Origin of the sequence: Amycolatopsis sp. NPDC058278, from assembly GCF_042881395.1 — a bacterium.
In the GTDB taxonomy this organism is placed as follows: Bacteria; Actinomycetota; Actinomycetes; order Mycobacteriales; family Pseudonocardiaceae; genus Amycolatopsis.
On sequence record NZ_JBHVXZ010000025.1, the window covers coordinates 1 to 57,671 of the forward strand.

The 57,671-nt window shown below is 71.3% G+C and carries 49 protein-coding genes (1 of these 49 running past the window's edge); 25 read left to right on the forward strand and 24 right to left on the reverse strand.

Annotated features, from left to right (window positions below; translation table 11 throughout):
* Positions 1-216: 216 nt before the first annotated feature.
* The 3 genes from ACFVYA_RS15425 (at position 217) to ACFVYA_RS15435 (ending at position 2,618) form a co-directional block, all read left to right on the forward strand.
* A complete protein-coding gene (locus ACFVYA_RS15425) occupies positions 217-936 on the forward strand; it encodes a lysophospholipid acyltransferase family protein (protein WP_387045436.1) in 720 nt (239 codons plus the stop codon).
* Positions 936-1,952 (forward strand): NAD(P)H-dependent glycerol-3-phosphate dehydrogenase, encoded by a 1,017-nt coding sequence (locus ACFVYA_RS15430; RefSeq protein WP_387045437.1) that lies wholly within the window; start codon positions 936-938, stop codon positions 1,950-1,952. The genes ACFVYA_RS15425 and ACFVYA_RS15430 overlap by 1 nt, the downstream gene beginning before the upstream one ends.
* A gap of 186 nt (positions 1,953-2,138) precedes the next feature.
* On the forward strand, positions 2,139-2,618 hold the full coding sequence (locus ACFVYA_RS15435) for a cysteine dioxygenase family protein (RefSeq protein ID WP_285994105.1): 480 nt from the start codon (positions 2,139-2,141) through the stop codon (positions 2,616-2,618).
* 5 nt (positions 2,619-2,623) lie between these two features.
* Here ACFVYA_RS15435 and ACFVYA_RS15440 read toward each other — a convergent pair whose 3' ends face one another.
* From ACFVYA_RS15440 to ACFVYA_RS15460, 5 genes are all read right to left on the reverse strand, one after another.
* Entirely contained in the window at positions 2,624-3,607 is a 984-nt protein-coding gene (locus ACFVYA_RS15440) for an asparaginase (protein WP_387045440.1), read from the reverse strand.
* Positions 3,608-3,655: 48 nt separating this feature from the next.
* Positions 3,656-4,036, reverse strand: a complete 381-nt coding sequence (locus ACFVYA_RS15445; protein ID WP_387045442.1) for a VOC family protein — start codon at positions 4,034-4,036, stop codon at positions 3,656-3,658.
* 61 nt (positions 4,037-4,097) lie between these two features.
* Positions 4,098-4,838: an FAD:protein FMN transferase gene (locus tag ACFVYA_RS15450; RefSeq protein WP_387045444.1), complete on the reverse strand. Its 741-nt coding sequence runs from the start codon at positions 4,836-4,838 to the stop codon at positions 4,098-4,100.
* Complete coding sequence (locus ACFVYA_RS15455; protein WP_285989044.1) at positions 4,835-5,347, reverse strand: FMN-binding protein; 513 nt, start codon at positions 5,345-5,347, stop codon at positions 4,835-4,837. Before ACFVYA_RS15455 ends, ACFVYA_RS15450 begins: the two co-directional genes overlap by 4 nt.
* A 12-nt stretch (positions 5,348-5,359) precedes the next feature.
* Positions 5,360-6,706, reverse strand: a complete 1,347-nt coding sequence (locus ACFVYA_RS15460; RefSeq protein ID WP_285989045.1) for a ferredoxin reductase family protein — start codon at positions 6,704-6,706, stop codon at positions 5,360-5,362.
* Positions 6,707-6,853: 147 nt separating this feature from the next.
* On the opposite strand from ACFVYA_RS15460, the gene ACFVYA_RS15465 reads away from it, so the two are divergent.
* Positions 6,854-7,567 carry a response regulator transcription factor gene (locus tag ACFVYA_RS15465; protein ID WP_387045446.1) on the forward strand — a complete coding sequence of 238 codons (714 nt, stop codon included), beginning with the start codon at positions 6,854-6,856 and terminating at the stop codon, positions 7,565-7,567.
* Positions 7,564-8,985, forward strand: coding sequence for an ATP-binding protein (locus ACFVYA_RS15470; RefSeq protein ID WP_387045448.1), 1,422 nt, complete (start codon positions 7,564-7,566; stop codon positions 8,983-8,985). The genes ACFVYA_RS15465 and ACFVYA_RS15470 overlap by 4 nt, the downstream gene beginning before the upstream one ends.
* On the opposite strand, the gene ACFVYA_RS15475 is transcribed toward ACFVYA_RS15470, so the two are convergent.
* Complete coding sequence (locus ACFVYA_RS15475) at positions 8,957-9,613, reverse strand: pyridoxamine 5'-phosphate oxidase family protein (protein WP_387045450.1); 657 nt, start codon at positions 9,611-9,613, stop codon at positions 8,957-8,959. The two genes, ACFVYA_RS15470 and ACFVYA_RS15475, sit on opposite strands and share 29 nt — an antisense overlap.
* 80 nt (positions 9,614-9,693) lie before the next feature.
* Between ACFVYA_RS15475 and ACFVYA_RS15480 the strand changes: the two genes are divergently transcribed.
* Positions 9,694-11,064 carry a PLP-dependent aminotransferase family protein gene (locus ACFVYA_RS15480; RefSeq protein ID WP_285989049.1) on the forward strand — a complete coding sequence of 457 codons (1,371 nt, stop codon included), beginning with the start codon at positions 9,694-9,696 and terminating at the stop codon, positions 11,062-11,064.
* A gap of 650 nt (positions 11,065-11,714) precedes the next feature.
* Positions 11,715-12,809, forward strand: a complete 1,095-nt coding sequence (locus ACFVYA_RS15485) for a D-alanine--D-alanine ligase family protein (protein ID WP_387045451.1) — start codon at positions 11,715-11,717, stop codon at positions 12,807-12,809.
* Between the two features lie 49 nt (positions 12,810-12,858).
* On the opposite strand, the gene ACFVYA_RS15490 is transcribed toward ACFVYA_RS15485, so the two are convergent.
* Together ACFVYA_RS15490 and ACFVYA_RS15495 are read right to left on the reverse strand one after the other, a co-directional pair.
* On the reverse strand, positions 12,859-13,395 hold the full coding sequence (locus ACFVYA_RS15490) for a DUF3515 domain-containing protein (RefSeq protein ID WP_387045453.1): 537 nt from the start codon (positions 13,393-13,395) through the stop codon (positions 12,859-12,861).
* Between the two features lie 63 nt (positions 13,396-13,458).
* Entirely contained in the window at positions 13,459-13,692 is a 234-nt protein-coding gene (locus ACFVYA_RS15495; RefSeq protein WP_003091994.1) for an Lrp/AsnC family transcriptional regulator, read from the reverse strand.
* 137 nt (positions 13,693-13,829) lie between these two features.
* On the opposite strand from ACFVYA_RS15495, the gene ACFVYA_RS15500 reads away from it, so the two are divergent.
* Together ACFVYA_RS15500 and ACFVYA_RS15505 are read left to right on the forward strand one after the other, a co-directional pair.
* A complete protein-coding gene (locus ACFVYA_RS15500) occupies positions 13,830-14,786 on the forward strand; it encodes a thiamine-phosphate kinase (RefSeq protein WP_285989052.1) in 957 nt (318 codons plus the stop codon).
* A gap of 16 nt (positions 14,787-14,802) precedes the next feature.
* Positions 14,803-15,282: a GNAT family N-acetyltransferase gene (locus tag ACFVYA_RS15505; RefSeq protein WP_387045457.1), complete on the forward strand. Its 480-nt coding sequence runs from the start codon at positions 14,803-14,805 to the stop codon at positions 15,280-15,282.
* Here the strand turns inward: ACFVYA_RS15505 and ACFVYA_RS15510 are convergent.
* A complete protein-coding gene (locus tag ACFVYA_RS15510) occupies positions 15,269-16,492 on the reverse strand; it encodes a glycoside hydrolase family 27 protein (RefSeq protein WP_387045460.1) in 1,224 nt (407 codons plus the stop codon). The two genes, ACFVYA_RS15505 and ACFVYA_RS15510, sit on opposite strands and share 14 nt — an antisense overlap.
* 33 nt (positions 16,493-16,525) lie before the next feature.
* On the opposite strand from ACFVYA_RS15510, the gene ACFVYA_RS15515 reads away from it, so the two are divergent.
* The 3 genes from ACFVYA_RS15515 (at position 16,526) to ACFVYA_RS15525 (ending at position 18,602) form a co-directional block, all read left to right on the forward strand.
* The gene (locus ACFVYA_RS15515; protein WP_285989055.1) at positions 16,526-17,056 is read left to right on the forward strand and encodes a gamma carbonic anhydrase family protein; all 531 of its coding nucleotides are present in this window, start codon (positions 16,526-16,528) and stop codon (positions 17,054-17,056) included.
* 30 nt (positions 17,057-17,086) lie between these two features.
* Entirely contained in the window at positions 17,087-17,764 is a 678-nt protein-coding gene (locus ACFVYA_RS15520; protein WP_387045462.1) for a uracil-DNA glycosylase, read from the forward strand.
* 61 nt (positions 17,765-17,825) lie between these two features.
* On the forward strand, positions 17,826-18,602 hold the full coding sequence (locus ACFVYA_RS15525; RefSeq protein WP_387045464.1) for an alpha/beta fold hydrolase: 777 nt from the start codon (positions 17,826-17,828) through the stop codon (positions 18,600-18,602).
* Between the two features lie 47 nt (positions 18,603-18,649).
* On the opposite strand, the gene rpmB is transcribed toward ACFVYA_RS15525, so the two are convergent.
* Complete coding sequence (rpmB, locus tag ACFVYA_RS15530) at positions 18,650-18,841, reverse strand: 50S ribosomal protein L28 (protein WP_003091970.1); 192 nt, start codon at positions 18,839-18,841, stop codon at positions 18,650-18,652.
* A gap of 144 nt (positions 18,842-18,985) precedes the next feature.
* Here rpmB and ACFVYA_RS15535 point away from each other — a divergent pair, with 144 nt between their 5' ends.
* From ACFVYA_RS15535 to ACFVYA_RS15545, 3 genes are read left to right on the forward strand one after another with little or no spacing between them, the layout of a single operon-like run.
* On the forward strand, positions 18,986-20,563 hold the full coding sequence (locus ACFVYA_RS15535; RefSeq protein ID WP_387045466.1) for a DAK2 domain-containing protein: 1,578 nt from the start codon (positions 18,986-18,988) through the stop codon (positions 20,561-20,563).
* Between the two features lie 3 nt (positions 20,564-20,566).
* On the forward strand, positions 20,567-22,720 hold the full coding sequence (gene recG / locus ACFVYA_RS15540) for an ATP-dependent DNA helicase RecG (protein WP_387045468.1): 2,154 nt from the start codon (positions 20,567-20,569) through the stop codon (positions 22,718-22,720).
* A gap of 20 nt (positions 22,721-22,740) precedes the next feature.
* Positions 22,741-23,193: a GNAT family N-acetyltransferase gene (locus ACFVYA_RS15545; protein ID WP_387045470.1), complete on the forward strand. Its 453-nt coding sequence runs from the start codon at positions 22,741-22,743 to the stop codon at positions 23,191-23,193.
* On the opposite strand, the gene ACFVYA_RS15550 is transcribed toward ACFVYA_RS15545, so the two are convergent.
* On the reverse strand, positions 23,153-23,788 hold the full coding sequence (locus ACFVYA_RS15550; protein WP_387045473.1) for a TetR/AcrR family transcriptional regulator: 636 nt from the start codon (positions 23,786-23,788) through the stop codon (positions 23,153-23,155). The two genes, ACFVYA_RS15545 and ACFVYA_RS15550, sit on opposite strands and share 41 nt — an antisense overlap.
* A gap of 31 nt (positions 23,789-23,819) precedes the next feature.
* On the opposite strand from ACFVYA_RS15550, the gene ACFVYA_RS15555 reads away from it, so the two are divergent.
* The 6 genes from ACFVYA_RS15555 (at position 23,820) to ACFVYA_RS15580 (ending at position 32,980) form a co-directional block, all read left to right on the forward strand.
* Positions 23,820-24,953: an erythromycin esterase family protein gene (locus ACFVYA_RS15555; RefSeq protein WP_387045474.1), complete on the forward strand. Its 1,134-nt coding sequence runs from the start codon at positions 23,820-23,822 to the stop codon at positions 24,951-24,953.
* Positions 24,954-25,007: 54 nt separating this feature from the next.
* Positions 25,008-27,311 (forward strand): caspase family protein, encoded by a 2,304-nt coding sequence (locus tag ACFVYA_RS15560; protein ID WP_387045476.1) that lies wholly within the window; start codon positions 25,008-25,010, stop codon positions 27,309-27,311.
* A 43-nt stretch (positions 27,312-27,354) separates the two neighbouring features.
* Positions 27,355-28,239 carry a S8 family peptidase gene (locus ACFVYA_RS15565; RefSeq protein ID WP_387045578.1) on the forward strand — a complete coding sequence of 295 codons (885 nt, stop codon included), beginning with the start codon at positions 27,355-27,357 and terminating at the stop codon, positions 28,237-28,239.
* A 229-nt stretch (positions 28,240-28,468) separates the two neighbouring features.
* Positions 28,469-28,687, forward strand: coding sequence for a hypothetical protein (locus tag ACFVYA_RS15570; protein ID WP_387045478.1), 219 nt, complete (start codon positions 28,469-28,471; stop codon positions 28,685-28,687).
* Between the two features lie 113 nt (positions 28,688-28,800).
* Entirely contained in the window at positions 28,801-32,178 is a 3,378-nt protein-coding gene (locus ACFVYA_RS15575; RefSeq protein ID WP_387045480.1) for a pyruvate carboxylase, read from the forward strand.
* 16 nt (positions 32,179-32,194) lie between these two features.
* Complete coding sequence (locus ACFVYA_RS15580) at positions 32,195-32,980, forward strand: arginase family protein (RefSeq protein ID WP_387045482.1); 786 nt, start codon at positions 32,195-32,197, stop codon at positions 32,978-32,980.
* A 146-nt stretch (positions 32,981-33,126) separates the two neighbouring features.
* Here the strand turns inward: ACFVYA_RS15580 and ACFVYA_RS15585 are convergent, their stop codons facing one another.
* Together ACFVYA_RS15585 and ACFVYA_RS15590 are read right to left on the reverse strand one after the other, a co-directional pair.
* Complete coding sequence (locus ACFVYA_RS15585) at positions 33,127-33,489, reverse strand: GntR family transcriptional regulator (protein WP_387045484.1); 363 nt, start codon at positions 33,487-33,489, stop codon at positions 33,127-33,129.
* Complete coding sequence (locus ACFVYA_RS15590; RefSeq protein ID WP_387045485.1) at positions 33,486-34,184, reverse strand: hypothetical protein; 699 nt, start codon at positions 34,182-34,184, stop codon at positions 33,486-33,488. Before ACFVYA_RS15590 ends, ACFVYA_RS15585 begins: the two co-directional genes overlap by 4 nt.
* A gap of 307 nt (positions 34,185-34,491) precedes the next feature.
* Here ACFVYA_RS15590 and ACFVYA_RS15595 point away from each other — a divergent pair, with 307 nt between their 5' ends.
* The gene (locus tag ACFVYA_RS15595; RefSeq protein WP_387045487.1) at positions 34,492-35,775 is read left to right on the forward strand and encodes a PucR family transcriptional regulator; all 1,284 of its coding nucleotides are present in this window, start codon (positions 34,492-34,494) and stop codon (positions 35,773-35,775) included.
* Between the two features lie 23 nt (positions 35,776-35,798).
* On the opposite strand, the gene ACFVYA_RS15600 is transcribed toward ACFVYA_RS15595, so the two are convergent.
* A complete protein-coding gene (locus ACFVYA_RS15600) occupies positions 35,799-36,302 on the reverse strand; it encodes a hypothetical protein (protein ID WP_387045488.1) in 504 nt (167 codons plus the stop codon).
* 164 nt (positions 36,303-36,466) lie between these two features.
* Here ACFVYA_RS15600 and ACFVYA_RS15605 point away from each other — a divergent pair, with 164 nt between their 5' ends.
* A complete protein-coding gene (locus ACFVYA_RS15605; protein ID WP_387045490.1) occupies positions 36,467-48,118 on the forward strand; it encodes a LamG-like jellyroll fold domain-containing protein in 11,652 nt (3,883 codons plus the stop codon).
* A gap of 35 nt (positions 48,119-48,153) precedes the next feature.
* The gene (locus ACFVYA_RS15610) at positions 48,154-48,552 is read left to right on the forward strand and encodes a hypothetical protein (protein ID WP_387045492.1); all 399 of its coding nucleotides are present in this window, start codon (positions 48,154-48,156) and stop codon (positions 48,550-48,552) included.
* A 29-nt stretch (positions 48,553-48,581) separates the two neighbouring features.
* Here the strand turns inward: ACFVYA_RS15610 and ACFVYA_RS15615 are convergent, their stop codons facing one another.
* The 4 genes from ACFVYA_RS15615 to ACFVYA_RS15630 all read right to left on the reverse strand — a co-directional run bounded on the left by ACFVYA_RS15615 (position 48,582) and on the right by ACFVYA_RS15630 (position 51,993).
* On the reverse strand, positions 48,582-49,193 hold the full coding sequence (locus ACFVYA_RS15615) for a DUF6801 domain-containing protein (protein WP_387045494.1): 612 nt from the start codon (positions 49,191-49,193) through the stop codon (positions 48,582-48,584).
* Between the two features lie 40 nt (positions 49,194-49,233).
* Positions 49,234-49,815 (reverse strand): DUF6801 domain-containing protein, encoded by a 582-nt coding sequence (locus ACFVYA_RS15620; protein WP_387045496.1) that lies wholly within the window; start codon positions 49,813-49,815, stop codon positions 49,234-49,236.
* A 19-nt stretch (positions 49,816-49,834) separates the two neighbouring features.
* The gene (locus ACFVYA_RS15625) at positions 49,835-51,274 is read right to left on the reverse strand and encodes a DUF6801 domain-containing protein (protein WP_387045498.1); all 1,440 of its coding nucleotides are present in this window, start codon (positions 51,272-51,274) and stop codon (positions 49,835-49,837) included.
* Between the two features lie 80 nt (positions 51,275-51,354).
* Positions 51,355-51,993, reverse strand: a complete 639-nt coding sequence (locus ACFVYA_RS15630; protein ID WP_285989072.1) for a DUF6801 domain-containing protein — start codon at positions 51,991-51,993, stop codon at positions 51,355-51,357.
* A gap of 422 nt (positions 51,994-52,415) precedes the next feature.
* On the opposite strand from ACFVYA_RS15630, the gene ACFVYA_RS15635 reads away from it, so the two are divergent.
* On the forward strand, positions 52,416-53,312 hold the full coding sequence (locus tag ACFVYA_RS15635) for an RCC1 domain-containing protein (protein ID WP_387045500.1): 897 nt from the start codon (positions 52,416-52,418) through the stop codon (positions 53,310-53,312).
* Positions 53,313-53,351: 39 nt separating this feature from the next.
* Here the strand turns inward: ACFVYA_RS15635 and ACFVYA_RS15640 are convergent, their stop codons facing one another.
* The 6 genes from ACFVYA_RS15640 to ACFVYA_RS15665 all read right to left on the reverse strand — a co-directional run.
* Positions 53,352-53,996 (reverse strand): hypothetical protein, encoded by a 645-nt coding sequence (locus ACFVYA_RS15640; protein WP_387045501.1) that lies wholly within the window; start codon positions 53,994-53,996, stop codon positions 53,352-53,354.
* 79 nt (positions 53,997-54,075) lie between these two features.
* Complete coding sequence (locus tag ACFVYA_RS15645; RefSeq protein ID WP_387045502.1) at positions 54,076-54,849, reverse strand: hypothetical protein; 774 nt, start codon at positions 54,847-54,849, stop codon at positions 54,076-54,078.
* A complete protein-coding gene (locus tag ACFVYA_RS15650) occupies positions 54,846-55,349 on the reverse strand; it encodes a hypothetical protein (protein WP_285989076.1) in 504 nt (167 codons plus the stop codon). Before ACFVYA_RS15650 ends, ACFVYA_RS15645 begins: the two co-directional genes overlap by 4 nt.
* The gene (locus ACFVYA_RS15655; RefSeq protein ID WP_387045503.1) at positions 55,337-56,545 is read right to left on the reverse strand and encodes an MlaD family protein; all 1,209 of its coding nucleotides are present in this window, start codon (positions 56,543-56,545) and stop codon (positions 55,337-55,339) included. Before ACFVYA_RS15655 ends, ACFVYA_RS15650 begins: the two co-directional genes overlap by 13 nt.
* Entirely contained in the window at positions 56,545-57,633 is a 1,089-nt protein-coding gene (locus ACFVYA_RS15660; protein WP_387045505.1) for an MCE family protein, read from the reverse strand. The genes ACFVYA_RS15655 and ACFVYA_RS15660 overlap by 1 nt, the downstream gene beginning before the upstream one ends.
* Positions 57,630-57,671, reverse strand: partial view of an MCE family protein gene (locus ACFVYA_RS15665; RefSeq protein WP_285989077.1) — the final stretch only. 993 nt of this gene lie beyond the right edge of the window; the window shows 42 of its 1,035 coding nt (coding positions 994-1,035); its start codon lies off the right edge, out of view; the stop codon is at positions 57,630-57,632. The genes ACFVYA_RS15660 and ACFVYA_RS15665 overlap by 4 nt, the downstream gene beginning before the upstream one ends.

A 57,671-nucleotide genomic window follows, 5' to 3' on the forward strand; every position in this document is an offset into this window, starting at 1 on the left:
GTGTGGGGCGGGCTGTGTGGGGCGGGCTGTGTGGGGCGGGCTGTGTGGGGCGGGCTGTGTGGGGCGGGCTGTGTGGGGCGGGCTGTGTGGGGCGGCCCAGCACGCCCCCGAAAAGCAGCCCCCGGCCTGGTCACGACCCCCGCCACCGCCGCTGAAGCCACCCTCCCTGGACCGGCCGGAGCCCGGCGCGGCAGGATCAAGCCCCGGACGTGACGTGTGGAGGAGGAGATCGTGGCCCGGCGTGAGAAGGGCGGCTTCTGGGTGGGGCTCGCCGCCGTACTGTTCTACCCGCTCACCGCCATCGGGCGGCGGGTCTACGTCGGGGCCGAAAAGATCCCGCGGCAGGGGCCCGCCCTGCTCGTCATGAACCACATCTCGCACTTCGACCCCGCCGTCGACGCCGTCTTCGTGCACCGGCAGAAGCGCGTCCCGCGATTCCTCTTCAAGGAGAGCCTGACGCGCGCGCCGATCCTCGGCCCGATCGTCTCCGGGTCGGGGCAGATCCCCGTCTCGCGGGGGTCGGCCGCCGCCGGGGACAGTCTCAAGGCCGCCCACGAAGCCCTCGAACAGGGCAAGGTCGTCGTCATCTACCCCGAAGGCACCATCACCAAGGATCCCGCCGGCTGGCCGAAGGAGTCCTTCACCGGCGCCGCGCGGCTCGCGCTGCAGAACGACGTTCCCATCATCCCCATCGCCCGGTGGGGCACCAGCCAGATCTTCGACGGCTACACGAAGAAGTTCACGCCGTTCCCGCGCAAGACGATCACCCACTACGTCGGCGACCCGATCGACCTGTCCGCCTACCGCGGCGGCAACACCCGCAGCGCGACGAAGCTGCGCGAAGTCACCAAGGTCATGATGGACGAGGTGACCCGGCTCCTCGCCGAGATCCGGCACGAGGAACCGCCGTCGGCGAAGCCGGGTGATCCCGCCTGATGCGCGCCGACGTGCAGCGGGTCACCGTGCTCGGGGCCGGCTCCTGGGGTACCGCCTTCGCCAAGGTGCTCGGCGATGCCGGCCGGGACGTCACGATGTGGGCGCGCCGCGAACAGGTCGCCGAGGACATCCGGGAACGGCACACCAACAGCGCCTACCTGCCCGGCGTGGCCCTGCCCGGGAACATCACCGCCACCAGCGACCCGGCGAAGGCCCTGCACGACGCCGAAGCCGTCGTCCTCGCCGTGCCCAGCCAGAGCCTGCGGGCGAACCTGACGGCGTGGCGCGACCTGCTGCCGCGCGACGCGATCCTCGTCAGCCTCGCCAAGGGCGTCGAGCTCGGCACGCTGAAGCGGATGAGCGAGGTGATCGGCGAAATCGTCAACGTCACCGCCGCCGAGGTCGTCGTCGTCACCGGGCCGAACCTCGCCAAGGAGATCGCCGCCGGGCAGCCGTCCGCCTCCGTGCTGGCCTGCGCCGACCACGAACGCGCCGTCGCGATCCAGCGCGCCTGCGCCAACTCCTACTTCCGCCCGTACACGAACACCGACGTCGTCGGCTGCGAGCTCGGCGGGGCCTGCAAGAACGTGATCGCGCTCAGCACCGGGATGGCCGCGGGGCTGGGCCTCGGCACCAACACGATGGCGACGCTCATCACCCGCGGGCTGGCCGAGATGGCCCGGCTCGGCGCGAAACTGGGCGCCGACCCGCTCACCTTCGCCGGGCTCGCCGGCGTCGGCGACCTGGTCGCCACCTGCTCGTCGCCGCTTTCGCGCAACCGCACCTTCGGCGAGCGCCTCGGCCGCGGCGAGACGCTCGAACAGGCGCAGGCGGCGGCCGGCGGGCAGGTCGCCGAGGGCGTCATGTCGTGCTCGTCGATCCGCGCGCTGGCCCAGAGCGTCGGCGTCGACATGCCGATCACCGACGCCATGCACCGCGTCTGCCACGAGGGCGTCGACCCCCGCCAGGCCGGCGCGGAGCTGCTGGGGCGGTCCCAGAAGCACGAGTGGTCGTGATCTCCCGGCAGGTGAGACGTCTTGACCGGGCGGGAAGCGGCTGGGACTCTGGTCGCATGTTCGCGCACACCATGTCCGGGTCGTGGGGCCGCATCGGCCTCCGCTCGAGCGTGCGCGCGTGTCGCTGTTGTCGGTGAACCCAGCCCCGGCCCAGCTCGACACCCTTTTCTTCCCGTGAGGACCCGCATGTTCGCCGTTCCGGACAACACCCTGCTGCGACCCGAAAACCCCGCGCTGCGCCACCCGGTGCGCGTCGCCCTCGAGGTCGCCGCCGACCGCGACCGCTGGCGACACCTGCTGCGCTACGACCCCGACGAGCGCTTCGCGACGCTCGTGTCGAAGGACGAGCAGCAGGAGGTGTGGCTGATGAGCTGGCTGCCCGGCCAGCGCACCGACCTGCACGACCACGCGTTCGCCAGCGGCGCGTTCACCGTGGTCGGCGGCCACCTGACCGAGGCCGTGGCGCGCCGGGCGCCGGACGGCCGCGCGGTCACCGAGCTGCACGCCCTGTCCGCGGGGCAGTCGCGGGTGTTCGGGCCCGGGTACGTGCACGAAGTCCGCAACGACGGCCCGGACCCGGCGATCTCCGTCCACGTCTACCGCGACGCGGGCCGCGCGATGCGCCCGTACCACCTCGACCCGGTGGACGGCCCGATCCCGGACTGAGCCCCTCAGTCCAGGTCGCCGCGCAGGCGGAACCCGCGCTCGATCCCCTCGCGGTCCGCCCCGGACGCCAGCAGCGCGTGCAGCAGGATCCGGGATTTCCGCGCGTCCAGCCAGCCCGCCATCGTCGCGCCCATCGCGATCAGGCTGGACTCCGAGCCGTGGAAGCCGTACGTCGCCCGCAGCGTCGGGCCCGCGCCGGTCCGCGAAGCGACGACCACCGGCAGCGACGGCACCAGCCGCGCGATCACCTCGGCCGTGCCGGACGAGACGTGCCCCACGCCCGTCGCGGCGATCACCACCCCGCGCACGCCCGGCTGGGAAGCCACGTGCGCCAGCACCGCTCCCGAGTCGTCGAGACCGGCTTCCACCACCGGGACCAGGCCGCCGAAGTCGGCACCCTCGAGGGAAGGCGGCCGGGGCGGCGACGGGTGGAAGTAGTGCACGGCGTCCTCGACGACCATGCCCAGCGGCCCCGCCGGCGCCGACGAGAAGGCCTCGAGGTGGCTCGAATGCGCCTTCCGCACCCAGCGCGCCGCGTGGACGTCGTCGTTGAGCGTGACGAGCACGCCCCGGCCGCGGCTGCGCGGATCGGCCGCGACGGTGAGCGCGTTGCGCAGGTTCGCCGGGCCGTCCGGGCTGAACAGGCCGGCGTTGCGCATCGCCCCGGTGACCACCACCGGGACGTCCGACGGCCAGTGCAGGTCCAGGAAGTACGCGGTTTCCTCGAGCGTGTCGGTGCCCTGGACGACGACGAACCCGTCGGCGTCCTGGCGCAGGCCCCATTCGCGGCACCGCAGCAGGGTCGCGAAGTCGAGCGACGCGCTGCCGATCCCGGCGAGGGTTTCCGCCAGGACGTCCATCGGCAGGTCGCCGAGCCCGCCGAGCAGCTCGGCGGCACCGAACCGCGGAAAGGCGCCGCCACCGCCGTCGACCGGGGCCATCGAGATGGTGCCGCCCAGCGTGGCGACGGCGATCAGGGGACGGACCATGCCGCCACCCTATTCAGCCGCTCACGGCCCGCCGGCGCGGTGCGTCCGTCACGGCGTCGCCGCGCGCTCGGCGGCGCTCCTCAGCACGCAGAACTCGTTGCCCTCCGGGTCGGCGAGCACCGCCCAGCCCGTGCCGTCCGGGTTGCGCAGGTCGTTCACCAGGGTTGCGCCGAGGCCGAGGAGCCGCGAGACCTCCTCGTCGCGCGGGATGTCCGGCTGCAGGCAGAGGTGCAGGCGGTTCTTCACCGTCTTCGGCTCCGGGACGCGCAGGAAGAGCAACGCCGTGTCGTCGTTCAGCTGGAAGCCGACCTCGTCGTTACCCGGCTGGTCTTCTTCCGGGATCGGTTTCCCGGTGACTTCGCTCCAGAACTCGCACAGCGTGTACGGGTCGGCGCAGTCGACGGACACGTTCAGCACGGACGACGGCATGGCACTCCTCGAAGACGGATGCTGCCGAGTCTGGCGCAGCCATCCGGCGAGGGCGAACCGATTACGACGCCAGCGCCAGCCCCGACGTCCGGTGCACCTGACGGTCCGCGTCGACGATGAGGATCTCGCAGTCCGGGCGGTCGGCCGCCCAGGTGATGCCCTCGGTGCCCATCGCGAACGCCGCCGTGGCCAGCGCGTCCGCCGTCACCAGGTCGCCGGCCACCACGGTGACGCTCATCAAGCCCGTCGCCGGGGCGCCGGAGCGGCCGTCGAGGATGTGGGAGCCGCGCTCGTAGGCCGCCGACGTCGCGATCGCGCCGTTGCGCGACTCCAGGACCGCGCACACCGCCAGGGGCTGCTCGGGGTGGCGCACCCCGACCCGCCACGGACGGCCCGGTTGCGGCTCGCCCGCGGTGACGACGTCGCCGCCGGCGTTCAGGCAGAACGTCGTCGCGCCCTCGGCCTTCAGCATGTCGGCCGCGCGCTGCACCGCCCAGCCCTTGACGACCGCGCACGGGTCGAGGCCGCGGCCGGGCAGCCGCGCGCGGAACGCGCCGCCGGAGAGCTGCTCGTAGTACGCGCAGAGCTCCAGCACCTCCAGGAGGTCGTCGCTGAGCTCGGCGGCCGTCAGCTCGCCGCGGTCGTACCGGCTGACCTCGCTGTCGTCCTTGAACGGGCTGAACCGGGCGTCGACCTCGCGGAACCACGCGAAGACGTCGTCGACGACTTCGGCGAAGTCGTCTTCGTCACGCAGGTCGAGCGAGATCGGCAGGCCCATCACCTGTTCGACGCGGGTGGTCATCGGTTTCCTCTCGCGTCGATCGCGGCCTGGAGCGACGTCTTGTACGACTCGCTCGTCTCGGTGGCACCGGTCACCGTGTCGATGTCGGCGTTCTGCGCCTTGATCGCTTCCGCCTGCAGCCGCGGGAGAGCGGTCAGCGACCGGCCGCTGTCCGGGGCCTGCAGCAGGGTGATGACCGCGATCCGCGAGCCGGTGAACGTCACCTGCACCTGCACGGTGCCGTACCGGCTCGACTCGGCGCTGCCCTGCGTGGTCACCGTCTCGTTCTTGGTGTCCCGAGTGGACGGAGTCTCCGAAGTGGACGGAGCGGACGGAGCGGACGGAGCAGGCGACGTGGACGAGGACGGCGGTGTGGCCGATGTGGACGGTGCCGCCGAAGTGGCCGGTGTGGACACCGTCGGCGGTGCCTGGGCGACGGCGGCGGTGTTCTGCACCGGCCCCGGCTCGAACCGCCACACCGAGATGAACCCGGCTATCGACAGCGCGACGACGAAAATGGTCTTCTTCACAGCACCTTCCCCCTAGGCCGCGAGGCTGAAGCGTTCGGCGTGGACCTGGGCGTTCGGCACGCGCAGCTCGCGCAGGCTGCGCAGCACGGCGGAAGTCATCCCGGGCGGGCCGCAGACGAACACGTCCCGCTCGTGCACGTCCGGCACCATCATGTGCAGGTTCGCCGGCCCGAGCATCACGCCGCGCGGCCCGACCGCCTGGTCCGGTCCGGTGAGGAGACTCACGACGGCGCCGCGTGCCTTGGCCAGCTCGTTCAGCTCCGGCAGCAGCACCGCGTCGGCCTGGTTGCGCACCCGGTACAGCACGACGACGTGGCCTTCGATGTCCTCCAGCAGCGCGCGGATCGGCGTGATCCCGACGCCGCCCGCCACGAGCAGCGCGTTGGGCCGCTGCTGGTGGATCGTCGTGAAGGCGCCGTACGGCCCTTCGGCGAACACGCGGGTCCCGACGCGCAGGTTGCGCAGCCCGGCGCTGGAATCGCCGAGCGCCTTCGCGGTCAGCCGCAGGGAACGGCCGTCCGGCGCGGCGGACAGCGAGAAGGGATTGGCCTGCCACCAACGGTCTTTGGTCAGGAACCGCCACAGGAAGAACTGCCCCGCCTTGGCCGGCATCTTGTCCAGGTGCTTGCCGGACATGTACACCGAAACGACGTCCGGGGACTCGGAAACCACCGCCGTGACGCGCAATTGGTGGCGCAGGTTCCGCCACAGCGGCAGCACGACGCGCCCGGCGAGCACGGCCGCGCCGGCGCCGAGCCAGAGCGTCCACCAGTACGCCTTCGCCGGTTCCGAGCCGGCGAACGACTGGCCCAGCGCGATCTGGTGCGTGAAGGCCAGCAGCACCGCGGCGTAGGTGTAGAGGTGGATGAAGTGCCACGTCTCGTAGGCGAGCCGCTTGCGCGCGAACTTCGCCGAGGCGGCGCCGACGATGAGGATCACCGCGAAGGCGACCAGCGCCCGCAGGATCCCTTCGAGCGTGTCGGCCATCTCGACCAGCTCGTCGACGACACCCTTGCTGGAGACCTCCGCGTAGCCCATGGTGATGAACACCAGGTGCGCCAGCAGGGTCCAGAGGATCGTGAAGCCGGTCCAGCGGTGCCAGGTGGTCAGCCGGTCCATCCCGAGCCGGCGGTCCAGCCAGGGCAGCCGGGCCACCAGCAGCAGCTGGAACGCCATCGCCAGCGCGCCGTACAGACCGGCGAGCCTGCCGATCGTGATCAGCACGTTCTGCGAAACCCCGGCCTGGACGAACAGGACGGTGACGGCGGCCACGTTGGCGCCGAGGAAGAGGAAGAGGCCGGATTTCGCGGCGATCCGGGGGCGGATCGCCGGGCGCGCGGCCTCGGCGGTCTGCGTCATGGTCCTCACACGGATCCCCCTTCGGTTCGGTTCACGAAGGCCAGCCTCGCCGCCCGTCCTGTGGCGAGTCTGGGTGCCGGCTGTCGGCTTCCTGTCGGCCGCCGCCTCGCCTCGCCCGCCGCGCCCTCCGCGGGAGAGGATGCAGGGGTGCAGACTCCCGACCCCGTGCGCCTGCTCGTCGTCGACGACGAGCCGCACATCGCCGACCTCGTCGCCACCGTCGCCCGGTACGAGGGCTGGCAGGCGGTCACGGCCGGCACCGGACAGGCCGCGCTGAGCCGGGCCGCGGAGTTCGGGCCGGACATCGTCGTGCTCGACCTGATGCTGCCCGACCTCGACGGCTTCACCGTGCTCGACCGCCTGCGGGCGGGCGGCAACGCGGTGCCCGTGGTCTTCCTCACGGCCAAGGACGCGACGGCCGACCGGATCGCCGGGCTCACCCGCGGGGGTGACGACTACCTCGTGAAACCGTTTTCGGTCGAGGAGCTGATGGCGCGGCTGCGGGCGGTGCTGCGGCGCAGCGCCGGCCTCGCGCACCAGCCCGAGGCACGCGGCGCCGTGCTGCGGGTCGGCGACCTGACGCTGGACGAGGACACCCGCGAGGTCCGCCGCGGCGAGCGGCTCGCCGAGCTGACGCCGACGGAGTACGAGCTGCTGCGCTACCTCATGCGCCGCTCGCCCGCGGTGCTCACCAAGGCGCAGATCCTCGACCACGTGTGGGAGTACGACTTCGGCGGCCGGTCCAATGTGGTCGAACTGGTCATTTCGCACCTGCGGCGCAAGGTCGACGCGGGCGATGGCGAGCCGCTGATCCACACCGTGCGCGGCGTCGGGTACGTCGTGCGGCAGGCCCACCGGTGACGGGCGTCCTCCGCCGGTGGTACGGGGCCTGGCAGCGCACCCGGCTGGGCACCCGGATCACCCTCGGCCTCGGCGCGCTCGCGCTGGTGGTGTTCGCGGCCGTCGGCGTCACGACGGTCGGCATCATGCACGGCTACCTCGACCGGCGGCTCGACGAGCAGCTGTCCAAGAGCCAGAACACCCAGCTGCCGCTGCTGCGCGAGACGCACGGCTCGCCGCAGTCGGTGTACTCGTGGTACTCGGCGCTGTACAAGGTCCGGAACGGGGTCGCCGTCCCCGAGCCGGGCGGCCGGCTGCCGGGCGACGCCGAGCAGCTGGCGAAGATCGCCGCCGAGGCGGCCGGCGGCGACGTCACGCGCACCGTCTACCTGCGCGACGACGGCCCGTACCGGGTGCGCGCGTGCCCGGTCGACACCGACTCGGTGCTGCTGTCCGCCGCGCCGCAGAAGGACCTCGACGGCACGGTCCGGCAGCTGATCGGGGTGGAGGTCGGCGCGTTCGCGCTCGCGCTGGCCGTGCTGGTGATCGTGGGACGGCTGGTGCTGCGCCGCGGCCTGCGCCCGCTGGCCGACATGGCCGGCACCGCGCACGACATCGCCTCCCACGACCTCACCGCGAACCCGGACCTGCCGGTGCGCGCGGCAGGCACCGGCGGCGGCGCCGAAGTCGAAGAGCTGCGGACGGCGTTCAACGTGATGCTGGCCCACATCGACACCTCGCTGGCGGCGAAGACCGAGGCGAACGAGCGCCTGCGCCGGTTCGTCGCGGACGCCTCGCACGAGCTGCGGACGCCGCTGACGTCGATCCGCGGCTACGCCGACCTCTTCCGCTACGCCGCGGCGAACGAGCCGGCGGAGCGCGAGGCGCACCTGGCGAAGATCCGCGAAGAGACGGCCCGGATGACCGTGCTCGTCGACGACCTCCTGCTGCTGGCCCGGCTCGACGCGCGCGCCGCCGAGACGCCGTTGCGGCCCGAGCGCGTCGACCTGGCCGAGCTGGCCGGGGACGCGGCGGACGCCTTCGCCGCCGGCCGGCCGGACCACCCGCTGACTTCGGCGCTTTCGGCGGCGTTCGTGGACGCCGACCCCGTGCGGCTGCGGCAGGTGCTGGACAACCTGCTGGCCAACGCCGCCGTGCACACCCCGCCCGGGACGTCGGTGCACGTGTCGGTGACGGCGTCGGGCGGCGAGGCCGTCGTCCAGGTCACCGATACCGGCCCCGGCATCGCCGTGGGGGATCAGGAGCGGATCTTCGACCGGTTCTTCCGCGTCGACGACTCCCGCACCCGCGGCAACGGCGGCACCGGGCTCGGGCTGTCGGTGGTCCAGTCCCTGGTCACCGCGCACGGCGGCACGGTGTCGGTGGCTTCGGCGCCGGGCCGGACGACCTTCAGCGTGCGGTTGCCGCTCGCGCGGTGACGTGCTCCGGCGCCGTCCAGCCGGGGGAGAGGTCTTCGGACGGCTCGGGCGCGCCGAAGACCGTCCGCACCGGCAGCACGCCGGCCCAGGCGGCGTCCGCTTCGACATCCTCGGGCTCGTCGTCCGGGCCCTCGGCGCGCACCTTCACCGACGCCTCGGCGAGGTCCAGCGCGAGCACGGACACCGCGGCGAACTCCTTGGCGTTGACCGCGCGCGCGTGCTCCCACGAGCCCGGCGCGAGGTGGTCGGTGAGCACCTTGAGGCCGTGCGTCTTCGCTTCGGCGTCGAGGACCGGCTTCGCCTGGCCGAGGATGACGGCGCTGCGGTAGTTCATCGAGTGGTTGTTCACCGAGCGCGAGTAGACGATCCCGTCGAGGAGCGTCACCGTGACGCAGACATCGAGGTCGTGCGCCGCGGTGCGGAGGCTGGCGGCGCCGGTCGAACCGTGGAGGTAGAGCGTGTCGCCGTCGCGGCCGTAGCCGGTCGGGAGGACCAGCGGCACGCCCTCGCGGACGATCCCGAGGTGGCAGATCAGGCCTTCGTCCAGGACGGCGTGCAGCGCGGAGCGGTCGGTCACGGCGCGGTGCTTCTTGCGGCCGAGCGTGGTGCGGGGCGTGGTCGACAACATGCGACCAGCGTCTCCCGGCTCAGTGGCATCGGAAAACGGCCACTTCTCGTACACTTGGGAAGTCCACTCGAGGAGGTCCCGTGTCCCACACCGACACCGCGCTCCCAGTCAGTCTGGATCGTGCGGCGGTGACACCGCTGGCCGTCCAATTGGCCGACGCGCTGCGCGAAGCCGCGGCGAGCGGACACCTGCGCGGCGGCGACCGGCTGCCCTCGACGCGGGCGCTGGCCGGCCGGCTCGGCGTCAGCCGCACGGTGACGTCGGCGGCGTACGAGCAGCTGCACGCCGAGGGCTGGATCGCGGGACGGCACGGATCCGGCACCTACGTGACGACGCCGCCTTCGGTTTCGGCCTCGGAGGTCCCGGCGCCTCCGGTCCCGGCGGTCGAGGTCTCGCCGTCCCCGCTGCTGGACCTCGGGCCGGGAACGCCGTGGGCGGCGGGACTGGACCGAGCGGCCTGGCGCCGCGCTTGGCGAGCGGCGGCGGACCCGGAGCCACTGGTCCGCGCCCACCGCGCCGGGCTGCCGGAGTACCGCGCGGCGGTGTCGGAGCACCTGTTGCGCCACCGCGGTCTCGCGGCGGGATCGGTCCTGGCGACCGGCGGCACGACGGCGGCGGTGGTGGAACTGGCCGCGGCGGTGCTGGAGCGCGGCGACGTCGTCGCCGTCGAAGAGCCGGGCTACCAGCGAGCGGTGCAGGCGTTCCGGCGCGCGGGCATGCGGGTGGTCGGCGTGCCGGTGGACGACGAGGGGTTGCGCCCGGATTCTCTCCCGGACGATGCGCGGGCGGTGTACTGCTCGCCGGCGCACCAGTACCCGATGGGCAGCAGGCTGAGCGCGGCACGGCGGGTCTCGCTGGTCGAGCGGGCGCGTTCCGCGGGCATGCTGGTCATCGAGGACGACTACGACGGCGAGCTGCGGTTCGACGTGGCGCCGCTGCCGATGCTGGCTTCGCTGGCACCCGATGTCGTGGCGCATTTGGGGACGACGTCGAAGATCCTCACGCCGACACTGGGCGCGGGCTGGATGGTGGCGCCGGAGGCGATCACGTCGGCGGTGCTGGCATACCGCGATTCGACGGGAACGCGGCCTTCGCCGGCGGGCCAGCGGGTGCTGTACGAGTTCGCCCGGAACGGAGACCTGGGCCGCCACCTGCGCAAACTCCGCCGCGAGATGGCGGAGCGGCGGACGTTGCTGGCGGGGGCGTTGTCTGCGGCCGGGGTTCCGGTCCGGGGCGACGACGCGGGGGCGCACCTGGTGGTGCCGTTTTCTTCGGCGGCGGTGGAGGCATCGGTGATCGCGGCGGCCGAGCGGCGCGGAATCCGGCTGGACGGGCTGGCGCGGCATTTTGCCGGTCCGCCTTCCGCGCACGGGGTGGCGATCGGGTACGCGGGGTGTTCGCGGGAGGCCTTGGTGGCGGCTTTGCCGGTGTTGGCGGGGCTGTTGCGCTGAGGTTGTCCACAAGCGGGCCTTGGTGGGGACAAACCTTGTCGGGGCCGGGGTTTTGGGGCTTCTGGTGTTGGTGGGGGGCGATATGGTCAATTCGGTTGGTGGTTCCCCCTGGGAGGGCGGGTTCTGCTCGGGGGCGGGAGGGGACCTGGCCTCGCAAATCCGGGGCTGGGCGAGCGTGGCTGGGTGAACTCGGGTCGGTGAGCGCGGCCTGGCGGACCTCGGCTCGGCGAACTCGGCGGGCGCGTGTGGCTGGGTCAACCTGCCTCGGCGAACCCGGCTGGGCGAGCGTGGCCTGGCAAACCCGTCCTGGCAAACCCTGCCTGGCTAACCGGCTCGGCGAGGGTGGCCGGGCGAACCCGGCTCGGTGAGCGTGGCTCGGCGGACTCGGCTGGGCGAGCGTGGCTCGGCGGACCTGGCTGGGCGAGTGTGACCGGGCGAACCCAGCCCGGCGAACCCAGCCCGGCGAACTCGGCTGGGCAAACCGGGCCCAGCAAACCCAGCCCGCCAAACCCGCCCCAGCCCGAACCCACCACCCCCTCGACACACCGGACGTGCCAAAGCCATCACCGGTTGCGTTCACCGCCCGCTGCCGTCCGCCCGGCGCACCGGGCTCGGCTGTTCCGCGAGGTCACCGGGTACGGTGGCTCACCATGAGCGAGAAGATCCGGGTGGCCGTCGTGTTCGGTGGGCGCAGTAGCGAGCACACCATCTCGTGCCTGTCCGCCGGCAGCGTCCTCGGCCATCTCGATCCCGAGCGGTTCGAGGCCGTGCCGGTCGGGATCACCCGGGACGGCCGCTGGGTGCTCGGCTCCGGGGACTCCGCTCAGCTCGCCATTCGCGGCCGTGAACTCCCGTCCGTCGAGGGCGGCCAGGGACTCGTTCTCGCCGGGGATCCGTCCAGCCAGGGCCTCGTCGCCGTCGAAGCCGGGCGGGAGAGCGAATTGCTGTCCCGTGTCGACGTCGTCTTCCCCGTCCTGCACGGGGCCTTCGGCGAGGACGGCACCATCCAGGGCCTCCTGGAACTCGCCGGGATCCCCTACGTCGGGCCCGGGGTGCTCGCCAGCGCCGCCGCCATGGACAAGGAAACCGCCAAGAAGCTGCTCGCCGCCGAAGGGCTTCCGGTCGGGACCTACTCCGCCCTCAAGCGGGGGCAGTCCAGTTTGGACCAAAAGGAAAAAACCAAGCTGGGCCTCCCCGTCTTCGTCAAGCCCTCGCGGGCCGGCTCCTCCGTGGGCATCTCGCGCGTCGCCGGCTGGGGCGAGCTGGACGCCGCCATCGAGCTCGCCCGGGCCACCGATCCCAAGGTGCTCGTCGAGGCCGCCGTCGTCGGGCGGGAGGTCGAGTGCGGTGTCCTCGAATTCCCCGACGGCCACGTCGAAGCCTCGCTCCCCGCCGAGATCCGTGTTCTGTCCGAGGACGAAAACGCCTGGTACGACTTCGAAACCAAGTACCTCGGCGACGACGCCGAGCTCGACATCCCCGCCAAGCTCGACGACGCCGTCACCGAGAAGCTCCGCGCGATGGCCGTCGAAGCGTTCCGGGCGCTCGACTGCCAGGGCCTGGCCCGCGTCGACTTCTTCGTCACCGAAAACCACGAGCTGATCATCAACGAGGTCAACACCATGCCGGGCTTCACGACGAAGTCCGCCTACCCGAAGATGTGGGAGGTCACCGGCATGGACTACCCGACGCTGCTGACCACCCTCATCGAGACGGCGATCGCCCGCGGAACCGGCCTGCGCTGACCAAAAGCTGACCGAAAGCCGGCCAAAGCCGGCCAAAAGCCGGCCGAGGCTAACCGAATCGCAGCGGCTGCGGCGCCAGCTTCGCGGCCACCGTGTCCGAAACGGCCTGCAGCGGCCCGGTCCCGGCGCTGTCCGGCACCGTCAGCGCCGCGTAGACCTCTCGATCCACCACGTACCACGTCGACGCGCCCTCGCCCGGCACCTGCAGCCACTGCACCTTGTTCACCAGCCGCAGCTGCGCCGTCGGCGTCAGCTCCGGGGGACGACCGAGGCCGCACCGCAGGACCACCGGATCGGCGTCGCCCCAGGCGACCGTCGCGGGCGGTGCCGGGGCCGCCAAAGCCCGCACCTTCAACGTAGTCCCGTTGGAAGTCAGCTCGGAGGGCACCGCACCCAGCAGCGTCGTGCAGCCCGGCGACCCCGCGGCGGGCGCCGGCACGGGGACCAACGGCAGCGGCCCCGCGGAGTCCGAGGGGGAAGGCCGGGTCAGGGCGAAGACGGCGACGGCGACCGCCAAGGCCACGGCGAGCGCCGCCGCGGTGACGAGCACCACTCGGGGCGGCGCACCGGTGTCGGAGTCAGGCACGCCGACCACTACACCACAGTGACATCGCAGGGGGACGACCCCCCAGACCCCCGGACCTCGAGGTCAGAGATGCACGACCGGGCAGGTCAGCGTCCGCGTGATGCCCTCCACGTTCTGCACCTTCGCGACCACGAGCTGGCCCAGCTGGTCGACGTTGTCGGCGGCCGCGCGGACGATGACGTCGTACGGTCCGGTGACATCCTCCGAGCTGGTCACACCCGGGATGCTGGAGATCTCGGCAGCCACCGCGGCCGCCTTGCCGACCTCGGTCTGGATGAGGATGTATGCGTGGACCACGGCGCGCCCTTTCGTCGGGATCGAAAGCTCAAGGTAGGAACGTCATCAGCAACGTATCGCCAGCTCAGGGAAAAACATAGGGCATCCGACTATCGGTGATCGATCTTTGTCCCGGTAGAGAAAGACAGAGGTGACCGGTGTCACCGAACGACGGAACGGTCGCCGAGACCGGGGAGTTCGCGCTCATCCGCGCCGTCACCGAAGGACGGCGCCAGCCTCCGGGCACGCTGCTCGGGCCCGGCGACGACGCCGCCGTCGTCGCCGCCCCGGACGGCCGCGTGGTCGCCAGCACGGACGTCCTCGTCCAGGGCGTCCACTTCCGGCTCGACTGGTCCTCGCCCGAGCACGTCGGGCGCAAGGCCGTCGCGGTCAACCTGGCCGACGTCGCCGCCATGGGCGCCACCCCGACCACCGTCCTGGTCGGGCTCGCCTGCCCACCCGACACCCCGCGCGAAGTCGTCACCGGGCTGGCCGACGGCATGTGGGCCGAGGCCGAACGCGCCGGCATCGGCGTCTCCGGCGGCGACATGGTCCGCGCCGACCAGCTCGTGATCAGCGTCACGGCCCTCGGCGACCTCGGCGACCGCGAGCCGGTGACGCGCTCGGGTGCCCGGCCCGGGGACGTCCTCGCGGTGAACGGGCGGCTCGGCTGGGCCGCGGCCGGCCTGGCCGTGCTCGGCCGCGGCTTCCGGTCCCCGGTCGGCGTCGTCAACGCCCAGCGCTGCCCGGAACCGCCCTACGAAGCCGGCCCGCGCGCCGCGCTGGCCGGGGCCACGGCGATGATCGACGTCTCCGACGGCCTGCTCGCCGACCTGGGCCACATCGGCGAGGCCTCCGACGTCGGCATCGACGTCCGCACCGCCGACCTCGACATCCCGGCCCGGCTCACCGAGGTCGGCGCCGCCCTCGGCGCGGATCCGCTGGACTGGGTCCTCACCGGCGGCGAGGACCACGCCCTGGTGGCCACCTTCCCGCCGTTCACCGAGCTCCCGGACGGCTGGCGCACGATCGGCGTGGTCACCATGGCCGGCTCCGGGATCACCGTCGACGGGAAACCGTTTTCCCGAGAAGGCGGATGGACGCACTGGCGCTGATCTAGGCTCCGGAAGCGTGAGAATCGTTCCGGTCCCCTACGACCACCCCGACGCGGCCAAGCTCATGACCGCGGTGCAGCAGGTGTACATCGAGCGCTACGGCAGTGAGGACGCCACTCCGCTGAGCCCGGCGGACTTCGATCCGCCACGGGGCGTGTTCCTCGTCGGCTACCAGGGCGAGGAAGCGGTCGCCTGCGGGGCGTGGCGCGCCCACGACGGCCTCGAGCCCGACTTCCAGGACGGCGACGCCGAGTTCAAGCGGATGTACGTCGCCGATTCCGCCCGCGGCCGCGGGTTCGCGCGGATGATCCTGTCCGAGCTGGAGCGCACGGCGGCGCTGTGCGGCCGCAAGCGCGCGGTCCTGGAAACCGGGACCAAGCAGCCCGAGGCCATCGCGCTATACACCTCGTCCGGCTACGCCGAGATCCCGCACTTCGGCATCTACAAGAACGAGCCGGAAAGCCGCTGCTTCGGCAAGGACCTCACCTCGGGGTGAGCTTCAGCAGGGCCGCCGCGTGGGGCCGCAGGGTCGAGGAAACGGCGCCGGTGGCAGTGCCCGTTTCCCGGTGGGCCCAGAGGTCGCGGACGTGCCACGCGCCGGGAACCGAAGCGGAGACGGTCGCGGTGGTGCTGCCGGTGTTGAGCAGCACCACCGCGAAACCGCCGCCGCTCAACGGTTTTCCCCACACCTGGTAGCCGGGACCCGCGTCGAGCTGCCGCCCCTGGCTGCCCGCGAAGTCCTGGTCGACGGCGATGGCCTCGGCGTTGCCCAGCGTCGCGAGGTCGCTGTCGCTCAGCTTCGCCGGGTCGGTGCCGGCGAACAGCGGCGCGTTCAGCACGGCCCAGACGCTGAAGTGCGCGCGGGCCTCGTCGGCGGTCAGCGTGCCGTTGCCGACCTGGAGCATGTCCGGGTCGTTCCAGCCGCCGGGCGAGCCGCTGTGGGCGGCGACGCCGGCCTGCTGGTCGATCGTCGCGAGCACCGATTCCCAGGTCGGGACCAGGTCGTAGGTGGTGCGCCACAGGTTCGCCACCGGCCGGGCCCAGGTCCAGGGGCTGGAGACGCCGTACTCGGAGATCGCGTAGACGATCGGGCGGGGCAGCACGGCCAGTTCGTCGCGCATCTTCTCGAACGCGGCCTTGCGGTCGAGGCCGTCGACGGTGTCGGCGTTGCACCAGTCGTACTTGAGGTAGTCCACGCCCCAGCGGTCGAACGTCTCGGCGTCCTGGCGCTCGTGCCCGAGCGAGCCGATGCCGGAGGCGGGGTAGGCGTCGTTCGCCATGGCGCAGGTGCGGCTCCCGGGCACGGCGTAGATGCCGAACAGCAGGCCTCGGGAGTGCACGTAGTCGGCGAGGTCGGCGATGCCGTGCGGGAACCGCCGCGGATCCGCCCGCAACGCGCCGTCGGCGGCCCGGGTGGGCGCCTGCCAGCAGTCGTCGACGACGACGTACCGGTAACCCGCGTCACGCAGGCCGGTGCCGGCGAGCGCGTCGGCCGCCTGCTTCACGACGTCTTCGGTGAGGTCGTAGCAGCGGACCTGGTTCCAGCTGTTCCAGCCCATCGGCGGGGTGGCGGCCAGGCCGTTCGCCAGCGCGGGCGAGGCGACGGGCAGGCTCAGCAGCCAGGTCAGCACGACGAGCAGGAGCACGAGCCCGGTGCTCCCGGTACTGGCGTTCCGGTTCGCGGCGATGGCGTGATCCAATCGCACGGGAAGTGAAACCGCGGTCACCCCGGAGGCGGCATGCCGATCTACGCACTCGGTTCGCTCGAGCCGACGATCCACCCCGACGCCTACGTCCACCCCGACGCGACGGTGATCGGTGACGTCCGGATCGGCGCGCACGCGTCGGTGTGGCCGCAGACGGTCCTGCGCGGCGACCACGGGTACATCGAGATCGGCGAGCGTTCGAACGTCCAGGACGGCTGCGTCCTGCACTGCACCGAACGCCACCCGACGATCCTCGGGCCGTCGTCGGCGATCGGGCACGCGGTGCACGTCGAGGGGGCGACGATCGGCACGGGCTGCCTGATCGCGTCCGGCTCGGTGGTGCTGAACGGCTCGGTGATCGAGGACGGCGGCATGGTCGGCGCGGGCGCGGTGCTGTCGTACGGCTCACACGTGAAGACCGGCGAGATCGCGCTCGGCGTCCCCGCGAAGGTGCGGGAGAACAAGTCGTTCGGGCCGGAGAGCATCGCGATGGTGGTGGAGTCCTACGTCGAACGCGGGAAGCGGTTCCGGGCCGAACTGCGGCGGCTCGACCCGCTCGGGTGACGCCGGCCACGCCCGGTAAGCTCGCGGGCCGTGACCGCACGACCGCTGCAGGACATCGTCGAGGCAGGCTGGGCGAAAGCCCTCGAACCGGTGGCGCCGCAGGTCGCCGCGATGGGGGAGTTCCTCCGCGCGGAGATCGCCGCGGGCCGGACCTACCTGCCGGCGGGGGAGCACGTCCTGCGGGCGTTCAAGCAGCCGTTCCACGACGTCCGCGTGCTGATCGTCGGGCAGGACCCGTACCCGACGCCCGGGCACGCGGTGGGCTTGAGCTTCTCGGTGGCGCCGGACGTCCGGCCGATCCCGAAGAGCCTGGTCAACATCTACAAGGAGTACGCCGAGGACCTCGGCCACCCGCTGCCGTCCAACGGCGACCTGACGCCGTGGGCCGAGCAGGGCGTGCTGCTGCTCAACAGGGCGCTGACGGTGCAGCCCGGGAAGTCCAATTCGCACCAGGGCAAGGGCTGGGAAGAGGTCACCGAGCAGGCGATTAAGGCCCTCGCGGCGCGCTCGGAGCCGATGGTGGCGATCCTGTGGGGCCGCAACGCCCGCAACCTGCGCCCGATGCTCGGCGAGGTGCCGTGCATCGAGTCGGCGCACCCGAGCCCGCTGTCGGCGCACAACGGCTTCTTCGGGTCGCGCCCGTTCAGCCGGGCCAACCAACTCCTGGAGCAGCAGGGTGCGGCGCCGGTGGACTGGAAACTGCCGTAGGTTCGGTGTCCGGATCCGCGGGCCGGCTCCGACCAGGGGGAACGGATCCTTGGAGGACACCATGAACGTCACATCGGCCGACGGCACGTCGATCTGCTTCGAGCAGCGCGGGGACGGCCCGTCGGTGATCCTGGTCGGCGGCGCGTTCAACGACCGCACGACCGTGGCGGCGCTGGCCGACGTGCTGGCGTCCGACTTCACGACGATCGCCTACGACCGCCGCGGGCGCGGTGACTCCGGCGACTCGGCCGAGTACGCGATGGAGCGCGAGATCGAGGACATCGCCGCGCTGATCGCCCAGGTGGGCGGAACGGCGTCGGTGTTCGGGCACTCGTCGGGCGCGGTCCTGGCCCTGGAGGCGGCCGCGGCGGGTCTCCCGATCGATCGCGTGGTGGCCTACGAACCGCCGTACGCGACGGACGAGCACCCGCGGGCCGACGTCGTGGCCGAGGTGCGCGCCCAGCTCGCGGCGGGGGACCGGGACGGCGCGGTGGCGACGTTCCTGAAGGTCGCCGGCACGCCGGACGAGATGATCGAGGGGATGAAGCAGGCCCCGGTGTGGGGCTGGTTCACGGCGCTGGCGCACACGCTGCCGTACGACCTGACGATCTGCGGCCCGGACACCCGCCCGCGCACGGAGAACCTGGCCCGCATCAAGGTGCCGACGCTGGTGATCGGCGGCGGCGCGAGCGACGAGGCACTCCAGTCGGGTGCCCGCGCGGCGGCCGCGGCGGTGCCGGGCGCTCGTCACGAGACCTTGGCCGGGCAGGACCACGGGGTGCTGCAGTTCCCGGAGACCTTGAAGCCGTTGCTGACGGACTTCTTCAAGCGGACATGAAAATGGCGGGTGCTCCGAAGAGCACCCGCCACCCCAAACTTCTCGCCTCAGCCGCGAACGACCTTGCCCGCCTTGATGCACGAGGTGCACACGTTCAGGCGCTTGCGCTGGGACACACCCACCTTGGCGTGCACGGTCTGGATGTTCGGGTTCCACCGGCGGTTGGTACGGCGGTGGGAGTGCGAGACCGACTTGCCGAAGCCGGGTCCCTTGCCACAGACGTCGCACACGGCAGCCACGTCGAACTCCTTTGGATCTGGGTCATAGCTGAGACATAAAACTGAGCCCAGATGCACTGGGCAACTCGACCATAGTAACTACTGGCTTCGCGAGGTTCCGCACCGGGTCGATACGCTGCCTCGGACCGGTCAGGAGGTTACGGGGTGCGGGTGCTGGACGCGGCGGCGGTGTCGGCCTGGGCTGCGGGTTGTGTGCGTAGCCTGGCGAGCCTGCGCCCGGCCATCGACGAGATCAACGTCTACCCCGTCGCCGATTCCGACACCGGTTCCAACATGCTCTTCACGATGACCGGCGCGGCCCGGGCACTCTCCGAAGCAACCCCGGGTGACGCCGCCGAAGCGCTGAAGGTCCTCGCGCGGGGCGCGGTCGCCTCCGCCAAGGGCAACTCCGGCGTGATCCTCTCCCAGGTCGTGCGCGGGCTCGCGGACCGCGCAGAAGGCGACCTGGACGGCGCGTGGCTGGCGAAAGCGCTGGGGCACGCCGACGAGGTCGCCACCGGCGCTGTCAGCCGCCCGGTCGCCGGGACGATCTTGACCGTCCTGCACGCCGTCGCCCTCGCCGTCCGCGGTGACACGAGCTCTCTGGCCGAAATCGCCGCAAAAGCCGCGAAAGAGGCCGCGCACGCCCTCGAGAAGACGCCGGAGCAGCTGCCCGCGCTGGCCAGGGCCGGGGTCGTCGACGCCGGGGCACGCGGTCTCGTCGCCGTGCTCGACGCGCTGGTCGGCGTGCTCACCGGCGCCCCGATCGAGCAGGAACACCCCCTCGAAGTGCACGCGATCGCGCACGCCGAGACCTACGCCTGGGAGGTCATGTACCTCCTCGACGGCGTCGACGAGGCGAGCCTGCCGACCCTGCGCAAGGAACTGAGCGGCCTCGGCGACAGCGTCACGGTGGCCGGCGACGGCTCGGGCAGCCACGCCGTGCACGTCCACTGCGCCGACATCGGCGCCGCCATCGAGGCCGGGCTCGCACTGGGCCGGCCGCGCCGGATCCGGGTCGAGCCGCTGCTCACGCCGACGCCGATCGAGCCCGGCGGCGGGATCGACCGCACGGTCGTCGCCGTCGTCCACGGCGGCGCGCTGGCCGAGCTGCTGCGCGCCGAAAGCATCCCGGTGCTGGCCGTGCCCGAAGGCGGCACGCCGAGCGTCGAGGACATGATGGGCCTGCTCAACGAGGCTCCCGGGCAGCAGGTGACCGTGCTGCCGGGCAGCGCCGCCCTCACCGCCGCCGCCGACGCCGCGGCCGGGCACGCGATGGCCGCGGACCGGGACGTCGTGGTCATCCCGTGCGCGTCGCCGGTGCAGGTGCTGGCCGCCCTCGCGGTGCACGACGCCGGGCGCCGCACCAACGACGACGTCGTCGCGATGGCCGAAGCGGCCGCCGCGACCAGGCGTGGCGAACTGCGGATCGCGCAGGAGGAGTCGCTAACCTGGGTGGGCCGGGCCCAGTCCGGCGACGTGGTCGGCCTGGTCGACGACGAGGTGGTGCTGATCGAGCCGGCCCCCGCGTCCGAGACGAACCTGGTGGCGGCCGCGATGAAGGTGCTGAACCGGATGCTGGCGCTCGGCGGGGAGCTGGTGACGGTGCTGAGCGGGGCGGCGGCCCCGCCCGGGGTCGCCGAGGAGCTCGCGGAGCAGCTGCGGGTGGAGCACCCGGAGGTGGAACTGGCCGGCTACGCCAGCGGCCAGGCGGACACCGTGCTGCTGATGGGAGTCGAATAGCGGATGGCCGGACTGCGCGACAAACTGCCGTTGCTGCTGGGCGCCAAGACCGCGAAGGCGCTCGCCACGGCGTTGGACATCGAGACGGTCAGCGACCTGCTGCGCCACTACCCGCGCCGCTACGCCGAGCGCGGGGAGCTCACCGACATCGCCGGCCTCGAGCTCGGCGAGCACGCCACCGTGCTGGCGCGCATCGAAAAGGTGAGCAAGCGGCGGATGAAGGCCCGCAACGGCACCATCCTCGACATGGTGATCACCGACGGGAAGCGCCGGCTCACCTGTGCCTTCTTCAACCAGGCCTGGCGGGAGAAGGACCTCGTCCCCGGCAAGACCGGCCTGTTCGCCGGCAAGGTGTCCGCCTTCCGCGACACCCTGCAGCTGACCAACCCCGAGTACGAGCTGTTCGACGCCGAGAACGAAGCCGAGGCGATGGACAACTTCCTCGCCGCGATCATCCCGGTGTACCCGGCGGCGCAGGGCATGCCGACCTGGTCGATCGCCAAGTGCGTGCGCCAGGTCCTCGACGTCCTCGAGGTCGACGACGACCCGATGCCCGCCGAGCTGCGGCGCCTGCACCGCCTGGCCGACCTCGACAACGCGCTGCGCGGCATCCACCGCCCGGAGAACTGGGCGCACCTGGAGGCGTCGAAGAAGCGGCTCAAGTGGGACGAAGCCATGGCCGTGCAGCTGATTTTCGCGCAGCGGCGCCACTCGGCGATCTCGCGCCCGGCGAAGGCCAACCCGCACGTCAGCGGCGGGCTCATGGACGCCTTCGACAAGCGGCTGCCCTTCGACCTCACCGCCGGCCAGCGGGGGATCGGCGACGAGATCGCCGCGGACCTGGCCACGGAGCACCCGATGAACCGGCTGCTGCAGGGCGAGGTCGGCTCGGGCAAGACGGTCGTCGCGCTGCGGGCGATGCTGCAGGTCGTCGACAACGGGCGGCAGGCCGCGATGCTGGCGCCGACCGAAGTCCTCGCCGCGCAGCACGCGCGGTCGCTGCGGGAGATGCTCGGCGACCTCGGCCAGGCGGGCGAGCTGGGCGCGGCGGAGAACGCCACCCGCGTCACGCTGCTCACCGGGTCGATGGGCGCGAAGGAGCGCAAGAAGTCGTTGCTGGAGATCGTCAGCGGGGAAGCCGGCATCGTCGTCGGCACGCACGCGCTGATCCAGGACCACGTCGAGTTCGCCGACCTCGGCCTCGCCGTCGTCGACGAGCAGCACCGCTTCGGCGTCGAGCAGCGGGACGCGCTGCGCACCCGAGGCGCCGGTGACACCAGCCCGCACGTGCTCGTCATGACCGCGACGCCGATCCCGCGCACGGTCGCGATGACCGTCTACGGCGACCTGGAGGTGTCCGCGCTGCGCGAGATGCCGGTCGGGCGGTCGCCGATCGCCACCACGGTCGTGCCGGTCGCCGAGAAACCCGCCTGGTTCGAGCGGATCTGGCAGCGCGTGCGCGAAGAGGTCGGCAAGGGGCACCAGGCGTACGTCGTGTGCCCGCGGATCGGTGACGAGCCGCCGTCGGACAAGAGCGACAAGCGGCCGCCGCTCGCGGTCCTCGAGGTCGCGCCCGAGCTGGAACACGGCCCGCTGCAGGGCCTGAAGATCGGCGTGCTGCACGGCCGGATGCCGCCCGACGACAAGGACGCCGTGATGCGGGCGTTCTCCGCCGGGGACCTCGACGTCCTGGTGGCCACCACGGTGATCGAGGTCGGCGTGAACGTGCCGAACGCGACCGCGATGGTGATCATGGACGCCGACCGGTTCGGCGTCAGCCAGCTGCACCAGCTGCGCGGCCGCGTCGGCCGGGGCAGCGTGCCGGGGCTGTGCCTGCTGGTCACCGAGGCCCTCGACGGCACCGCGACGCGCGAGCGGCTGGCGGCGGTCGAGTCCACGACGGACGGCTTCGAGCTGTCGCGCCTCGACCTCGAACTGCGCCGCGAAGGCGACATCCTCGGTGCCGCGCAGTCCGGGAAGCGGTCCACGCTCAAGCTGCTTTCGCTGCTGCGGGACGAGGACGTGATCGCCGCGTCCCGCGCCCTGGCGCAGGAGCTCGTCACGCAGGACCCGGAGCTGACGAAGTACCGCGGCCTGGCGCAGATGGTCGCCGACGTCGTGGACGTCGAGCGCGCGGAGTACCTGGAGAAGAGCTGAGCGCCGTCCGCGCCGCCACGGTGGCCGACGCCCCGGCGATCGGCGAGATCCACGTGCGGTCCTGGCAGGCGGCGTACGCGGGACTGATCCCGGACGGCTTCCTCGCGCGCCTCTCGGCCGAGTCGCGGGCGGCGTCCTGGGCCCGGCGCATCGCCGACGGCAACGGGCAGGTGCTGGTCGTCGAGGAAGACGGGGTCGTCGCGGGCTTCGCCGCCTTCGGGCCTTCGCAGCTGTACGCGCTCTACCTGTTACCCGAGTTCTGGGGCCGGGGGCTCGGCCGGGTGCTGCACGACCGGGTCGTCGAAGAGCTCTCCGGCGACAGCGCCGTCCTGTGGGTGCTCGCGACGAACGAGCGGGCGAAGGCCTTCTACGTCCGGCAGGGCTGGGTGGACGACGGCGCCCGCCAGACCGAGACGATCGACGACGGGCGCGTCACCCTGGAGGAGATGCGGTACCGCCGCCGGTTGCCGTGAACACGCCGGCTTTCGCGGCCGCGGCGGCCGCGGCGGCGGCGACTCCCGCGTCCGCCGGTGTCACGCCTTCCCGGGACACGAACAGCCGGTAGAAGATCGGCCCGCAGGCCACCCGCACCGCCTCCACCGGATCGGTGCCGGGCGGCACTTCGCCGCGCTCGACCGCCCGGGCCACGGCGGCCGCCGAACGGGCGTGGCGATCGACGTAGAACTCGCGCAGGGCGTCGGCCGCGCGCGGGGAGAGGAACGCCGCCGAGATCGACGCCGTGGGCAGCTCGCGCTCGCCCGGGGTGGTGAAGTAGCGCACGAGTTCCAGGTTGATCGCGCGCAGGTCGCCTTCGAGGGAACCGGTGTCCGGCACCGCCCACTCCTGCTCGGCGCCCATCAGCAGCGCCGCCGCGACCAGGCCTTCGGCGGACTCCCAGCGGCGGTACAGCGTCGTCTTGTGCACGCCGGAGCGTTCGGCGACCGCCTCGACGGTCAGCTCCGCGTACCCGCGTTCGCCGAGCAGCTCGAGGGTGGCGTCGAGCGCGGCGAGGCGGGTCCGCTCGGTGCGGCCGCCCGGGCGCTTCGTCCCGGAAATCTCCGTTGCCAACTGCTACTCCTGTTGCGTTAGTGTGCTCAGTATGACAGGAACCGTCGCCGTTGCCGAAATCGCCGACCTGATCGGCGACGCCGAAGTCGTCGCCATCGGCGAGAACAACCATCACATCCGCGAGTTCGGCGTGCTGCGCGACCGCCTCCTGCGCCACCTCGTCACCGAGCGCGGGTTCACGGTGCTCGGGTTCGAGGGCGGCTTCGCGGAGGGGCACCTGGTCGACGCGTGGCTGCGGGGCGGCCCGGGCGAGGTCGCCGACGTCGCCCGCGACGGCTTCACCTTCGGCCTCGGCGACTCGGCGGAGATGCACGAGATGCTGACCTGGCTGCGCGGCCGCGGCGTCCGGTTCGCCGGGCTCGACGTGCCGAGTTCGGCGGGGTCGCCGGTGCCCGCGCTCCAGGCGCTGCGCGCGGAAGTCCTGCGCGTGGATCCGGCCAACGTGTCCCTTGTGGACAACGCCCTCGCCGCGTGCGAGCCGTACGCGTCGGTGAGCAGCGCGGTCGCGCCGGGTCGTTACGGGGCGATGAGTCCGGAAGCACGGGACGCCGCGACCACGGCCTTGGCCGTCCTGAAAGGACACGTGGAGTCCCTCGGCTACGGCGACGTCGCCGCGCACCACGCGGAGGGCGCCCTGCGCGTCGACCTGTACCTGCGGGAGCTCGACGCGCTGATGGCGGGCCGCGCGCCCGAGCCGCAGAGTTCGTCGCGGGACACGTACATGGCGGCCACCGTGCGGCTGCTGCGGCGGCGGTTCCCCGGCGAGAAGATCGTGCTGATGATCCACAACGGACACCTCCAGCGCGTCCCGTTCTCGCCGATGCCGGGCATGACGGCGCCGTCGGCGGGCACGCACCTGGCCGCGGAGCTGGGGGACAAGTACTTCGCGCTGGCGCTCACCGCCGTCTCGGGGACGACGACCGGGCTGGCGCCCGACCCGGCTTCTCCGCTGGGCTTCCGGATGTTCGAGCAGCCGCTCGGCGAACCGGCGGAAGGCAGCGTCGAGGCGGCCCTCGCGGATCGGGCGCCGTGCCTGGTCGCGCACCCCGCGGCGACGGCCATCCGGCACGCGCACATGACACCGTCGGTGGACGTCGCGGCCGCGTGGGACGCCGTCGTCTGCCTGGAGAAGCAGGAAACGATTTTCGGGGGCACCGCCGGGTAGGTGTGCCCGTTCGGCTGATTGCCGTAGCGGTGGGAATGGGCGTTTCCTACCGGTATGGCCGGGCGCAGGCGGGCGCTGATCGTCGCCAACGGCGAGTACGACAACGCGGGGCTGCAGCGGCTGGGCTCGCCCGCGGCGGACGCCGACGCCCTGGCCGGGGTGCTCGCCGACCGGGCGATCAGCGACTTCGAGGTCTGCGTCGTGCGGAACGAGACCGCGCACGTGGTGCAGGCGGAGATCGAGGACCTCTGTCTCGAGGGCAAACCCGACGACGTCCTGCTGCTGCACTTCTCGTGCCACGGGCTGAAGGACGACGCGGGCGGCCTGTACTTCGCGGCCCGCAACACCCGCCCCGACCGCCTGCGGTCGACGGCGGTGCCGGCGCAGTTCGTGCAGCAGTGCATCCGGCAGAGCCGCTCGCGCAGCATCGTCCTGCTGCTGGACTGCTGCTACGGCGGCGCGTACGGGCAGGGGGTGGCGGTCCGGGCTTCGGGCGACGCGAACGTGCTCGACAGCTTCCGCGGCGGCCGGGGGCGGGCGGTCATCACGGCGTCGAACTCGATCGAGTACGCGTTCGAGGGCGCGACGCTGGCCTCGGACGAGCCGGCCGAGCCGTCGGTGTTCACCTCGGCGCTGGTCGAGGGGCTGCGCACGGGCGAGGCGGACCGCGACGAGGACGGCTGGATCGCCCTGGGCGAGCTGTACGAGTACTTGTTCGACCAGGTCCGCGAGCGCAACCCGAAGCAGACGCCGAGCCGCGACATCGAGATGCAGGGCGAGCTGTACCTGGCGAAGAGCAGGCGGCGGCGCATCAAGCCGTCCCCGGTCCCGCCCGATCTGGCGGCGGCGATCGGGGCGGAGAACCCGTTCACCAGGCTGGGCGCGGTGGCGGAGCTGCGGCGCCGCTTGTCGAGCTCGAACCTGCCGGTGGCGATGGGGGCGTTCGAGGCGCTCCGGGTGATGGTTTCGACGGACATCGAGCACGTGGCGGCGGCGGCTTCGGACGCGTTGTCGTTCGCGGTGGTGCGGGTGGACGTGCCGTCGGTGCGGTTGACGGCTCCGGCGGGATTGCGAGCCTCGGCTGGGCTCCGGGTGCTGGGGCCACCGGTGGCGCGGGAGGTGCGATTCGAGGCTTCGCATCCCTGGATCGCGGTGGCGGAGGTGCCGGGTGGGACGGAGCTGTCGGTGACGGCGGGGCAGTCCGGGACGCGGCAGGGGAAGGTGGTGGTGAGCGGGCCGACCGGGGAGGTCGTCGTGGCGGTGGAGATCGAGGCCCTGCCGGTCGTGGAACCCGAGCCGGAGGGCACTGCGGAGCGCGAGCCGGAGCCGGAAGCGGTGGTTGCGGAAGCCAAGCCGGAACCGGCGGCCGGGCCCGAGCCCGCAGTGGGAGCTGTGCCGGAGCCCGCAGCGGCGGCTGCGCCTGGCTCGGTGGCCGCCGAGCAGACCGGGCGGCCCGCGGCGGATTCCGGGCCCGAGCCGGCCGTCGCGGCGGAAGCGCAGCCTGCGGCGGCTGCTCCGGTACCCGCCGCCCGGCCGGCCACGGAACCGGCCGGGGCGATGGATCCGGCCGGCGGGTTCGCCGGGGTCGTCGCGATCGCCGGCGCGGTGTTCGCGGTGGCCGGGCTGCCGCTGAACTACCGCTACGACTATTCCTTGACCCAGTACCGGCCCGGCATGGAGTCCGCCGTCCTGATCGTGGCCGCGTGCGCCCTGGTCGCCGGAATCCTGACGCTGACGCCGCGGACGAGGACGTCGACCGGTCCCGCACTGCTGTTCGGAACCGGCCTCGCCGCGCTCTTCGGGCTGCTGCGCTTCCTCGGCGAGGCGATCGCGCTCTCCCAGACCGGGGACGCCGAGCTGAAAACCGGCTACACCTTCGAACTGCTCGCCCACATCGCCTGGGTGGTCGCGGGGGCGAGCGCGCTCGCGGCGCTCCGGCGGAACCCCGCGGTCGCACTGGGCGCCGGGCCGGTGCGCGGCCGGCCGGCGTGGGCGGCGATCGGGCTCGGCGCGACGGCCGCGATCGGCTGGATCGTCCAGCTCGTCGACCTGAACACCTACGACGCCAGTGACGCCGGCCGGGCGACCGCCTACTTCCTGCTCGGCGCTCTGCTGGCCGTGTCCGTGCCGGTCGTCGCCATGGCGCTTCGCCCGAGCCCGGTCGGCTGCGCGGTGCTGGCCACGGGGACCGCCGGGCTGCTCGGCGTGCTGGCACCGACGTTCGCCTCCGTCGTGGAGGCGAGTTCCCTGGCGCTGGGCGGGCAGCTGATCGCCGTGGGGGCCCTCGTGCTGCTGGCCGCCGACACCGTCGTCCTGACCGTCCGGGCCCGGAATCAGCCGAACGGGCGACAGTCCTGAGTTGTCGTCCGGGTACCGCAGGGGTACCACGACGATCATGAGGATGCTTCTCGCGGCCGTGGCCGTGCTCGCCGGGCAGGTCTCGAGCGGCGGGGTGCAGCCCGATCCGCCCAGCTGGGGGCTGGACCGGATCGACCAGCGGACCGGTCTCGACCACGCCTACCACTACGCGAGCGACGCGTCGGACGTCACGATCTACGTGATCGACAGCGGCGTCGACGCGAAGCACCCCGAGTTCCAGGGCCGGGTCGCGCCCGGGCGGGACTTCCTCGGCGGCGGGTCCGACACGTCCGACCTCAACGGCCACGGCACCCGCCTGGCCGGCATCGCCGCGGGCAAGGACCACGGCGTCGCGAAGGGCGCGCAGATCGTGCCGGTGCGGGTGCTCGACAAAGACGGCGGCGGCGCGACCGACCAGATCATCGCGGGCATCGACTGGGTCGCGCAGAACGCCCAGCAGCCCGCGGTCGCCGTCCTCGGCATCGGCGGGGTGCCGAACGACCAGCTCGACGCCGCGGTCAAGCGGCTGGCGACGGTGGTGCCGATCGCCGTGCCCGCGGGCAGCGAGACGGCCGACGCGAGCGGCTTCTCGCCGGGCCGGGTGCCGGAGGCGCTGACGGTCGGGGCGTCCGACGCCCAGGACCGCCCGGACAAGACGTCGAACTCGGGCCAGGACGTCGACCTGTACGCCCCGGGCACCGACATCCCGTCCCCGATCGCGGGCGGCACGGGCGCGGGCCCGGAGTCGGGCACGTCGATGGCGGCGGCGTTCGCGGCCGGCGTGGCGGCGCTGTACCGCGCCCAGCACCCCGGCGACACCCCGGCCCAGGTGGACGAGGCCGTGATCCGCGCGGCGACGCCGGACGTGCTCAAGGGAGTTCCGGACGGCACGGCCAACCGGCTGCTGTATGCGCCGCCGGGTGGCTGAGGTCGGTTGTCCACAATGCGGCGGGGATGTGGGCAGCGGGCCTGATCTGCGGTTTTTCGGGTTTGTGTGTCGGCCGGGGTCGGTAGGCTGGAGACGGGACGGACCCCCGGGAGGGTGGGCGCTGCGCTGGGGCCGTCGGGGTGCAGCGGCTACGGCTGAGCGGTTGCGCCACGCGCCGTCTGGCGGCCGAGGCCCGGCTCCGGGAAGCTGGTTCCGGAGGAGGTGCGCCATGCCCGGCTTCCCGTTCGAACACCGGTCGCCCTCGTTCGACCTGGCCGAACTGATCGGCCGGAAAACCGAGGACGCCCGGCAGCGGTGCGAGCGCGACGGCTTCCAAGTGCAGGTCTTCGACCTCGACCGGCACCCGGCGGCCACCTTGGACCACCGCCCGAACCGCATCCGGCTCACCACGCGCCGAGGTGTCGTCGAGGACTGCCACCAAGGCTGACCAGCGAACCTCCCGGTCCGCATGATGTCCATCACCCGGGACTGAACTCCCGCAGAGCGGGAAGAACCGGGTAACGTGCGTTGACTTACCGATCCAGGAGGGAAGGACCGGGCATGTTCCGCAAGGTTCTGGTGGCCAACCGCGGGGAGATCGCGATCCGGGCGTTCCGCGCCGGCTACGAACTCGGTGCCGGCACGGTTGCCGTGTTTCCGCACGAAGACCGCAACTCGCTGCACCGCCTGAAGGCCGACGAGGCGTACGAGATCGGCGAACCCGGTCACCCCGTGCGCGCCTACCTCTCGGTCGACGAGATCGTCGCCGCCGCGAAGAAGGCCGGGGCCGATGCCGTCTACCCCGGCTACGGCTTCCTTTCGGAGAACCCCGATCTCGCGCGCGCGTGCGAGGAGGCGGGGATCACCTTCGTCGGGCCGAGCGCCGACATTCTCGAACTCACCGGTAACAAGGCTCGCGCGGTCAAGGCCGCGCGCGAGGCCGGTGTGCCCGTGCTCGGGTCGTCCGAGCCCTCCAGTGACATCGACGCCCTGGTCGCGGCGGCCGACGATCTCGGCTTCCCCGTCTTCGTCAAGGCCGTCGCCGGCGGTGGCGGGCGCGGCATGCGCCGGGTCGAGGACCCCGCCCTGCTGCGCGAGTCCATCGAGGCCGCCGCGCGCGAGGCCGAGTCCGCCTTCGGCGATCCGACCGTCTTCCTCGAGAAGGCCGTCGTCGAGCCGCGGCACATCGAGGTACAGATCCTCGCCGACGGTGACGGCAACGTCATCCATCTCTACGAGCGCGACTGCTCGGTGCAGCGGCGCCACCAGAAGGTCGTCGAGCTCGCCCCGGCGCCCAACCTCGACCCGGAGCTGCGGATGCGTATCTGCGCGGACGCGGTCAAGTTCGCCCGGCAGATCGGCTACCGCAACGCCGGCACCGTCGAGTTCCTGCTCGACAAGCAGGGCAAGCACGTCTTCATCGAGATGAACCCGCGCATCCAGGTCGAGCACACGGTCACCGAAGAGGTCACCGACGTCGACCTCGTGCAGTCGCAGCTGCGGATCGCCTCCGGCGAGACCCTCGACGACCTCGGCCTGTCCCAGGACAAGATCTACCTGCGCGGCGCCGCCCTCCAGTGCCGCATCACCACCGAAGACCCGGCCAACGGCTTCCGCCCGGACACCGGGATGATCTCCGCCTACCGCTCGCCGGGCGGCTCCGGCATCCGGCTCGACGGCGGCACCGCCTTCTCCGGCACCGAGATCAGCGCCCACTTCGACTCGCTGCTGGTCAAGCTCACCTGCCGCGGCCGCGACTTCAAGACTGCCGTCGGCCGCGCGCGTCGCGCGGTCGCCGAGTTCCGGATCCGCGGGGTCGCCACGAACATCCCGTTCCTGCAGGCCGTCCTCGACGACCCGGACTTCCGCGCCGGCCGCGTCACGACGTCGTTCATCGAGGAGCGCCCGCACCTGCTCACCGCGCGGACCTCGGCCGACCGCGGCACGAAGCTGCTGACCTACCTCGCCGACCAGACGGTCAACAAGCCGCACGGCGAGCGCCCGAAGACCCCGGACGCCACGCTCAAGCTGCCGAAGCTGCCGAAGGACGCCCAGCCGGCGCCGGGCTCGAAGCAGAAGCTCGCCGAGCTGGGCCCGGCCGGGTTCGCGGAGTGGCTGCGGAACTCGCCGCACATCGGCGTCACCGACACGACGTTCCGCGACGCGCACCAGTCGCTGCTCGCCACCCGCGTCCGCACGAAGGACCTCCTCGCGGTGGCGCCGGTGGTCGCGAACACGCTCCCCGAACTGCTGTCGCTGGAGTGCTGGGGCGGCGCGACCTACGACGTGGCGTTGCGGTTCCTTGCCGAGGACCCGTGGGAGCGGCTGGCCGCGCTGCGCGAAGCCGTGCCGAACATCTGCCTCCAGATGCTGCTGCGCGGGCGCAACACCGTCGGGTACACGCCGTACCCCACCGAGGTGACCAACGCCTTCGTCGCCGAGGCCACGAAGACCGGCATCGACATCTTCCGGATCTTCGACGCGCTCAACGACGTCGAGCAGATGCGCCCGGCCATCGAAGCCGTGCGCGAGACCGGGTCCGCCGTCGCCGAGGTGGCGCTCTGCTACACCTCGGACCTGTCCGACCCGGGCGAGAAGCTCTACACGCTCGACTACTACCTCAAGCTGGCCGAGCAGATCGTCGGCGCCGGGGCGCACGTCCTGGCGATCAAGGACATGGCCGGGCTGCTGCGCGCGCCCGCGGCGACCAAGCTGGTCACCGCGCTGCGCAAGGAGTTCGACCTGCCGGTGCACATCCACACCCACGACACCGCGGGTGGCCAGCTGGCCACCTACCTCGCGGCGATCAACGCGGGCGCGGACGCCGTCGACGGCGCGGTCTCGTCGATGGCGGGCACGACGTCGCAGCCGTCGCTGTCGTCGATCGTGGCGGCCACCGACCACTCCGCCCGCACCACCGGCCTCGACCTGCGGGCGATCGGGAACCTGGAGCCCTACTGGGAGAGCGTGCGCAAGATCTACGCGCCCTTCGAAGCCGGGCTCGCGTCGCCGACCGGGCGCGTCTACGACCACGAGATCCCCGGCGGCCAGCTGTCGAACCTGCGCACGCAGGCCATCGCGCTGGGCCTGGGCGACCGGTTCGAGGACATCGAGGCCATGTATGCGGCCGCCGACAAGATCCTCGGCCACCTGGTGAAGGTGACGCCGTCGTCCAAGGTCGTCGGCGACCTCGCGCTGCACCTGGTCGGCGCGGGTGTCTCGCCGGCCGACTTCGAGGCGGAGCCGAACAAGTTCGACATCCCCGACTCGGTGATCGGCTTCCTGCGCGGCGAGCTCGGCGACCCGCCGGGCGGCTGGCCGGAGCCGTTCCGCACCAAGGCCCTGGAGGGCCGGGCCGCCGCGAAGCCGGTCGTCGAACTGTCCGAAGAGGACCGTACGGCGCTTTCCGAGCACCCCCGCCGGACGCTCAACCGGCTGCTGTTCCCCGGGCCGACGAAGGAGTTCGAGGCGCACCGCGAGGCCTACGGCGACACGTCGGTGCTGCCGAGCAAGGACTTCTTCTACGGGCTGCGGCCGGGGGAGGAGTACCCGGTGGACCTCGAGCCGGGCGTGCGGCTGCTCATCGAGCTGGAGGCGATCGGCGAGGCCGACGAGCGCGGCGTGCGCACGGTGATGTCGACGCTGAACGGCCAGCTGCGGCCGATCCAGATCCGCGACCGCTCGATCGCCTCGGACATCCCGGCGACGGAGAAGGCCGAAAAGGGCAACCCGAAGCAGATCGCGGCGCCGTTCGCGGGCGTGGTCACGCTGCAGGTCGCCGAGGGCGACACGGTCGAAGCCGGGGCGACGGTCGCGACGATCGAGGCGATGAAGATGGAGGCCTCGATCACGGCGTCGGCCGGCGGCAAGGTGGCCAGGCGGGCGATCACCGCGGTGCAGCAGGTCGAAGGCGGTGACCTTCTGCTGGTCCTCGAGTGAGCGATACGCTCGGCGGATGCTGATCAACGCGGTACCGCAGCGGCAGGGCGCGGTGGGACCGCGCGCGGCGGAGCTTCCGGATGGTTGTGTGGCGCTGGCGGAGCTGGCCGGGCACCTGCTCGGCCGGCCCGTCCACCACGTCCGGCAGACGCGTGCGGTGTCCGAAGTGGACGCCGGCATCGCGTCCCGTGCGGTGCTGACCGGCGCGAACCGCGCGGCCCAGCTCGCGGCCCTGGAAGCACCGGGCGGCCCGGTCCTGACCATCGGCGGCGACTGCGGTGTCGAGCTGGTGCCGATCGGCGTGGCCCGCTTCCGGCACGGGCCCGGCCTGGGCGTCGCGTGGTTCGACGCCCACCCGGACCTGAACACGGCGGAGTCGTCGCCGTCGGGGGCGTTCCACGGGATGGTGCTGCGGTCGCTGTTCGGCGAGGGCGACCCGGAGTTCGCGGCGGCACCGGCGCTGGAGCCCGGCAGCGTGGCGCTGGCCGGGACGCGCGTGTTCGACCCGGAGGAAGAGGCGGCGGTTTCGCGCGGCCTGGCGGTGACTTCCGTGGCCGCCTTGACGGGCGTGGAGAAGCTGTACGTGCACGTGGACCTGGACGTGCTGGACCCGGCCGAGTTCGCGGGGCTGAACTACCCGGAGCCCGACGGCTGGACGATCGCCCGGCTGGTGTCGGAGCTGGACGCGCTGGCCCGGTTCGAGGTGGTGGGCGCGGGGATCACGGAGTGCGTGGGCACGCCGCGCGAGGTGGAGGTCCTGGAGCCGGTGGTGGCGGCGGTGGGGCGGCTGCTCGGGGGCTGAGCAAGCGGTCTCGCGTTCGCGCGCGGCTCGGCCGGCCGGTTGTGGTGGCGTGGCTGGTGGGTGTGGTTCAGCTCGGCCAGGCGCCCGCGCGAGTTGCGGGCGCGGCTCGGTTGGCTGGTTGTGGTGGCGTGGCTGGTGGGTGTGGTTCAGCTCGGCCAGGCGGCCAGGACCGCTTTCACCGCGGCCTCCTCGTCCGCGCCCAAGTCCCGCGCTTGGGCCGCGAACTCGGCCGCGGCCGCGGCCAGCAGAGCCTCGCGGTCCGGGCGGCCCGACGGGACCGTCACCACCGTGCCGCGGGCCCCCGCCGTCGCCACCCAGCCCGCCGCCTCCAGCTCGCGGTAGGCCCGGGCCACCGTCCCCGACGCCAGCCCCAGATCGCGCGCCAGCTGGCGGATCGGCGGCAGCCTGGTCCCCTCCGGTAGCACCCCCGTCGTCGCCGCCCGGATCACCTGGTCGTGCACCTGCCGCCACGGTGCCACGCCGTTCTCAGTGTCGACGACGATCTTCACGCCGCCGCCGGCAGGCGTTTCACCGGGGCCGTCACCGCCAGGAAGGCCGCCAGGCCGGCCGCGACCGCCAGGAACGAGACGAGGTCGCCCGCGGGCCAGCCGACCGCCGTGCAGGCGCCGATGCCCAGGCCGACCGCCACGCGCGCGCTGCGGCAGCGCAGCGCCAGGTCGGCGCGCGGGGCGCCGATCGCCGGGCGGCGCACCGCCAGCAGCGTGATCGCCGCGCTGACCAGTGCCGTGCCCGCGGCCACCGCCAGCAGCTTCCACTGCGCCGTCAGGCCCAGGTGCAGCAGCGATCCCGCGGCCGCCAGCCCGCCCAGCACCAGGACCCACGCCGGGACGATCCCCAGCAGCGTCCGCGGGGCCAGATCGGCTTCGCGCCGCGGACCGCGGGACGGCCGCTGCGCCAGCAGCTCGGCGATCAGGCCACCCAGCAGCAGCGTGGCGAGGATCGAGCCCGTCGTCGTGTCGTCGAGCAGCGGCGGGATCGCGAGGAACAGCCACGGGTACCAGAGCCGGCGCCGCTTGAGGTACCGGACGGCCAGCGCGACCTCCCCGGCGTCGGGCTCGGCGACGCCCCAGCGGGTGAGCAAGCGCTTTCCGTGCTTCTCGCCCGGCCAGAGCACGATCAGGATCGCCAGGCCGAACAGGCCCATGATGGCCGCGACCCAGAACAGGTTGTCGAGCTGCAGCATCGTCGCTCCTCTCGCTTGTATCAACCACACGATACAAGATGTCGGCGTAACCGCAGCGCGGGCCGGTCGTTGGAGGTTCGTCCGTTCGTACGCACGTCCACGGGCAGTCGGCGGGACACTTGTCAGCTCATCGCAGCCGATCCGCGTGAAATTGTCACCATGATGACAAGAAATCGGTTTTCCTTCACGGGTGTGACACGTTTGGCGTTAGTTTTTCGATGTGTCGGTTGTCATCCGGGCAACAGGCGCGGGTGCCCGGCCGCGAGGTGCCCGCGACCGGAGTCCGGGGCGGAGCGAAGGAGCTACGATGTCGGTGGAGCGCGGATTCGATCACGCTGCGCCGCCCCCGCCCGCCGCTCTACCGCGCAAGCTCGCCGACATCCTGCGCCCCGAGCTGGCCAGCCTCGCCGCCGAAATCGTCGAAGAGATCCGGGCGACCATCCCGGCCTACGCGCGCCCGCTCGACGGGCCCTACGGCAAGTCGATCCGGGCCGGCGTCGAATACGCGATCACGCTGTTCGTCGCGCAGATCGCCGACCCCACGGTGTCGAAGGAACAGTCCCACGAGGTGCACCACCGGCTGGGGCAGAACGAAATGCGCGAAGGCCGCAGCCTCGACACGCTGCAGTCGGCCTACCGCGTCGGCGCGCGGGTGTCGTGGCGGCGCATCATGCGCGTCGGACGGCGCAGCGGCCTTTCGTCGGCGGTGATGTCCCAGCTGGCCGACGCGATGCTGGCGTTCATGGACGAGCTCGCCTCCGTCGCGCTCGACGGCTACCTCGAGGCGAAGGCGCGCACGGCGGGCGCGCTGGACACCTGGCGCCGCAAGCTGCTCCACCTGATCCTCGAGACGCCGCCCGCGTCCCCGAAAGCGATTGCGGAACTGGCCCAGCTGATCGGCTGGCCGGTGCCGTCCGACGCGACCCCGGTGGCGATCTGCCCGGCCAGTGGCGTCGCCCCGGCCCGCCGGCACGCCGGGCTGGACGCGGACGTCCTCGCCGAACTCGACACACCGGACCCGAAGCTGGTCGTCCCGGGTGAGCTGAGCAGCGCCCGCTTGGCGGCGCTGCAGGTGGCGCTGCCGGACTGCCGCTTGGCGATCGGCCCCTGCGTCCCGCTCGCTTCGGTGGCGGATTCCCTGCGCTGGGCCCGCAATGCCCTGCAGCTGACCGAGCGCGGCGTCCTGCCGGCGCGCCCGGTGCTGCGCGCGGAGGAGCACCTGGCGACGCTGCTGGTCAACTCCGACACGGGCTTGGTCGGCACGCTGCGCCACCGGCTGTTCGCGCCGCTGGCGGAGATGACGGGCAAGCAGCAGGAACGGCTCCTGGAGACACTGCGGGCGTGGCTGGACAGCCAGGGCAACGTGGTGGAGATCGCGGAGCGCCTGGGCGTCCACCCGCAGACGGTCCGCTACCGCATGCGTCAGCTGCAGGCGACGTTCGGCGAGAGCTTGAAGGATCCGGCGGCGCGCTTCGAGATGGAGCTGGCGTTGCGCGCGGGGGCGGCGCCGATGCCACTGCGGTACCCGGTGAGCGAGCTGCTGCCGGCGCCGCGGTCGGGCGGGTCACGTCCACAGTGGACGTCCAGCTGAGCGGTCCGTCGGGCCGTTTCGGTTCAGCCGGTCGCGCGTTGAGCTGCCAGTACTTCTTCGGTTATCCGGCTCGGTTCGGTCAACGGATAAGTAATGTTGCGAACGTTGGGCAGGGTTACCGGTGTTCCGACGCTGACGAACTTGGTTGCCGGATTCATGGATGCGACGGCCAGGAGGTCGGCGGAAAAGGTCGTCCCGTCGGCGACAATGAGCCGACATTGTGAGGCAACGAGGCTGGCGAAGTAAGGGCCGGCTTCCTCGGTGGCGTCGGTCGGGACGACGAGCTTCTGTGCGTTGATCGAGCCGGTGCCGGTCGAGGCCTGGACACCGCGCCAGACCGGGTCGGCGTCGATGCTGTTCGCCGAGGTCAGCAGGCATGCCTTGAAATGGGATGATACGTCCGGATGGTCCGGTTTCGAGCCGAGGAAAAATGGCGCGGCCAGAATTCCCAATGCGATTACGCCGAATGCAGCACCGAGGACTATTCGGCGCCTTCTTCGTGGTGGAGCGGTGAGCGCTGTGGGCATGTAACGCAGCTTAGCGGTGTCGCGAGACGCTCGGGGCTGGCTGTGAAAATTGTTCGATGGTGACAAAAAACAAAGTTTGCTGCTTTCTGTCGATTGACTGCCCGGTTTGGACTGTGCTGTATTTACGGTCGGTTTGATCGCCGGAGCCACGAGGGGGAGTGGTCATGCTGGTGCGCCCTGGGCGGATCGCCAAGCGCTGTGTTCCCGTTGTCGCCTTCACGCTCGCCGTGCTTGTCGGGTTCGGGCAGTCGGCCGCGCAGGCGACCGAGGCCACCTGGCGGTACTCGGCCACCCTGACCGCCGGGGACATCGCCACACCCGGCCAGCTCGCCGGCTCGGCCGCGGGACGAGGGCACGCGGCGTCGGCCGCGGACACCAAGGCACCCGACGGTGGCCAGGGACACGCGCCCGGGGTCGCGCCGCACCAGCTTCAAGCCGCCACCGCACACCAGCGGGAAGCCGCGCCGCGGCTCTCCTCGAACACCGCGGCGATGACCGCCGCGGGTACGTCCACGCCGCCGGGCGAGGGCGAAAGCAGTTTCGACGCCGCCCGCAGCTCCCTGCGGGCGAACGCGGGGGACGAGCACACCCTCGTCTACGACAATCCCGACCGCACCAGCACGGCGAAGATCTCGGCCGGCCGCGTCCAGTACTTCCGCCCGGACCACCGCTGGGCGCCGATCGACAACACGCTGACGCGAGCCGGAAACGGGCGCTGGACCAAGAAAGCCGACTCACAAGACGCCCAGCTGGCCCCGAACGCGGCCGATGCCGCACTCGGCTCGCTGGCCGTGAGCACCGGGCAGCGGGTTTCGTTCGGCGTGGCCGGGGCGGCTCCCGCAGTGCCGCAGGTCTCCGGCGACACCGCGACCTACCAGCTGGTGCGGCCCGATTCCGACGTGCAACTGCAGACCGTGGAGTCGGGCATCAAGGAATCCCTGGTGCTGCGATCGCCGGCGGCACCGACGTCGTGGGTGTTTCCCCTCACCGTGCAAGGGCTCACGCCGTCGGTCGCCGGGTCGGGTGACGTGATCTTCGCCGATCAGTCGGGTGCGGAGCGCGTGCGCATCCCCCACGGATCGATGGTGGACTCCGCCGTCGACCCGCGGTCGAACGAAGGTGCCTGGTCCAGCGGAGTCACCTACCACCTGACCACCGTCAACGGCGGCCCTGCCCTCCAGGTCGACCTGGACGCGCAGTGGCTGCACGATCCCACGCGCAAGTTCCCCGTCGTCGTCGACCCGACGACGCTCACGAGCACCGCGTCCACCTACGTCATCAACACCGACTGGACCAACCACTCGGCATCCCCGCTCCTGAACGTGGGGTCGTACGACCGCGGTGGCCACGCCGCGGGAGCCGCGCTCAAGTTCGACAACTTCGCCGGCACGTTCGCCAACGACTTCATCCGGGGCGCGTGGCTTTCCGTCTACGACGCCTTCGACCAGTCCTGCACCCCGCAGGAGGTGAAGGTCTGGTCGATCCTCAAGCAGTGGTACCCGGACCTGGTCAACGCCGACAGCCCGCTTTACGGTGCCGTCCTCGGGTCGAAGTCCTTCGCCAGCTCCCCGAAGTGCTTCGGCGGGAAAACGGGCAGCTTCAACTGGGCCACGATCGGTCTCGACCCGTCGGCGTTCGACTCGTGGGCGCACGGCGGCGGGGTCTACGGACTGAGCCTCAGTGCCGACGTCCACTCGGCGGCCAGCTGGAAGCAGCTGGCGTCCAGCACATCGGCCAACAAGCCGTACCTGTCGATCGACTTCAGCCCGTACGGCGTCAAGTGGCCGGGCAACCTCTCCTGGAGCACCACGCCCACCGCGTTGACCGATGGTGTGCTGCAGGCCCCGGTCCAGAACTGGGGTAATGCCGCGTGGACGTCGGGCAACGGCTACAAGCTGCGCTACACGCAGACGAACGCCGACACCGGGGCTGTCCTCGCCCAGGGCACCGCGGCCGTGCCGGGAACTGTCGCTCCGCAGCAGTCGGTGACCGTTCCGATCACGATCGCCCACCAGCCCGCGGGCACCCCGTTGCGCGTGGTGCTGGACATGGTGGCGCCGGACGGCTCTTCCTTCAGCAGCTGGTTCGCCCCGACCGAAACGTTCGACTACACGCCCGCCGACATCGCCCCGCAGATCGATCGCCAGTCGCCGCCGTCCAACGTAACCGAGGGCACGCTCACCCCGACCTTCAGCGCGACCGGCCACGACCCGGACAACTACAAGGATCCGCTGACCTACGGGTTCTGGGTCTGCCCGGCCACCGCGAAGTGGCCCGACGGCTGCACCGCGTCCGGTTGGCTGCCCGCCGGCGTCAGCGCGTGGACGGTGCCTGCGGGCAAGCTCGCCTACAACGAGAGCTACTACTGGATAGCGGAGGCCTACGACGGCATCCAGGCGAGCTACCCCAGCGCTCCCTCGTGGTTCACCACCGTCGTCGGGCAGCCGGTCGTCACTTCCCACCTCGCGCAGAACTCCGATCAACGCGGATTCGACCCGGAGATCGGCAACTACACCACGGCCGCGACCGACCTGACCGTTCCCGGGGCGGGGTTGAAGCTCGGGGTGGAACGCACCTACAACAGCCTCGACCCGCGGACGCCCGGAGCGTTCGGCGCCGGGTGGTGGTCGGTGTTCGACATGCAGGCGCTCCCGGACGCGGACGGAACCGGCAACGTGGTGGTCACCTACCCGAACGGGCAGGCCGTCCGGTTCGGCCGCAACGCCGACGGCACGTTCACCGCGCCCCAAGGCCGGTACGCCACCCTCACGCCGATCGGTACCACGGGGTACACGCTGGTCGACAAGCTCGGCACCACCTACGTGTTCGCGGGGCCGGCAGGCGCGGCCGCGTTCCCCATCGCGTCGATCACCGACCGGGCCGGGCACCAGGAACTGTTCGCCTACGCCGGTGGTCGGCTCGCGACCGTGACCAACACGACCTCGCACCGCGCGCTCCACCTCACCTGGACGACCCCGGCCGGTGCGCGGGCGGCCCACGTCAGCACCGTGGCCACGGATCCCGTCGTCGCCGGGAACCCGGCTTCGGCCGTCAGCGCCACCTACCAGTACACCGCCGACCAGCTGAGTTCGGCGTGCCGCCCCGGGCCGGAGTGCACCGGGTACACCTACCAGGCGGGCGCCCACGACAAGTCCGTCGTCCTCGACGCCGAGCCCTCGGCGTTCTGGCGGTTGACCGACCAGCCCGGCGCGGAGCAGGCCGCGAGCGAGGTGCTCCAGAACGAAGGCGAAGACACCGCGCGGCGGGTGAGCGTCGCGTTCGGCAAACCGGGGCCCAATCCCACCGCGACCGCCGCGGAGTTCGACGGCACCCAGTCCTTCGTCCAGCTGCCCCAGGACCAGATCAAGGGCGTGGCGTTCCTGACCGTCCAGCTGTGGTTCTCCACGGCCGCGTCCGGGACCGCGCAGATGCTGCTGGCCACCGGGCACGACCCGGCGAACACCGCGAACCCGAACAGCGGTGCCATGCCGGTGCTCTACATCGGCACGGACAACAAGCTGCACGGCCACTTCTGGGACAACACGGTGGCCGGCATGGCCTCGGCCGCCCCGGTCAACGACGGCAAGTGGCACCAGGTCACGCTCACCGGTTCGGCCGGCGCCCAAGCGCTCTACCTCGACGGCAAGCCGATCGGCACGGAATCCGGCACGATCTTCAACGTCGACCCGTACACGATCGTCGGTGCGGGTGTGTTCAACACGAATGGCTGGCCCGCGGCTCCCAGCACCACCACGTGGTCCCACTTCCGCGGCTCGATCGCCGACGTGGCGATCTACCCGAAGCCGCTGTCGGCCATCCAGATCGCGTCCCAGTACGACGGTGCCGCCAATCCCGCGGCCCTGCTGACCGGAACGACGCTCCCCTCGGGCAAGACCGCGGCTTCCGCCCGCTACGACACGCGGGCGGACCGGCTCGTCGAGCTCACCGACCAGAACGCCGGGACGTGGCACGTGGGCGGCCCGACGGTGTCGGGGACTTCGGAGATCTACCGGTCCACCGTGTTGGGCGCGGCGCCGTACGGGTACTGGCGGCTCGGTGACAGCGCGGGCACGACGGCCGCCGGTGAGACGGACACCCAGACGGGGACCTACTCGGGCGTCACCCTCGGGGTCGAGGGACCGTTCGGGCGGAACGACAGCACCGCCGCGTCGTTCAACGGCACCAGCAGCTACGTCCAGCTGCCGGCGGACCGGGACCCGAACTCGATTGCCGGGTTCACACCGGTCATTCCCTATGCCGGGCCAGTCGCGATCGAGCTCTGGTTCTCCACGAAGACCAGCGGAGTGCTGTTCTCCTACTCCGCGAATCCGATCACGGGAACCCCCAACGCCGACCACATCGACTACTCCCCGGCCCTCTACGTCGGGACCGACAACAAGCTCCACGGCCAGTTCGGTGCCGAAGACGGATGGGGCAACATCGCCCCGCTGCAAAGCAAATCCACCGTCACCGACGGGAAGTGGCACCACGTCGTCCTGGCGAACGACGGCGCACTCCAGACCTTCTACCTCGACGGTACCCAGGTCGGCACGCTGAACAACTGGAACTGGGGTTTGGCGAACATCAGCTCGGTCTACGTCGGTGCCGGGTTCATCGGGAACCAGTGGCCGGCCGCGCCGCAGCAGGGGACCGGCACGGCCGGACACCCCAGTTACTTCACCGGCAGCATCGCCGAAGTCGCCATCTACCAGCACGAGCTGAGTCCCGACGACGTCGTCCACCACATCAAGGCGTACGGCAACTCGCTGTCCCACGCCTCGCCGACGCTCAGCGTCGGAATCGAGGATCCGGCCGGGAACCCGCAGAACTACACCTACGATCCGTACAACGGCGGCCGGCTCGTCAGCTCGAGCGACGTGCTGAACCACACGACTTCCTACGGCTACGACACCGGGGGATTCCTCCACACCGTCACCGACCCCAACGGGGTTCAGGTGATCACCGGCCACGACGTCCGCGGGAACGAGGTTTCCCGGACGACGTGCCAGGACTTCCGGACCTCGAAGTGCTCGACCGCCTACTACACCTACTTCCCGGACGGCACCTCGACGTCCCTGCGGCCTGATCCGCGCAACGACGTGGTGACCAGCTTCCGGGACGGGCGGTCGGCCGACGCCATCGACGCCCGCTACGCGACCCGCTACTCGTACGACGTCAACGGAAACCTGCTCTCGACGGCCGGACCCGCGGTCGACGGTGCTCCCGCCGGTCGCGTCACGAGCACCGTCTACACCGACGGGACGTCGGCGTTTCCGAGCGTCGACGGCCCGGCCGCGCCGCCCGCGCTCCCGGCGAAGACGACCACACCGGGTGGCGCGACCACGAACTACCGCTACTTCGCGAACGGGGATCTCGCCAGTGTCACGGACGCGGCGGGACTCGTGACGAGCTTCACCTACGACGGTCTCGGCCGGGCACTGACCTCCAAGCAGACCGGTGACAGCTACGCGGCGGGCCTCGTCACCGCCATGTCCTACGACGCGGCCGGCCGCCAGGCGACCGTGACCGCGCCCGGAGTCACCGACCGGGTCACCGGCGCGGTGCACACCGCCAAGACGACCACGAGCTACGACCGGGACGGCAACATCGTCCAGCAGGTCGTGGCCGACACGACCGGCGGCGACGCGGCCCGGACGACGAAAACCGGCTACGACGACTCGAACCGGGTCGTGTCGACGACCGATCCGGCCGGTGCCGTGACGACGTACACCTACGACGTTCTCGGCCACCGCACATCGCTCACGGATCCGGCGGGGACCACCACCGCCTACGAGTACCTGGCGGACGGCCACCTCGCGACGACGACGCTGCGCGGGTACCGGGCCGCCGACGGCTCCACCCGCGACCTGGTCACCCAGTCCCTCGCCTACGATCCGGCGGGCCGGCTCGCGTCCACCACGGACGCCATGGGGCGGGTCACGAACTACCGGTACTACGACGACGGCAAGCTGCAGTCGAAGTCCCACCCCGACCCGGTGACCGGCAAGACGGGATTCACCGAAGCCGCCTACCAGTACGACCTGGCCGGGAACAACAACACGGTGTGCCGCAACAACTGCGTGCCCGGCTTCCTGGCTTACAGCCAAGGCCTGTTCACCCGGTACCAGTTCGACGCGGCCAACCGGGTCACCACGGCCACGACGCAGTACGACTCCGCCAAGATCGGTACCGTCCCGGTCCCGCAGCCGCGCAACTCGGTCACCAAGGTGACCTACGACCCGGACGACCGCCCGGCCGCCATCTCGTCCACGGACGAGCAGTCGCCTTCGGTCAACGGCACGAATATCAGCTACACCTACGACCCGCTCGGCCGCAAGACGAGCGAGACGGTCCAGCAGGCGCTGCCCGCGCAGGCGGCGGACGCCGCGTTGCTCGCGCAGTGGGACCTCGCCGACGGCACGACGACGACCGCGGCGGACGGTTCCGCCGGGGTGACCGCCGGCCCGGCGACCCCGCTGACGCTCGACGACACCCGGTATCCCGCGGCGACGAGCAAGGTCTGGAACGGGCAGGCGGCCCGCCTCGCCTGGCAGAACGACGGCAACCTCGTGCTCTACCGCAACAGCGACAACGTTCCGATCTGGAGTTCCGGGACCGGCGGCAAGAGCACGACCGCCGTGCTCGTCCTCCAGAGTGACGGCAACATCGTCATCTACAGCGATCCCACCTTCAAATCCGTGTTGTGGCACACCCAAAGCGGTGGCAACCCCGGTTCCAAGGCTTCCCTGACCGCACGTGGTGAACTGGTCGTCACCGGCCCGTCGGGTGCGACGCTGTTCACGAGCCGCTCCGCGCAGCTCGGGTTCAACAACCCCGCGACGTTGTCCGGTGGCGTGTCCTGGAGGGCGACGGATCCGTACTCGAGCGCATTCGACAACAAGGGCTCCGTCCGGTTCGACGGTGTCACCGGACAAGCGAGCACCGCCGGGCCCGTGGTCGACACCACCGGCTCGTTCACGGTGTCGGTGTGGGCACGACCGGACGAGTTCGGCGCTCGCTCGCAGACTCTCGTCGCCCAGCAAGGCGTCCAGCAGCCCGGGTTCGCTCTCGAGTACCAGGGATCGACCGGCAAGTGGGCGTTCACGAGAGCTCTGACCGATACTGCGAACGCACAGGTTGTTTCGGCGCAGGGACCCCTTCTGTCGTCTGCGAACGACTCCTGGACGCACCTGGTCGGCGTTTACGATCGCGCGACCGGCAAAGCTTCGCTCTACGTGGACGGTCAGCTCCAGTCGACCGTCACCGACACCACGCCGTTCGCCGCCACGGGGGCCTTCCTCATCGGGCGTGGCTTTGCCAACGGCCAGGCGACCGGCTTCACCAACGGCAAGATGAACAACGTCCGGGCCTACTCCCGAGCGCTGAGCGACAGTGAAATCAAGGACCTCACGAACCGTTATCCCGGTGCCGGACCGGGTCAGCGCGGCTTGGCCGGGTACTGGAGCCTCACCGATGGTTCCGCCGGTGCGGCGGCACCTTCCGTCGGCGGGGTGACGGCTGCGCCCAGCGGCGAGGTCAGCTGGTCCGGCGAACACGGGGGCGCCGCGCAGTTCGACGGATCCTCGGGGTTCCTCCGGACCTCATCGCTCACCGGGTTCGGCCACACGAAGAGTTATTCCGTGGCTGCCTGGGCGAAGCTGGACACGACGGCGAAGTCGCAGACCGTCGTCTCCCAAGACGGGGCCACTCTGTCTCCCTTCGCTCTGCGGTACGACGCGACGGCCAAGAAGTGGGCCCTCACCGCCCCGGCTTCGGACACCGCCGGAGCGGCACTCACCAGTGCGATGTCCTCGACCACCCCGGTGGCCGGTATCTGGACCCACCTCTCCGGTGGCTACGACGCGAACACGCACCGCCTGAGCCTCTACGTGAACGGACAGCTCGCGGGTTCGGTCCCGTACACGGCGACCACCTCGTACGAAGGCAACATCGTCATCGGTGCGGGGATGAGCGCCAAGACCCGTTCGGAACTGCTCGACGGCCGCGTCTCGGGCGTGAAGGTGTTCCAGCAGGTCCTCACCGCGGACCAGATCGGCACGTTGTACGCGGGCGGGAACCTCTTGCACCCGACCTCGACGCAGACCACCACCTGGACCGTCGACCAGCGCGGCCTCACGACGTCCATGACCGACGCCCGTGGCAACGCGCCGGGTGCTTCGAAAGCCGCGTACACCACCACTTACGAGAACGACGAAGCCGGCCGGCTCGCGTCGATCCTGGGCCCGACGGTCAACACCGAGGTCGCGGGGGGAGCCGCGACGCCGACGCGGCCGCGGACGGTGACCGGCTACGACACCTTCGGCGAAGTGACCGAGACCCAGGATCCGACCGGGAACATCACGACGACCGGGTACGACGCGGCAGGCCGCCCGGCTTCGGTCGCGCGGCAGTCCTACACCGCGCCGGGAGCCACGGCGCCGGTGCACGCGGTCACGGTGACCACCTACAACCCGCTGGGCCTGCCCGCGACGGTGACCGATCCGCTCGGCAACCAGACCGGGTTCGCGTACGACCAGCTCGGGAAGCCGGTGAAGCGGACCGACCCGGCGGGCGGGGAGTGGACCTACGCCTACAACGCCGACGGCGAGCTCACCGCGGCCACCGACCCGACGGGGGCACAGAACCAGCTCACCTACGACTACCTGGGCCGGAAGCTGACGAGCACCCAGGTCGTCCGGCAGACCGGCGCGGCGTACACGACGACCTACGGCTACAACGGGCAAGGCGATCTCGCCACGGTGACCACACCCGCCGGGGTGCTGACGAAGGGCACATTCGACAACGCGGGGGAGCAGCTGACCGCGGTCGACGGCGCGGGCAACACGACCACCAACACCTACGCCAACGGCCGGCTGACGGCGACCGTCGCGCCCGACGGCAGCAAGGTCAGCCGCGGCTACGACGCGGCGGGCAACCTGACCACGCTCAGCGAGTCCGACAACACCGGCGCGGTGCTGCGGACCAGCAGCACCGGCTACGACGCAGTCGGCAACCGCACTTCGGTGACCGACGCCACCGGGGTGACCACGGAGTTCGGCTACGACGCGGCGAACCGGCTCGTCAGCCAGCTCGAGCACGCGTCGGCCACCTCGAGCATCGTCACGACCTACGGGTACGACGCGGCGGGCAACCGGACCCGCTACACCGACGGCAACGGCAATCCGTGGATCAGCACGTACAACGCGTGGGGCCTGCCTGAGTCCCAGATCGACCCCAGCACGCCGACCTTCCCGGCGCTCGCGGACCGCACCTACACCACCGCCTACGACGCCGCGGGACGCCCGGCGGAAGTCACGAGGCCCGGCGGGGTCCGGCAGACCCGGACCTACGACGTCGTCGGCAACCTGAAACGGGAAACCGGCAGCGGAGCCGGCGTCGACACTCCCGACCGGGAGTTCGGCTACGACACCGCCGGCCGGCTGACCTCGGCGTCTGCCCCCGGCGGCACGAACACCTTCACCTACGACGACCGCGGGCTGCTCACCGGCACCGACGGGCCGTCCGGGAAGGCGTCGTTCGGCTACGACGCGGACGGCCGCACCACCAGCCGCACCGACGCCGCCGGAACCACGGCCTACACCTACGACAAGGCCGGCCGCCCGGCGACCTTGACCGACCCGCTCGCGCAGGTCGTGGGGACCTACAGCTACACGAAGCTGAACCAGCTCGCCGGGATCGACTACGGGACCGGGAACAACACCCGGGCCTTCACCTACGACGCCCTGCACCGGCTCAAGACCGACACCTGGAAGACGAGCACCGGGACACCGGCCGGCTCGATCACCTACGACTACGACCTCGCCGATCGGGAGACCGGCAAGACCACCACCGGGTTCGCCGGCTCCTCGGCGAACGCCTACACCTACGACCAGGCGGGCCGCCTGTCCACTTGGGACAACGGAACCGCGAGCACGGCCTACGACTACGACGCCGCGGGCAACCGCACGAAGATCGGCTCCCGGACGTTGACCTACAACGCCCGTGACCAGCTCCTGAACGACGGGACGCGGTCCTACGGCTACACCGCCCGCGGCACCCGCGCAGACCTGCCGTCCGACGCGTTCGACCAGGAGCTCGCCGGAGACAGCAGCTACGACGCCCTCGGCCGGCTCGTCGCCCACGGCACCACGAAATTCGCCTACAGCGGCCTCGGCGCCGCCATCGCGTCCGAAGGCGACACGACGTACAGCCACCACGCCGACGGCGGCGGGCACGCCGCCGCCAAGGCCGGCACCGCGCTGATCACCCTCACCGACCGGCACGACGACCTCGTCGGCAGCAGCACACCCGGCGGAACCGCGCTGGCGGGCTCGACGACGTTCGACCCGTTCGGCAACCCGACCGCACGTGCGGGCACCCAGTTCGACCTCGGCTACCAATCCGGCTACACCGACGGGACCTCGGGCCGCGTCAACATGGGCGCTCGCTGGTACGACCCCGGCAACGGGCAGTTCGGCAGCCGTGACACGGTTTCGAACAGCCCCAACCCGTCCAGCGCCAACGCCAACCCGTACGCCTACGCCAACGGGAACCCGGTCAACGGAACCGACCCGACCGGTCACACGTGCTGGGGGTGCATCGTCGGCGGGGCGATCGGCGCCATCGGCGGGGCACTGATCGGCTGCGTCGTCACCATCGAGGTCGGCTGCGTGGGCGGCGCGGGCGTCGGAGCCTGGCAGGGCGCGGGGTGGGGAGCCGCCGCCGGGATCTGGGGCGGCTTGGCCGCGCAGGTCGTGTCCGACATCAGCAACGCGGACTGGGCGAGCGGAGGAACCGCGGGCATCCCCACCGTGGAGGTGCCCGTCCTCCCTCTTCCCGTCATCACCGGTATCCATGCCGGAGCCGGCGGACACGCGACGTCCACCGTCCGCGCCCGCCCGTACGTGCCGCGGCCGCCACCACCGCCGACGCCGACCGACTACGCGAAGAAGCCGCAGCCGCACCCGTTCGACCCCATCCTGGGTTCCGGTTCCGGGATCGCGGCGTCGATCGCTCAGCTGATCTCCGTCGTCACCGCGCTCGCGCTGCCGGCCGACGAGCTGACCCAGTACCAGCCGGAGGACCTGGGGACGCTCACCAGCGGAGGGCTGACGGCGGGCGCGGACCTCGGCCTGATCGGTTCGCCCGGCGGACCGCACCTGCCGAAGCCGCCGTCGCCGCTGGACCTGTTCAACATCGGCAACACCATCGTCGGGCTGCAGAACTGCCACTCGTTCACCGAGTGCACCATGGCCGCGCTGGGGCTCCTGCCCGGCGAGTCCATGGCCCGGGTGGCCGGCGGCGGCGAGATGTTCGAGGCCGAAGTGGCCGGCGCGGCGGCCAACATGGACGAAGGCCTGGAACAGCTGCTGAACAACGCGGACGACATCCTGAAGCCCGAGTCCATTCCTCCCGGAGGCGCGAAGGCCATCGTGCACCTCGACAAGCCCAAGGGGCATGCGCTGATCACGATCGAGTTCGAAGGGCAGGTCTCGCACACGCATCAGTTCGGCGGTGTCGACACACTGCCGGGGAAGAACGGGGTCGAGGAGTTCGATCCGGAGACGGACCTGTCAGCCACCGGCGTGAACAACATTCCTGTCGTACTGCCCTTGGGTGAAAAAGCCTGGTGGTTCGTCGACAAGCAGCTCACCATGACGGACCGGTGGAGGGCTGGTGAGGCCAACAGGTACCCGAACTACCATGTAGAAACTCAGAGTTGTGTGACTTACTGTGCGCAAGTACTGAGGGAGGGTGGCGTCGAAGACATCCCGACCGACACCAGTGGGGCGCTCAGGTGGCTGTTCAGGCAGTGAGGCTGACAACGTCGCCGTAACAGGAAGGAATGAGCATGCCGGTGCCACCGGGATGGGAGTGGATCGAGGACGCGGAGCACTGGGATGCGCCCGAAGGGCTGCGGCGGCCGGTCTCGTCGGTGGACATCAACCTCGCCATCAGGATGTTGTCGCGGGGCACTCTCGGCAACGACTTCAACATCCTCGCAGGACAGTTCATCAGCGAGTCCGAGCTGTTCAACATTTGGGTCGGTGCGACGAAAGGCACGAACCTGGACCCGCGGGAACTGGGGAGGCATCTCACCGAGATGAACCAGCGTACGCGCCGGGTCTACGAAGCGTGGCGGAACCTCGATGAGGGGACCGAAGGAACCTGGGAGGATCGCCTCATGGCCCTCAAGGCGACCATCCAGGCGGTGATCGCCGAAATGAAGGCGGAACGCACCGGCCGGTGAGGCCTCCCATCCACACTGGACTTCGCCCGTCAGGTCACCGGGATCGACGGGCTGAACGCCGGGTTCTGCGGCGGGTTCGTCACCTTGACGTTGCACGTCATGGTCCACGGGTTCCACACACCGTCCGCCTTCCGGTGGACCTCGAGGGTGAAGGTGGCCGTGGTGGTGACCTTGACCGTGGCCGTGCCGGGCGCGCCCGCGGTCAGGGACGGCACCACCGCGCCCGGCCCCTGCTCGAACAGCACCTCGAAGGCGCCACCGGCCGGATAGATCTGCTCGGGCACGGTCAGCCCGGTGACCGTCGGCCCGGAGAGCGTCGCGCCGGTCGCCGCCAGGCCCAGGTCGACGTGGCCGCGGAAGCCGTCGTAGCCGTAGGCGGTCAAGATCGCGTGCGGACCCGCTTCGAACCGCACGCCACCACCCACACCGGCCGGCGTGATCGTGGTGCCCGAGGCGACGGAGTCCGGGGCGTCGAACCGGGTTGTCATGGTCCCGGGTTGCGGGGTGACCCCCGGGAGCAGGGTGCAGGCGTTGAGCACCGGACCGGTCTGGTAGGTGACGGTCGCGGCGGATGCCGGGCCGGCCATGGCCACCGCCATCGCGGCGGCGCACGAAACAGTGGTGAGGACGCGCAGGAACACTTCGACTCCCCTTCGAATGTCCACAATGGATGTTGCGCTGTCAGGTGATCACGATGACCGGCTGGAACGCCGGGTTCTGGGCCGGGTTGGTCACCTTCAGCGTGCAGTTCACCGACCACACGACCCAGGTTCCGGTCGACGCCCGGTGGAGCTGGAGCCCTTCGCTGAAGCCCGTGCCCATCGCGAACGCGAGCGTGCTGTCGAAGCCCGCGGTGAACGTCTGGATCGGCCCGGCCGCCGGGAGCGTGATCGGGCCCGTCGTGCCGATGGGCTGCTCCGGGAAGTCGCCGCTGATCGTCCCGGTGGGGGGAGTCGCGTTCGAGACGGTGAACGAGCCGCCGAACGAGCCGCGGATCGCGTCGTAGCCGGCGCCGCGCAGCAGCGCGCGCAAGGTGCTCGGCAAGACGTGCGTCGCCGAGGGCAGCACCGTGAACGGCTGCCCGGGGTGGGGATCGGTGACGTCCAGCTGGGCGGTCAGGGACGTGGCTTGTGGTGCGAAGCCGGGGAACGCGCAGGTGTAGGTCAACATGCCGGTCTGTATCGTGACCGTCGCCGCGGCCGCCGTTCCCGCTGCCACGCCCGTGACGAGCAACGCTGCTGCGAGCGCCGTTCCGATCCTCATGGCTCCCCCTCGATTCGGTTTACCTCGGTTTCGCGGCCGCCTTCTGCGCCGCCGCAGCCTGCGAGCCCTGCTTGGGCGGGAGGGTGTCGGGCGGGCACTTGGTGTGGTCGGGCTCGGTGCACCCGTTCAGGTTGTAGGTGTCGATTTTGGCCTCGTTGCCCTTGCCCTTGCTCATGCCGGAGAGCAGCGGGGTGAGGTCCTGGCTGCCGGAGCCGCAGTCACGGAATTCGGGCAGCTCGAAGTTCGGGTCCTGGATGTGGCCGGTGGTGAAGGGGTCGTAATGACCGCTGACATTGAGGGTGATGGGGTCTTTCGTCACGCAGTCGGGGCCGACGTCGACCGGGACGCCGTTGATCTTCACGCCACTCACCCGGCCCTTCACGTTCAGCTTGGTGCTCAGCCAGATCTCGCCGTCGTCGCCGGTGTACAGCCCGCCGCCGATTTCGATCATCTTGCTGTTGAGGTAGTCCTCCGGCAGGAACTCGACGGTCGCCGTCACCGGCACGAACCCGAAGGCGAGGAACGTGGTGGTCGCCGGCTTGAACACGGCCGACCCGGACACCCGGGACTCGCCGGTGTCGAGGTCCACCGAGAAGAACCCGTTGATCAGGAGGGCGGGGTCGGACACGACGGTCGCGCCCAGCCTCTTGATGGTCGACTTCGTGAAGATGGTGATGAGGCCGAGCGGCACGGTGTATTCGTTCGCGGGTGGGGGTTCGTCTTCCTGCGCGGCTGCCGCACCGAGAGCGGCCTTCTGCTCGGGACCCGGCGTCGCCGTCGGCTGGACGAGGATCGTGCCCAGCGTCGCCTGCTGATCGGCGTCCAGGGTGCACGCGACCGGCGGCGCCGGCTGGGCGGCGGCGGGCGTGGCCGGCGCGTCGGGAGCGGCGGGAGTGGCGGCCGCGTCGGGCGCGGGGACGGCGGCCAGCGCGAGCGTCGGCGCGGTGACGTCGAAGATGACGGCGCCGATGGTGTTGATCGCGATCTCCGGCACGTCACCGGTGGCGGTGAGATTGACGTCGCCGGTTTCCGGCAGGGGCGTCGGGGCCACGGTGAGGGGGACCGGGATCTTGTCCGAGCGTTCGCCCTGGTGCACCGTGAGGTCGAGCTGCATCGCGCCCTGCACCGAACCGGCCGTGGCGCCGGCGGGCAGGAGCGACAGCGCGACGTCGCGGGGGAGGCTCAACTGCACCGAGTACTTGCTGATCGTCGCCGAGGTGCCCGTCTTCGCTTGGCTGGGCAGGGTCGCCGACGTCGCGACGGTGAGCTTGCGCGAGCCGAGCGGATCGGCGAAGGGACAGGTCACCGAGACCGACGCCGTCGCCGTCTTCTCCGGCGGGGCCTCGGGCGCGGGAGCGGCCGAACCGACCCCGGTCAGTGCGCCGTTCGCCGCGGACAGCAGGCCGGCGGCCGCCAGCGCGGTCACCGTGACGGAGCGGGGCCGGACTCGACGGGGCATCGGTTTCCCTGGTGTGTTCGGAAGCGGAGACGGAAGATCCCGGTGCGGACCCGGCGAGGGGCCCGCACCGGGAAACCCGGTCAGGAGACGGTGATGCTCGGGCTGAACGCGGTGTTCTGCGCCGGGTTGGTGACCTTCAGGGTGCAGTTCATCGTCCACGGCGTCCAGGTGTTGTTCGACTTCTTGTGGAACTCGAGGCTCGCCGTGACCGTGTTGCCCATCGACAGGGTGTCGGTGCCCGCCTCCGCCGGAGCGGTGTAGGTCGGGACGCTCGAGGTCTCGACCTGCGAGATGTTCACCGTGATCGCGCCGCCGGCCGGGTAGATGACCTCTGGAATTTCCAGCCCGGTGGCTGCCGGCTGCGACAGGGTGCCGGACGCCGCCGTCACCGGCACCGTGGCGGTGCCGCGGATGCCGTCGTAGCCGACCGCGGTGAGCAGCGCGTGGACACCGGCGCTGATCGTCGCGGCGCCGCCCACGTTGGCCGGGGTGAGGGTGCCGCCCGCCGCGACGGAGTCCTCGGCGTCCAGGTGCGACGTGACGAGGACCGGCTGCGGCGAGACGCCGGGGAAGGTGCAGGTGTAGGTCAGGGGCGTGGTACCGCCGGCGGTGTAGGTGACCGTGGCGGCGGCCGCGGTGCCGGCGGTCAGCACCGCGATGGCGCCGACGGCGGTAGCGGTGGTCGCGATTCCGGCGGACAGCCTGCTGAGTCGGGACATACCCATCTCCTTTGATTCAGTACAGTCTCGGCTTTGGCTGATCGATTGCTCGCCGTCGTTGCTCTCCGATCACGTTCGCCCGCCCCCATTGCCCCGAGCGGCGGGACGTGAATTCACCGACGTGCGAGGTGGAGGTCCATCTGCCGGGAATGAGGCTACTCGTGAGTTCATTACGGAACAAGACTTTGTGGCATCGTCAGTCCGCCGCGCCGAGGCGGCTCGGGTTTCTTGTTCGCGCCCGCGCAGGACCGGCGGTGGTTTCATCGGATCTTGACAAAGAACCACCGCGTGGCCGAACGGTGCCGAGAACGGTCTACCATTCACGATCTTGCCGAAGCAATCCGGGATAACGAAACGCGAGAAAGGAGGCTACCGTGCCACTTACTTCACGTTGTGAACGGGTATCGCTCAGGGGAGCCGTATTGACGGTCTCGGCGGCGATGGCCCTGTCGCTCTGTGCGTCGCCGGCGTCCGCGGCCACCGTGGGCGGGGTGATCGCCTGGGGGAAGCCGGACTTCGGCGTCACCGCTCCCCCGGCGGAGGCGCTGACCGGGGTCACCGCCGTGTCGGCGGGCACCACGACCGTGCTCGCCTTGAAGGGCGGGGCGGTCCTCGCGTGGGGCGCGAACAACTGGGGCGCCAACGAAGTGCCCGCCGCGGCGTTGTCCGGGGTCGGCCAGATCGCGTCGGGCTGGGGGCACGAGCTCGCGCTCAAGAACGGCACGGTCCTGGCGTGGGGCAACGACTGGTACGGCCAGACCGACCTGCCCGCCTCGGTGACCAGCGGCGTCACGGCGATCTCGACGTCCTACATGCACAGCCTGGCCCTCAAGCAGAGCGGTCAGGTGGTGAGCTGGGGCAGCCGGACCGACGTGCCGGCGGCCGCGCAGTCCGGCGTGACCGCGATCGCCGCCGGTGGCGACCACAACGTGGTGATCAAAAACGGCGGCGTGCTGGCGTGGGGGAGCAACGTCTACGGGCAGACGACCGTGCCGGCGGCCCTGTCGTCGGGTGTCACCGCGGTGTCCGCCGGGTTCCAGCACAGCCTGGCCTTGAAGGACGGCCGCGTCTACGCGTGGGGCCGCAACAACTACGGTCAGGCGACCGTCCCCGATGCGGCCCTGTCGGACGTCGTGGGCATCGATGCCGGGGCCAACCACAACCTGGCCTTCAAGGCCAATGGCGACATCATCGCGTGGGGTTCGAACATCGTCGGCGAGACCATTCCGGACCCGCTCCCGTGCGGGCCGGTCTTCGCGGTTTCGGCCGGGGACAGCGACAGCTTCGGGCTGAAGGAAGATCCCAACGCGCCGTGCTGAGCGGGCGGGTGGCGGGCGGTGCGCCCGCCACCCGGTGGGTCAGCTCGTGGTGTTGGGGGTCAGGGTGAGGTTGATCGTGTTGCCCGGCCCGGAAACCAGGGCGCCGAGCGCGAGGTCGGCGACCCAGCAGTTGGTGAATTCCGGGATCGTGTAGTCGGCCGAGATCGTGATCGGCGAGAAGATGTCGATGTCCTTCGCCACCAGGTTCAGGTCGATCGGGGTCTTCGTCTTGCAGGCACCCGGCACCGTGGGCAGCGGGATGACCGGCGAGAGCAGGCCGACCCAGATGTTGCTGATCTCCATGTTGGCCTTGGCGTGCGTGGTCAGCGTGGAGTCGGCCAGGGTGCCGGTGGCGGGGCCGAGCGGGATCACCTTCACCGTCGCCTTGATCTTGAACAGGCCCGAAACCAGCGAGATGTTCGCCTGGGACGGCGGCAGGCTCAGGTCCGCGCTGAGGCCGACTTCGCCGGTCTCGTCGTTGACGAGCAGGTTGCCGGCCAGAGTGCCGGGGCCGAGGTTCATGGTGCTGCCGGTCTTCTTCACCACCGTGTTGCCGGTCACCGCGAAGGAGACCGGGAACGGGATGACCTCGGCCGACGCCGGGGTCGCGGTGACCACGGTCATCGCCACGGTCGCCGCCGACGTGAGCACGGCCAGTCTCTTCAGCTTCGTTGCCACGGACATGGTTGTCCTCCTTGTGCGTTTCCCGGCCGTTTCCGGGTGCTCCCGGAAACGGTTACGTGCGGTATTGCGGTGGGCCGGGTCAGCGGGCTTCGAGCTCGGTGATGACCCAGCCGCCGGTGGTGTGCTCCGCGGTCACGGAAAGCTGCGCCGCGGCACTGTCGGTCGCATTGTTGTCGGCCCGGACGGCTGATTGATCGAGAAAGACGAGTAACCGCGCGTGGCCATTCTTCAGTTCCTGAACGGCGATGGCGGAAACACGCGAAGTGAGCACGAGTTTCTGCTCCGGCGCCTTGCGCCGGACTTCGGCGAAGAGCTTGTCGTAGGAATCCTTGGCCGACCCGCGCAGCACGGCGGCGGCGGCCTTTTCGGTGACGTCGGTCCGGTCGTAGGAATAGGAGAAGATCCGGTTGACGGCGAGGCTGACGGCGGAGCTGACATCGGCGGTGGCGGCGACGTCGGTGAGAGCCAGGTTCGCGGCGGCGGGAGTGTTCGCGGCGGCGCGGGCTTCGAGGGTGAACCAGGCACCGGCCCCGGTCAGGACGACGGCGGCGGCGAGGAGGAGGACGGGGAGGCGGCGCCAGGCGGGCCGGGGCCTGGCGGGCTCGGCTTCGGTCGCGGAGTCGGTTTCGGTCGGGGCTGCCTCGGCGGCTTCGGCTTCGGCCTGGTCAGCTTCGGCTTCGGGTCCGGCTTCGGCCTGGTCGGCTTCGGCGGCTTCGGGCTCGGCCGCGTGGTCCGCGTGGTCCGCGGGGGAGGCAGCGGCCGCGTCGCCCTCGGCGGTGTTTGCGCCAACGGCGTCAGTGGCAGCAGCGTCGGTTTCGGCCGGCTCGTCCACGGCCGTCTTCGCGCGGCTCATCGGGCACCCACCGGCAGCTGGTCCAGCGCGCTCAGCTTCCACCCGTCCGGCGTCCGGCTCAGCGCCGCCGCGAAGCGGTTGCGCTTGACCGCCGGGGCCGTTCCCTGCTTGGCCATCGTGATCTCCACCGAGGCCAGCATCTTCGCCGTGCCCGCGTGTTCGTCCAGCTCGCTCAGCGCCGCGTCCACCACGCGGCCCGTGGCCACCGTCGCGTTCGACGCCAGGGTCTTCTTCACCGTCTCGTCCGTGCGGGCCAGCTGGTCGTGCAGCGGTCCCGTCGAGGCCGACAGCCACTTGCCAAGGCCGCCGTTCACGTCGTGGTAGTCCAGCGTGTTCAGCTCGGCCACCAGCGTGCGGCCGGTGGCCAGTGCCTCGTCGCGGGCCACCCCGTACGTCACCGAAGACGCGTGGGCCGCCGAGTACCAGGAATACCCCGACCAGCCCGCGAACACGGCCGCCGACGCGGCCAGCACCACCGAAGCGACCTTCACCGCAGCCACAGCATCTCCTCCAGGCTCGTCGCCGTCGCCTGCGTGCCGAGGCCGAGGGGACCGGTCAGCCCGCCCGGCAGCGCCGGGGCCGGGGCCGGCGGGTGCGGCGCGTTCTGCGCGCCGCGCACCGAGCTTTCGTTCCCGTACGGCAGCGTGCAGGCCGCGTCGGTGTTGAACGGCATCGGCGAGAGGTCCGTGCTCGGCCGGTGCGGCGTCTGCTCGTACCCCTGCAGGCACGGCGGCGGGCTGTTGAAGTTCAGCGCCAGCCCCATCTTCAGCGCGTCGCCGGAGTCGTTCAGCGCCGAACCCACCGCCGCCACCGCCTTCGGGGTGTCGACGAGGAACTGCTCCTCCGCCGCGGTGCGGGTGGCGAACACCCGGGACGTCGTCAGCAGGTTGGCCAGCAGGATCGGCAGGCCGGGGTCGTTCTCCTTGAGCAGCCCGCCCAGCTCGGACGCCGCCGGCGGGGCGGCCGCGATCAGCCGCCGCAGGTCGCCGTCGGAACTGGCCAGCTGCTGGGCGAAGACGCGGGCGTTGCTGCTGAACGAACGCCACTCCGCCGAAGACCCGAGCTGGGTGCGCAGCACCGTCGCGCCGTCGCCGATCAGCTTCGACGTCTGCGGCAGGTGGCTGCTCGCCTCCTGCGTGAACGTCGTCGCCGAGTCCATCAGCGCCTGGAGGTCCGGGCCGCTGCCGCGCAGGGCGTCGTCGAGCTCGTTCACCACCGTGCGCAGGTCCTGGGTCGGCACCGACGCGGTGAACGAGTCCAGGTCCGTCAGCAGGCTGTTCACCGGCAGCGGCAGCGTCGTCGACTCGCGCCGGATCACCGAACTGCCGTCGAGGTAGGGCGCGTCGGCCGTGCGCGGCTGCAGGTCGACGTACTGCTCGCCGACCGCCGAGCGGTTCGCCACCACGGCCCGCGAGTCCGCCGGGATGGGCGGGGCCGCGTCGTCGATCAGCAGGTCCGCCTCCATCCCGGTGACGGTGAGCCGCAGCTCGCCGACCCGGCCGACGGCGACACCGCGGTAGGTCACCTCGCCGTTGGTGAACAGCCCGCCGCCTTCGGCGAGCTCGAGCTTCACCGTGTAGCTGCCCGACCCGAACAGCCGGCCGAGCCCGGCGTAGTTGGCGCCGACGAACGCCGTCGTGGCCAGCGCGATCACGATGAACAGGACGACCTGGACGCGTATTCTGCGGCTCAGCATCAGCGGCCTCCGGAGGGGACCGAGGTGGTGCTGCTCGGCAGCGGGGGGAAGATCGGCAGGCCCGACGTCGGGACACCCTCGTTGAGCGGGGGCAGCGGCGCCCCGGGTGCCGGGATCATCGAGACGAAGGCGTTGACGTAGTCGCCCTTCACCGCGCCGAGCACCGAGTCCGGGAACGGGAACGTCGGCAGCATCTGCAGCGACTGCGGCAGGTTCTCCCCGGCCGCGGCCAGCTGGCCCAGGATCGGCGCCAGCGCACGCAGGTCGGCGACCATGTCGTCACGGGTGCGGTCGACGACGTCGGTCGCCACCGTGGAGAGCCGGTCCAGCGACTGCAGCATCGAGACGAGCTGGGTGCGCTGGTCGGTCAGCGTCTGCAACCCCGGCGTGAGGTCGGTCAGCGCGCCGGAGACCTGCTCGTGGCGGTTCGCCAGCGTGGTCGACAGCCGGTTCAGCCCGTCGAGCGCTTCGGTGATGTCCGAGCGGTGCGCGTCCAGGTCGGTCACCAGGGTGTTCACCCCGGACAGGAACGACCGGATCTGGTCTTCGTTGCCGTCCATCACCTTCGACAGTTCCCGGTTGATCGTCTGCAGCTGCCCGATCCCGCCGCCGTTGAGCAGCAGGGACAGGGCGCCGAAGATCTCTTCGAACTCGGGGTTGCGGTTGGTGCGGTCCAGGGTGATCGTGGCGCCGTTCGCCAGCCGCGGTGTCCCGGCGGGTTTCGCGTCGCCGTCCGGCGGGGCCAGCTCGACGAACTTCTCGCCGAGGAGGCTGGACTGGCGCAGCCGCGCGACCGCGTTGGCGGGCAGCACGACGTCGCCGTTGACTTCGAGCACCGTTTCGGCCGTCCAGCCGTCGCCGCCCAGCCGGACTTCCCGCACCCGGCCCACCGGGACGTCCCCGACCTTCACCGCGGCCTGCGGCACGAGGTCGAGCACGTCGGCGAACTGCACGGTCACCGAGTACGGGTGGGCGCCGACGTCGGCGCCGCCGGGCAGGGGCAGGTCGTAGACGCCCCTGAACTCCCCCGACGAGCAGCCGGCGAGCGTCAGGCACCCGATGGTGACGACGGCGAGCATGCGCTTCATCGCCCGCCTCCGTTCGTGTAGACATCACCGGTGACCGG

Bases quoted from the DNA above. Each gene is read 5' to 3' on its own strand.
- ACFVYA_RS15430 (WP_387045437.1), top strand. From the start codon at position 936: ATGCGCGCCGACGTGCAGCGGGTCACCGTGCTCGGGGCCGGCTCCTGG.
- ACFVYA_RS15435 (WP_285994105.1), top strand. From the start codon at position 2,139: ATGTTCGCCGTTCCGGACAACACCCTGCTGCGACCCGAAAACCCCGCG.
- ACFVYA_RS15440 (WP_387045440.1), bottom strand. From the start codon at position 3,607: ATGGTCCGTCCCCTGATCGCCGTCGCCACGCTGGGCGGCACCATCTCG.
- ACFVYA_RS15445 (WP_387045442.1), bottom strand. From the start codon at position 4,036: ATGCCGTCGTCCGTGCTGAACGTGTCCGTCGACTGCGCCGACCCGTAC.
- ACFVYA_RS15450 (WP_387045444.1), bottom strand. From the start codon at position 4,838: ATGACCACCCGCGTCGAACAGGTGATGGGCCTGCCGATCTCGCTCGAC.
- ACFVYA_RS15460 (WP_285989045.1), bottom strand. From the start codon at position 6,706: ATGACGCAGACCGCCGAGGCCGCGCGCCCGGCGATCCGCCCCCGGATC.
- ACFVYA_RS15475 (WP_387045450.1), bottom strand. From the start codon at position 9,613: ATGTTGTCGACCACGCCCCGCACCACGCTCGGCCGCAAGAAGCACCGC.
- ACFVYA_RS15485 (WP_387045451.1), top strand. From the start codon at position 11,715: ATGAGCGAGAAGATCCGGGTGGCCGTCGTGTTCGGTGGGCGCAGTAGC.
- ACFVYA_RS15515 (WP_285989055.1), top strand. From the start codon at position 16,526: ATGCCGATCTACGCACTCGGTTCGCTCGAGCCGACGATCCACCCCGAC.
- ACFVYA_RS15525 (WP_387045464.1), top strand. From the start codon at position 17,826: ATGAACGTCACATCGGCCGACGGCACGTCGATCTGCTTCGAGCAGCGC.
- recG (WP_387045468.1), top strand. From the start codon at position 20,567: ATGGCCGGACTGCGCGACAAACTGCCGTTGCTGCTGGGCGCCAAGACC.
- ACFVYA_RS15555 (WP_387045474.1), top strand. From the start codon at position 23,820: ATGACAGGAACCGTCGCCGTTGCCGAAATCGCCGACCTGATCGGCGAC.
- ACFVYA_RS15560 (WP_387045476.1), top strand. From the start codon at position 25,008: ATGGCCGGGCGCAGGCGGGCGCTGATCGTCGCCAACGGCGAGTACGAC.
- ACFVYA_RS15565 (WP_387045578.1), top strand. From the start codon at position 27,355: ATGCTTCTCGCGGCCGTGGCCGTGCTCGCCGGGCAGGTCTCGAGCGGC.
- ACFVYA_RS15570 (WP_387045478.1), top strand. From the start codon at position 28,469: ATGCCCGGCTTCCCGTTCGAACACCGGTCGCCCTCGTTCGACCTGGCC.
- ACFVYA_RS15575 (WP_387045480.1), top strand. From the start codon at position 28,801: ATGTTCCGCAAGGTTCTGGTGGCCAACCGCGGGGAGATCGCGATCCGG.
- ACFVYA_RS15580 (WP_387045482.1), top strand. From the start codon at position 32,195: ATGCTGATCAACGCGGTACCGCAGCGGCAGGGCGCGGTGGGACCGCGC.
- ACFVYA_RS15590 (WP_387045485.1), bottom strand. From the start codon at position 34,184: ATGCTGCAGCTCGACAACCTGTTCTGGGTCGCGGCCATCATGGGCCTG.
- ACFVYA_RS15595 (WP_387045487.1), top strand. From the start codon at position 34,492: ATGTCGGTGGAGCGCGGATTCGATCACGCTGCGCCGCCCCCGCCCGCC.
- ACFVYA_RS15600 (WP_387045488.1), bottom strand. From the start codon at position 36,302: ATGCCCACAGCGCTCACCGCTCCACCACGAAGAAGGCGCCGAATAGTC.
- ACFVYA_RS15605 (WP_387045490.1), top strand. From the start codon at position 36,467: ATGCTGGTGCGCCCTGGGCGGATCGCCAAGCGCTGTGTTCCCGTTGTC.
- ACFVYA_RS15610 (WP_387045492.1), top strand. From the start codon at position 48,154: ATGCCGGTGCCACCGGGATGGGAGTGGATCGAGGACGCGGAGCACTGG.
- ACFVYA_RS15620 (WP_387045496.1), bottom strand. From the start codon at position 49,815: ATGAGGATCGGAACGGCGCTCGCAGCAGCGTTGCTCGTCACGGGCGTG.
- ACFVYA_RS15625 (WP_387045498.1), bottom strand. From the start codon at position 51,274: ATGCCCCGTCGAGTCCGGCCCCGCTCCGTCACGGTGACCGCGCTGGCG.
- ACFVYA_RS15630 (WP_285989072.1), bottom strand. From the start codon at position 51,993: ATGTCCCGACTCAGCAGGCTGTCCGCCGGAATCGCGACCACCGCTACC.
- ACFVYA_RS15640 (WP_387045501.1), bottom strand. From the start codon at position 53,996: ATGTCCGTGGCAACGAAGCTGAAGAGACTGGCCGTGCTCACGTCGGCG.
- ACFVYA_RS15645 (WP_387045502.1), bottom strand. From the start codon at position 54,849: ATGAGCCGCGCGAAGACGGCCGTGGACGAGCCGGCCGAAACCGACGCT.
- ACFVYA_RS15655 (WP_387045503.1), bottom strand. From the start codon at position 56,545: ATGCTGAGCCGCAGAATACGCGTCCAGGTCGTCCTGTTCATCGTGATC.
- ACFVYA_RS15660 (WP_387045505.1), bottom strand. From the start codon at position 57,633: ATGAAGCGCATGCTCGCCGTCGTCACCATCGGGTGCCTGACGCTCGCC.